The sequence below is a fragment of the Stenotrophomonas sp. AG209 genome (genome assembly GCF_003550055.1).
Taxonomy (GTDB): Bacteria; Pseudomonadota; Gammaproteobacteria; order Xanthomonadales; family Xanthomonadaceae; genus Stenotrophomonas.
Genome location: NZ_QXDB01000001.1, coordinates 171506 through 229176, shown reverse-complemented (window position 1 = coordinate 229176; position 57671 = coordinate 171506). Strand labels below are relative to the sequence as shown.

Annotated in this window: 58 protein-coding genes and 1 pseudogene (2 of these 59 running past the window's edge); 55 read left to right on the top strand and 4 right to left on the bottom strand. The window is 67.8% G+C overall.

What is annotated here, in order from left to right:
• Positions 1–1513 carry the 3' portion of a PAS domain-containing sensor histidine kinase gene (locus tag DFO63_RS01035; RefSeq protein WP_119006227.1) on the top strand. It extends 590 nt beyond the left edge of the window, so only the last 1513 of its 2103 coding nucleotides appear in the window; its start codon lies beyond the left edge, outside the window; it ends in the stop codon at positions 1511–1513.
• Positions 1514–1517: 4 nt separating this feature from the next.
• Positions 1518–3290, top strand: a complete 1773-nt coding sequence (locus DFO63_RS01030) for an EAL domain-containing protein (protein WP_119006226.1) — start codon at positions 1518–1520, stop codon at positions 3288–3290.
• A gap of 94 nt (positions 3291–3384) precedes the next feature.
• Here DFO63_RS01030 and DFO63_RS01025 read toward each other — a convergent pair whose 3' ends face one another.
• The 4 genes from DFO63_RS01025 to flgA all read right to left on the bottom strand — a co-directional run bounded on the left by DFO63_RS01025 (position 3385) and on the right by flgA (position 6069).
• Positions 3385–4605: an ATP-binding protein gene (locus tag DFO63_RS01025; RefSeq protein WP_014037133.1), complete on the bottom strand. Its 1221-nt coding sequence runs from the start codon at positions 4603–4605 to the stop codon at positions 3385–3387.
• Positions 4606–4696: 91 nt separating this feature from the next.
• Positions 4697–5035, bottom strand: coding sequence for a FlgN family protein (locus tag DFO63_RS01020; RefSeq protein ID WP_014037132.1), 339 nt, complete (start codon positions 5033–5035; stop codon positions 4697–4699).
• Positions 5032–5337 (bottom strand): flagellar biosynthesis anti-sigma factor FlgM, encoded by a 306-nt coding sequence (gene flgM, locus DFO63_RS01015; RefSeq protein ID WP_005409579.1) that lies wholly within the window; start codon positions 5335–5337, stop codon positions 5032–5034. Before flgM ends, DFO63_RS01020 begins: the two co-directional genes overlap by 4 nt.
• 75 nt (positions 5338–5412) lie before the next feature.
• On the bottom strand, positions 5413–6069 hold the full coding sequence (gene flgA / locus DFO63_RS01010; protein WP_049442728.1) for a flagellar basal body P-ring formation chaperone FlgA: 657 nt from the start codon (positions 6067–6069) through the stop codon (positions 5413–5415).
• A gap of 141 nt (positions 6070–6210) precedes the next feature.
• On the opposite strand from flgA, the gene DFO63_RS01005 reads away from it, so the two are divergent.
• From DFO63_RS01005 to DFO63_RS00745, 53 genes and pseudogenes are all read left to right on the top strand, one after another.
• Entirely contained in the window at positions 6211–7155 is a 945-nt protein-coding gene (locus DFO63_RS01005) for a chemotaxis protein (protein WP_014037130.1), read from the top strand.
• A gap of 149 nt (positions 7156–7304) precedes the next feature.
• A complete protein-coding gene (gene flgB, locus DFO63_RS01000) occupies positions 7305–7700 on the top strand; it encodes a flagellar basal body rod protein FlgB (RefSeq protein WP_005409576.1) in 396 nt (131 codons plus the stop codon).
• Positions 7701–7703: 3 nt separating this feature from the next.
• On the top strand, positions 7704–8111 hold the full coding sequence (gene flgC / locus DFO63_RS00995) for a flagellar basal body rod protein FlgC (protein ID WP_049442729.1): 408 nt from the start codon (positions 7704–7706) through the stop codon (positions 8109–8111).
• Between the two features lie 23 nt (positions 8112–8134).
• On the top strand, positions 8135–8818 hold the full coding sequence (locus DFO63_RS00990) for a flagellar hook capping FlgD N-terminal domain-containing protein (RefSeq protein ID WP_014037129.1): 684 nt from the start codon (positions 8135–8137) through the stop codon (positions 8816–8818).
• 32 nt (positions 8819–8850) lie between these two features.
• Complete coding sequence (gene flgE / locus DFO63_RS00985) at positions 8851–10074, top strand: flagellar hook protein FlgE (protein ID WP_014647063.1); 1224 nt, start codon at positions 8851–8853, stop codon at positions 10072–10074.
• Between the two features lie 32 nt (positions 10075–10106).
• The gene (locus DFO63_RS00980; protein WP_049442731.1) at positions 10107–10856 is read left to right on the top strand and encodes a flagellar basal body rod protein FlgF; all 750 of its coding nucleotides are present in this window, start codon (positions 10107–10109) and stop codon (positions 10854–10856) included.
• Positions 10857–10959: 103 nt separating this feature from the next.
• A complete protein-coding gene (gene flgG, locus DFO63_RS00975) occupies positions 10960–11745 on the top strand; it encodes a flagellar basal-body rod protein FlgG (RefSeq protein ID WP_005416457.1) in 786 nt (261 codons plus the stop codon).
• A 22-nt stretch (positions 11746–11767) separates the two neighbouring features.
• Positions 11768–12460, top strand: a complete 693-nt coding sequence (gene flgH / locus DFO63_RS00970; protein WP_049442732.1) for a flagellar basal body L-ring protein FlgH — start codon at positions 11768–11770, stop codon at positions 12458–12460.
• 2 nt (positions 12461–12462) lie between these two features.
• Positions 12463–13605: a flagellar basal body P-ring protein FlgI gene (locus DFO63_RS00965; RefSeq protein ID WP_049442733.1), complete on the top strand. Its 1143-nt coding sequence runs from the start codon at positions 12463–12465 to the stop codon at positions 13603–13605.
• Position 13606: 1 nt separating this feature from the next.
• Positions 13607–14806: a flagellar assembly peptidoglycan hydrolase FlgJ gene (flgJ, locus tag DFO63_RS00960; protein WP_049442734.1), complete on the top strand. Its 1200-nt coding sequence runs from the start codon at positions 13607–13609 to the stop codon at positions 14804–14806.
• 8 nt (positions 14807–14814) lie between these two features.
• Complete coding sequence (gene flgK / locus DFO63_RS00955) at positions 14815–16695, top strand: flagellar hook-associated protein FlgK (RefSeq protein WP_049442735.1); 1881 nt, start codon at positions 14815–14817, stop codon at positions 16693–16695.
• Positions 16692–17894, top strand: a complete 1203-nt coding sequence (gene flgL / locus DFO63_RS00950) for a flagellar hook-associated protein FlgL (protein WP_049442736.1) — start codon at positions 16692–16694, stop codon at positions 17892–17894. Before flgK ends, flgL begins: the two co-directional genes overlap by 4 nt.
• 418 nt (positions 17895–18312) lie before the next feature.
• Positions 18313–19533 carry a flagellin gene (locus DFO63_RS00945; protein ID WP_049442737.1) on the top strand — a complete coding sequence of 407 codons (1221 nt, stop codon included), beginning with the start codon at positions 18313–18315 and terminating at the stop codon, positions 19531–19533.
• Positions 19534–19605: 72 nt separating this feature from the next.
• A complete protein-coding gene (locus DFO63_RS00940; protein ID WP_049442739.1) occupies positions 19606–20784 on the top strand; it encodes a flagellin in 1179 nt (392 codons plus the stop codon).
• Positions 20785–21225: 441 nt separating this feature from the next.
• The gene (fliD, locus tag DFO63_RS00935) at positions 21226–22644 is read left to right on the top strand and encodes a flagellar filament capping protein FliD (protein WP_049442740.1); all 1419 of its coding nucleotides are present in this window, start codon (positions 21226–21228) and stop codon (positions 22642–22644) included.
• A gap of 128 nt (positions 22645–22772) precedes the next feature.
• Complete coding sequence (gene fliS / locus DFO63_RS00930; RefSeq protein WP_005416447.1) at positions 22773–23189, top strand: flagellar export chaperone FliS; 417 nt, start codon at positions 22773–22775, stop codon at positions 23187–23189.
• Entirely contained in the window at positions 23186–23479 is a 294-nt protein-coding gene (locus tag DFO63_RS00925) for a hypothetical protein (RefSeq protein WP_010485909.1), read from the top strand. Before fliS ends, DFO63_RS00925 begins: the two co-directional genes overlap by 4 nt.
• Positions 23476–24054, top strand: a complete 579-nt coding sequence (locus tag DFO63_RS00920) for a PilZ domain-containing protein (RefSeq protein ID WP_119006225.1) — start codon at positions 23476–23478, stop codon at positions 24052–24054. The genes DFO63_RS00925 and DFO63_RS00920 overlap by 4 nt, the downstream gene beginning before the upstream one ends.
• Positions 24055–24146: 92 nt before the next feature.
• Positions 24147–24779, top strand: a complete 633-nt coding sequence (locus DFO63_RS00915; protein ID WP_005413261.1) for a response regulator transcription factor — start codon at positions 24147–24149, stop codon at positions 24777–24779.
• A 323-nt stretch (positions 24780–25102) separates the two neighbouring features.
• Complete coding sequence (gene rpoN, locus DFO63_RS00910) at positions 25103–26512, top strand: RNA polymerase factor sigma-54 (RefSeq protein ID WP_119006224.1); 1410 nt, start codon at positions 25103–25105, stop codon at positions 26510–26512.
• A gap of 14 nt (positions 26513–26526) precedes the next feature.
• A complete protein-coding gene (locus tag DFO63_RS00905) occupies positions 26527–26904 on the top strand; it encodes a response regulator transcription factor (protein ID WP_010485922.1) in 378 nt (125 codons plus the stop codon).
• Entirely contained in the window at positions 26901–28403 is a 1503-nt protein-coding gene (locus DFO63_RS00900; protein ID WP_049442743.1) for a sigma-54 dependent transcriptional regulator, read from the top strand. The genes DFO63_RS00905 and DFO63_RS00900 overlap by 4 nt, the downstream gene beginning before the upstream one ends.
• A gap of 184 nt (positions 28404–28587) precedes the next feature.
• Positions 28588–29004, top strand: coding sequence for a hypothetical protein (locus DFO63_RS00895; protein ID WP_119006223.1), 417 nt, complete (start codon positions 28588–28590; stop codon positions 29002–29004).
• A 451-nt stretch (positions 29005–29455) separates the two neighbouring features.
• Positions 29456–29821: a flagellar hook-basal body complex protein FliE gene (fliE, locus tag DFO63_RS00890; protein ID WP_014037113.1), complete on the top strand. Its 366-nt coding sequence runs from the start codon at positions 29456–29458 to the stop codon at positions 29819–29821.
• A gap of 13 nt (positions 29822–29834) precedes the next feature.
• The gene (gene fliF / locus DFO63_RS00885) at positions 29835–31481 is read left to right on the top strand and encodes a flagellar basal-body MS-ring/collar protein FliF (RefSeq protein ID WP_119006222.1); all 1647 of its coding nucleotides are present in this window, start codon (positions 29835–29837) and stop codon (positions 31479–31481) included.
• 7 nt (positions 31482–31488) lie between these two features.
• A complete protein-coding gene (gene fliG, locus DFO63_RS00880) occupies positions 31489–32475 on the top strand; it encodes a flagellar motor switch protein FliG (RefSeq protein ID WP_024958226.1) in 987 nt (328 codons plus the stop codon).
• Between the two features lie 29 nt (positions 32476–32504).
• Positions 32505–33113, top strand: a complete 609-nt coding sequence (locus tag DFO63_RS00875) for a FliH/SctL family protein (RefSeq protein WP_182474407.1) — start codon at positions 32505–32507, stop codon at positions 33111–33113.
• Positions 33110–34504, top strand: coding sequence for a FliI/YscN family ATPase (locus DFO63_RS00870; protein WP_049442747.1), 1395 nt, complete (start codon positions 33110–33112; stop codon positions 34502–34504). The genes DFO63_RS00875 and DFO63_RS00870 overlap by 4 nt, the downstream gene beginning before the upstream one ends.
• Positions 34505–34507: 3 nt before the next feature.
• Complete coding sequence (fliJ, locus tag DFO63_RS00865) at positions 34508–34975, top strand: flagellar export protein FliJ (protein ID WP_005416437.1); 468 nt, start codon at positions 34508–34510, stop codon at positions 34973–34975.
• On the top strand, positions 34975–36141 hold the full coding sequence (locus DFO63_RS00860) for a flagellar hook-length control protein FliK (protein WP_119006220.1): 1167 nt from the start codon (positions 34975–34977) through the stop codon (positions 36139–36141). The genes fliJ and DFO63_RS00860 overlap by 1 nt, the downstream gene beginning before the upstream one ends.
• Positions 36142–36278: 137 nt before the next feature.
• Positions 36279–36794: a flagellar basal body-associated FliL family protein gene (locus DFO63_RS00855; protein WP_119006219.1), complete on the top strand. Its 516-nt coding sequence runs from the start codon at positions 36279–36281 to the stop codon at positions 36792–36794.
• A gap of 10 nt (positions 36795–36804) precedes the next feature.
• Entirely contained in the window at positions 36805–37809 is a 1005-nt protein-coding gene (gene fliM / locus DFO63_RS00850) for a flagellar motor switch protein FliM (protein WP_014037106.1), read from the top strand.
• Positions 37806–38141 carry a flagellar motor switch protein FliN gene (gene fliN / locus DFO63_RS00845; protein ID WP_005409543.1) on the top strand — a complete coding sequence of 112 codons (336 nt, stop codon included), beginning with the start codon at positions 37806–37808 and terminating at the stop codon, positions 38139–38141. Before fliM ends, fliN begins: the two co-directional genes overlap by 4 nt.
• Positions 38138–38557 (top strand): flagellar biosynthetic protein FliO, encoded by a 420-nt coding sequence (fliO, locus tag DFO63_RS00840; protein WP_119006218.1) that lies wholly within the window; start codon positions 38138–38140, stop codon positions 38555–38557. The genes fliN and fliO overlap by 4 nt, the downstream gene beginning before the upstream one ends.
• 1 nt (position 38558) lies before the next feature.
• Positions 38559–39338: a flagellar type III secretion system pore protein FliP gene (fliP, locus tag DFO63_RS00835; protein ID WP_119006217.1), complete on the top strand. Its 780-nt coding sequence runs from the start codon at positions 38559–38561 to the stop codon at positions 39336–39338.
• Between the two features lie 84 nt (positions 39339–39422).
• Positions 39423–39692, top strand: a complete 270-nt coding sequence (locus tag DFO63_RS00830; RefSeq protein WP_005413254.1) for a flagellar biosynthetic protein FliQ — start codon at positions 39423–39425, stop codon at positions 39690–39692.
• A 13-nt stretch (positions 39693–39705) separates the two neighbouring features.
• A complete protein-coding gene (gene fliR, locus DFO63_RS00825) occupies positions 39706–40497 on the top strand; it encodes a flagellar biosynthetic protein FliR (RefSeq protein ID WP_014037103.1) in 792 nt (263 codons plus the stop codon).
• A gap of 168 nt (positions 40498–40665) precedes the next feature.
• A complete protein-coding gene (locus tag DFO63_RS00820) occupies positions 40666–42801 on the top strand; it encodes a bifunctional diguanylate cyclase/phosphodiesterase (protein ID WP_119006216.1) in 2136 nt (711 codons plus the stop codon).
• A 133-nt stretch (positions 42802–42934) separates the two neighbouring features.
• The gene (gene flhB, locus DFO63_RS00815) at positions 42935–44065 is read left to right on the top strand and encodes a flagellar biosynthesis protein FlhB (protein WP_119006215.1); all 1131 of its coding nucleotides are present in this window, start codon (positions 42935–42937) and stop codon (positions 44063–44065) included.
• Positions 44066–44109: 44 nt separating this feature from the next.
• Complete coding sequence (gene flhA, locus DFO63_RS00810) at positions 44110–46170, top strand: flagellar biosynthesis protein FlhA (protein WP_170871758.1); 2061 nt, start codon at positions 44110–44112, stop codon at positions 46168–46170.
• Between the two features lie 145 nt (positions 46171–46315).
• A complete protein-coding gene (gene flhF / locus DFO63_RS00805; protein ID WP_101765405.1) occupies positions 46316–47917 on the top strand; it encodes a flagellar biosynthesis protein FlhF in 1602 nt (533 codons plus the stop codon).
• Positions 47904–48791, top strand: coding sequence for a P-loop NTPase (locus DFO63_RS00800; RefSeq protein ID WP_005416424.1), 888 nt, complete (start codon positions 47904–47906; stop codon positions 48789–48791). Before flhF ends, DFO63_RS00800 begins: the two co-directional genes overlap by 14 nt.
• Complete coding sequence (locus tag DFO63_RS00795) at positions 48788–49531, top strand: RNA polymerase sigma factor FliA (protein ID WP_049443479.1); 744 nt, start codon at positions 48788–48790, stop codon at positions 49529–49531. Before DFO63_RS00800 ends, DFO63_RS00795 begins: the two co-directional genes overlap by 4 nt.
• Before the next feature lie 57 nt (positions 49532–49588).
• A complete protein-coding gene (gene cheY / locus DFO63_RS00790) occupies positions 49589–49981 on the top strand; it encodes a chemotaxis response regulator CheY (RefSeq protein ID WP_005413247.1) in 393 nt (130 codons plus the stop codon).
• Positions 49981–50586, top strand: coding sequence for a protein phosphatase CheZ (locus DFO63_RS00785; RefSeq protein ID WP_006442968.1), 606 nt, complete (start codon positions 49981–49983; stop codon positions 50584–50586). The genes cheY and DFO63_RS00785 overlap by 1 nt, the downstream gene beginning before the upstream one ends.
• 2 nt (positions 50587–50588) lie before the next feature.
• Positions 50589–52433, top strand: coding sequence for a chemotaxis protein CheA (locus DFO63_RS00780; protein WP_049443478.1), 1845 nt, complete (start codon positions 50589–50591; stop codon positions 52431–52433).
• Positions 52434–52523: 90 nt separating this feature from the next.
• A complete protein-coding gene (locus tag DFO63_RS00775) occupies positions 52524–53264 on the top strand; it encodes a flagellar motor protein (protein WP_014037096.1) in 741 nt (246 codons plus the stop codon).
• Position 53265: 1 nt separating this feature from the next.
• A pseudogene (gene motD, locus DFO63_RS00770) lies at positions 53266–54111 on the top strand (flagellar motor protein MotD); the annotation flags it as partial.
• Between the two features lie 175 nt (positions 54112–54286).
• On the top strand, positions 54287–55069 hold the full coding sequence (locus DFO63_RS00765; protein WP_014037094.1) for a ParA family protein: 783 nt from the start codon (positions 54287–54289) through the stop codon (positions 55067–55069).
• On the top strand, positions 55066–56331 hold the full coding sequence (locus tag DFO63_RS00760; protein ID WP_119006214.1) for a chemotaxis protein CheW: 1266 nt from the start codon (positions 55066–55068) through the stop codon (positions 56329–56331). Before DFO63_RS00765 ends, DFO63_RS00760 begins: the two co-directional genes overlap by 4 nt.
• 233 nt (positions 56332–56564) lie before the next feature.
• Positions 56565–56873, top strand: a complete 309-nt coding sequence (locus DFO63_RS00755; RefSeq protein ID WP_101765404.1) for an STAS domain-containing protein — start codon at positions 56565–56567, stop codon at positions 56871–56873.
• Complete coding sequence (locus DFO63_RS00750) at positions 56870–57235, top strand: response regulator (RefSeq protein WP_005409521.1); 366 nt, start codon at positions 56870–56872, stop codon at positions 57233–57235. The genes DFO63_RS00755 and DFO63_RS00750 overlap by 4 nt, the downstream gene beginning before the upstream one ends.
• Before the next feature lie 45 nt (positions 57236–57280).
• A protein-coding gene (locus tag DFO63_RS00745) for a chemotaxis protein CheA (protein ID WP_049443476.1) crosses the window boundary here: on the top strand, positions 57281–57671 show its start. Its footprint extends 1592 nt past the window's final position; only the first 391 of its 1983 coding nucleotides appear in the window; the start codon lies at positions 57281–57283; the stop codon falls past the right edge of the window.

The following is a 57671-nucleotide window of genomic DNA, read 5'->3' as shown; positions in this document are numbered from 1 at the left end:
CGGCCACAACGCCCGCCTGCTGATCGCCATCGACCGCACCGCCGAGGACCTGGCCCAGCTGCGCCGCGACCAGGCGCTGGCCCGGGTGGAGGAAGCCCATGAGCTGGCCCGCATCGGCGCCTGGGAGCTGGATCCATCCACCGGGCTGGGCCGCTACTCCAACCAGGTCTATCGCCTGCTCGGCCGCCGCCCGCCCGAGGCCCGCCGTTGGCACCGCTTCGACGAGCTGCTGGTGCCGGCCGACCCGGCCACGGCCACCCAGACCGAACAGCTGCTGGCCGAACTGTGCTGCGGCGAGCCGGTGCAGGTGGACGTGCTGCTACCGCTGCTGTCGATGGACGGCCGGGCATTGATGGTGCACCTGCGGGCGGCCAGCGGTATCGACGAAGCCGGCCGCAACCGTGTGCTGGGCACGCTGCAGGACGTGACCGAGCGCGAGCAGTCGCGGCGCCTGCTGCGCGAGCGCGAGGAACAGTTCCGCGAGCTGGTGCGGGTACTGCCCGACGGTGTGGTGATCCTCTCCGACGAGCATGTGCTGTACGCCAACGCCTGGGCCGCCGGCCTGTTCGGCTACGGCAGCCACACCCTGCTGGGTGAGCCGCTGTCGGCCCTGGTCGCTGCCGCCGACCTGCCGCGGGTGCGCAGCCAGCTGCGTGCCGGCCAACCCCACCTGGGGCCCGGCCACAGCAGCGTGGTGGCCATGCAGCGTGGCGACGGCCGCAGCTTCCATGCCGGCCTGGCGGTGGGCGAAGTGCGCTACGGCGGCCGCGACTGCAAGCTGCTGATCGTGCGCGACCTGAGCGATTCCGAACGCACCCGCAGCGCGCTGGAAACCAGCAACCGCGAACTGCAGGCGATGGCCGGGCGGCTGTTCTCGCTGCAGGAGGACGAGCGTCGTGCGATCTCGCGCGACCTGCACGATGACATCGGCCAGGCCATCACCGCGATCAAGCTGTCGGCGCATGCGGCGCAGGATGAGGACGATCCGAAGCGCCGTGGCGAGGATCTGGCGCAGATCGTCAGCCTGGCCGACACCACCGTGGCCAAACTGCGCGACATCTCCACCCTGCTGCGCCCGCCGCAGCTGGATGCACTGGGCCTGGAGGCAGCGCTGAGCTGGCAGGCGCGTGTGCTGTTCCGCTCTTCGCCGGTGGAGCTGCTGGCCGAGATCGAGCCGTTGCCACATCGCCCCGACAACAGCATCGAACAAGCCTGCTTCCGCATCGCGCAGGAAAGCCTGACCAATGCGCTGCGCCATGCACGCGCCAGCCAGGTACTGCTGCAACTGCGCGACGTCGGCCAGCGCGGCCTGCACCTGCAGATCCGCGATGATGGCGAGGGCTTCGATCCGGACGGCCCGCGCGGCCTGGGCCTGATCGTGATGCGCGAGCGCGCACAGAGCGTCGGTGGCCACGTGCGGATCGAATCCGCGCATGGCGAAGGCACCCTGATCGACGTCCACCTCCCCTACCAGGCGGCCAGCATGGCTGCCGTCGATTCACCGGAATACTGAGCCTATGTGGAATCCCAACCTGCCCCCGGTCAGCATCGATGATGCCCCCGACCGCCTTGGCGCCGGCAACCCCGAGCTGCAGGCGATGGTTGCCGAGGCGGCCTCCGGCGGCATCTCACTGATGCTGATGCACGTGGACATCGACCACTTCGCATCGGTCAACGAGAACATGAGTGCCGAAGTGGGCGACCAGGCGCTGGTACTGGTGGCGCAGCGCCTGCAGTCCTACCTGCGCGGGCGCGGCAAGCTGTGGCGGCATGGCAGCGACGAATTCCTGATCGCGGTGCCGCGCACTGCGGATCTGCCGCTGCCGGAAGATTTCGCCGAAGAGATCCGCCAGCAGATGGAGCTGCCGTTGTCAGTGCTGCCGTACACGCTGTTCATGACCGGCAAGCTGGGCGTAAGCCTGTGCCCGGAGCATGCCAGCAGCACGTCGCGCCTGCTCGATCATGCCGAGGATGCGCTGTACCAGGCCGCCCGCGAAGGCGGCAATGCCGTGCGCATCCATGCGGTGGACACCCCGCCGAGCGCGCACAGCGAGAGCATCATCGCGCGCCAGATTGTCGATGCCATTCCCAATGGCGAGCTGAAACTGCGCTACCAGCCGCTGGTGAGCGCCCGCGACGGCCACGTGGTGGGCATGGAAGCGCTGCTGCGCTGGCAGTCGCCGACCCTGGGCATGCTGGTTCCGGAGCGCTTCATGCGCACCGCCGAGCGGCTGGGCATCATCGTGCAGATCGGCACCTGGGTGCTGGAAGGCGCGTTGAAGCAGGCGCGGTTGTGGCGCGACCAGGGCTTCGATGACTTCACCATCGCGGTGAACGTATCCACCCTGCAGCTGCTGCGGCCGAACTTCTTCGCCGAGGTGATGTCCCTGCTGCAGGCGGCGGGCGTACCTGCGCAGATGCTGACGCTGGAAATCAACGAGAGTGCGTTGACCAACAACGTCAATTTCGTCCATGAAACGCTGGCCAACCTGCGCAACGAAGGCATCAGCCTGAGCCTGGACAACTTCGGCACCGGCGACTCCAGCCTCAGCGCGCTGGTGCGCTACCCGGTGGACAAGCTGAAGATCGACCGCAGCTTCATCAAGAGCGCGCCGGCCGGCAACCGCGAGGCGGCCATCGCCCGCGCGATCATCGCCATGGGCCACCAGCTGGGCATGACCGTGATCGCCAACGGCGTGGAATCGCAGGCCCAGCTGGGCTTCCTGCGCCGCAACGACTGCGATGTGTTCCAGGGCTACCTGTTCGGCGAACCGATGTCGGCCGATGCCGCCGGCATGACCCTGCGCCGCCGCTACCTGCGTCCGGAAGCCTTCGCAGAGACGCGCCCGGACCGTACGCTGCTGCTGCTGGACGATGAGGAGAACGTGCTGCGCTCGCTGGTGCGCCTGTTCCGCCGCGACGGCTACCGCATCCTGGCGGCCGGCAACGTACGCGATGCGTTCGATCTGCTGGCGATCAACGACGTGCAGGTGATCCTGTCCGACCAGCGCATGAGCGACATGAGCGGTACCGAGTTCCTGGGCCGGGTGAAGATGCTGTACCCGGATACGATCCGCCTGGTGCTGTCGGGCTATACCGACCTGAACACGGTGACCGATGCGATCAACCGCGGCGCGATCTATCGCTTCCTGACCAAGCCGTGGAACGACGACGAGCTGCGCAAGCACATCCACCAGGCGTTCCGCACCTACGAGGAACAGCGCCGCAGCAATGCCGGGCCGGCGCCGGTGGAAACCGGCGATGGTGGCGAGGATCGGCCGCTGCGGTGATGATCCCCTCCGGTAGAGCCGGCCGCTGGCCGGCTGCTCTGGGGTGCCTGGCTGGATGAGGTTGCCGGCCAGCGGCCGGCACTACCAGGTGCGGTCAGCGCGGCTGCTTCACCGGCAGCACCACGCGGAAGCGCGAGCCCACGCCCGGGGTGCTGTCCAGGTCGATGCGGCCGTGGTGCTTGTTGATGATGCTGTAGGAGATCGACAGGCCCAGGCCGGTGCCGCTGCCCACCGGCTTGGTGGTGAAGAACGGGTCGAAGATGCGCTGGCGCAGTTCCGGCGAGATGCCGCCGCCGGTGTCTTCGAATTCAACCCACACGTGATCGCCATCGACGCCGGTGCGCACGGTGATCGTGCCGCGCTCGGCGATGGCATGGCCGGCGTTGAGCAGCAGATTCATGTAGACCTGGTTCAACTCCGACGGCAGGCACTCCACCAGCGGCAACTGGCCAAACTCGCGCACCAGGGTGACCTTGTACTTGAGCTCGTTCCAGATGATGTTGATGGTCGATTCCAGGCCCGCGTGCAGGTCGACCAGCTTCCACGATTCGTCGCGGCCGGAATACGAGAAGTCCTTCAGGTCACGCACGATGCGGGTGACACGCTCGATGCCTTCGCGCGATTCCGCCATCAGCTGCGGCAGGTCGCGGCTGATGAAATCGATGTCCAGGCGGTCACGGATGTCGTCGATTTCCGGAATCAATGCCTTCGGGTCCGGCGCGCGCAGGGCGCGCTCGTAGGCTTCGATCACGGTGAACAGGCTGCGCAGGTACTCCTGCAGGCTGCCCAGGTTGGAGTGCACGTAACCGATCGGGTTGTTGATCTCGTGCGCGACGCCGGCGGCCAGCTGGCCGATCGAGGCCATTTTCTCGGACTGCAGCAGCTTTTCCTGGGTGCCATTGAGGCGCAGGTAGGCCTGGCGCAATTCGGCGTGGCGCTGCTGCAGTTCGCGCTCGTAGTCTTCCTGCCCTTCGATGTGGCGGAACAGGGCCAGGAAATGCCCTTCGCCGACCGGGCCATGATGGTACAGGTGGGCGATGACCACGCCCTCGCCCAGCGGCAGGCTGCCATTCCAGTGGCCGTGCTGGCGAGCCTGTTCCAGCGCATCGGGGGGCAGCAGTTCGCGCAGCCGCTGCGGCGGCGGCAGCCCGCCGTCCTCGCCACTGGCCAGCAGGTTCTGCGCGGCCGGATTGGCCAGGGCCACCTGCCCGTCATCGGTGAACAGCAGCAGGCCTTCGCGCAGGCGCTCAAGCAGGGCCTGCAGCACCGGCTGCGGCGGAAGGGGGGCGGTAACCAGGGCGTTGGCAGCGGACACGGCAACTCGGGGCGTTCGAACAGGCGCCCAATATACGCGGTCATGCAGCGGGCTTCAGCCCGCCGGGAGGAGTTGTGCGACCGCCGTCGCGTCAGGCGACGGCGAGTGGCCGGCCGATGCTGACCGTGTGCGACTGGCCCTTGGCATCGTAGGCCGAGGCGTCTTCGGTGCGGCCGAGCTGGCGCAGCGCCCAGTTCACCTCGCGGCGGCGGCGCGACAGCAGCACGCCGTTGGCGCGGTTGCGCTCGGCCAGTTCCTGCAGCTGTTCGCCCTCGCCCACCGGTGGCGCGCCTTCCAGCGCACGCAGCGCTTCCAGCTTGGCGCCAGTGGCCCGGATCAGGGCGTGCACGTCGTGCTCGACCAGGGCCTGGCGCTCAACGTCCAGGGCCTGGGCGAGACGCTGCAGCGGCTCGCTCATCGCCGCAGTCATCCGTGCAGCTGCTGGTCCAGATCGAGCATGCGCGATGCGATCGCGTCCGGATTGATCTTGTAGGTGCCGTTCTGCAGCGACTCGCGCACGGCCGCCACGCGCTGGGCGTCGATCGCCGGGGCGGTGGTCAGCTCACGCTCGATGGCCTGCAGATTGGTGGCCTCGCCGGTCAGGCGCAGGCTGTCGGCCGCCTCGACCGGGCGCGCCGCCGCATCGGTGCTGACGCCGGGCTTGTTGGCCGGGGTCGTCACGCTGCGCAGTGCCTGGGGGACCTGCAGGTTGCCGTCGATTTTCTGGCTCATGGGGTGTCCTGGAGTTGCCGTTCACAAGGGATAACGGCCGCAGGGCCGTGATCTTTAGGGATATTTTGCGGTAATTCAACGCGCCACGATTACGTCACCTGCGGCATCGACCGTGCCCTGCACGATCCGCCGCGAGGACAGGTTCTCGACCGAAACCCGTTCGTTCTCACCCGCATCACCCATCGCACGGCCGGCAATGCGGACCTCGACCGAGCCGCGGCGCGACACCAGGGCCACATTGTCTCCTCGCTTGATGAGACGCTGGACCACCAGATCGTTGTTCGACAGCAGGGCTCCGGCCTGCAACGGACGGCGGGCGATGCGGCCGATCGCCGCATTGGGATCGGACAGCACCGCGCCGGCAATCCGGGCAGCGTCACGCTGGGCAGTGGTGATATCGGCGGCAGTGAGGGTTTCTCCAGTGCCGATTCCGCGGTTGAGCACCAGCACGGTCTGGTTGCGCCGCACCTTCACCGGCACGAACAGGCGCCAGCCGCCCGCATCGGGACAGCTGACCTCCACCGTGGTGTTGGCCGTGGGCTGCACCTGCAACGCGCCGCCGCATTTCGGCAGGCGCAGCGCATCGGCCACCTGCGCCTCGCCTTCACTGCCGGCCGGCAGTGTCGACAGCGCCGCGGTGCGGATGCTGGCCACCGGCTGCCAGTCCGCAGCGGTCGCCCACGGCGCGGCCACGGCGAGCGCGATGGCGAATAGGGATGTGACCCGGCGCATGGCGCCTCCTGTCGAAAGGATCTGGCCCAGGTGCGTGCAAGGGGTGTGCCAGATCGACGGGGCCGCCTTTTGTAGAGTCGAGCATGGCTCGACGCTGCAAAAGCGCTCAAGTTCCGTACCCACCACGCCGATACAGCAGCCATGTCCCATGACCTGCTCAACCGGATCGACCAGCGGACCCGACTGGCCGGCCACAACCGCCTGGCGCTGCTGCTGTTCCGTCTCGGCGGACGTCAGCTTTTTGGCGTCAATGTCTTCAAGGTGCAGGAAGTCCTGCGGCGCCCGGAGCTGTTCCAGGTGCCCGGCCTGCCCAGCCAGTTTTCCGGCGTGGCCGACGTGCGCGGCCGCTCGGTACCGGTGCTGGACCTCGGCCTGGCGATCGGTCACCCCGAGCGCGAGCCCGATGCGGACACATCGCCGGGCTACCTGGTCGTCACCGAATTCAACCGCTCGATCCAGGGCTTCCTGGTCAGCGGCGTCGAACGCATCGTCAACATCGCGGTGGAAGACATCCACCCGCCGCCGGAGCTGGGCGCCGAGTCGAGCTACCTGACCGCGGTGACCCGCTTCCAGGGTGAGCTGATCCAGGTGATCGACGTTGAGAGCGTGCTGGCCGATATCGCCCAGGTGCGCGGAGAAGCGGTACTCGACCCGGCAATGGCCATGCCCGCCGATGGCCCGCAACTGCAGGTGCTGGTGGTGGACGACTCGCGCGTGGCCCGCCAGCAGATCCGCAGCGTGCTGGACCAGCTGGGCGTGGGTGCCACCCTGCTTTCCGACGGCAAGCAGGCGCTGGACCACCTGCTGCAGGTCCACGCCTCGGGCGAGAACCCGGCCGAGCGCTATGCCATGGTCATCTCGGACATCGAGATGCCGGCCATGGATGGCTACACGCTGACGACGGAAATCCGGCGCCACCCGGGCCTGGCCGGCCTATACGTGCTGCTGCACACCTCGCTGTCGGGCGTCTTCAACAACGCCATGGTTGAGCGCGTGGGTGCCAACGCCTTCGTCGCCAAGTACTCGCCGCACGAGCTGGCCGATTTCGTGCTGGACCGCCTGCGCAAGGTCGCGCTGGCGGCGTAAGGCCCGCCGAGGGGTCGGATCCCGGAACGGGCTCCGACCCCGCATCGCAATGCGTCAACCACGGGGTCAGAGCCCCTGCGGGGATCTGACCCCACGCCTTTGGCACACCCCTTGCAGCTTCCCGGGCAACGTTCCCGTGGGAGTGCACCGTGCGCAACCTGATTACCGACTACCTGGGCGTCCACGCCCAGGCCATGCCGTTGCGCGAACAGCGGATGAAGCTGATCGCCAGCAACCTCGGCAATGCCGACACTCCCGGCTACAAGGCCCAGGACCTGGACTTCGATGCCGCCCTGCGCCATGCCCAGGGGCAGGATGCCAATGGCCTGATGGCCACCACCCATGAGCAGCACTACGAGATCAGTAGTGGCCTGAACCCGTTCCAGATCGCGCGCGAAGGCGTGCAGCCCAGCCTGGACGGCAACACCGTCGACCCCGATGCCGAGCGTGCCGCCTATGGCCGCGCCGCACTGGAATACCGCGCCTCGCTCAGCTTCGTCGAGAGCAAGGTGCGTTCCATGCTGACCGCGATCACGGGGCAGTAAGCCATGAGCAACCTGCCGATCTTCGATATCGCCGGCTCCGCGCTACAGGCGCAGTCGGTGCGCATGAGCACCATCGCCTCCAACCTCTCCAACGCCGACACCGTCGCCGGTTCCGCCGACGCCGTGTACAAGCCGCTGGAACCGATCTTCCAGGCGGTCACCAGCAAGAGCGATCCGAACATCACCTCGGTGAAGGTGAAGGAGATCACCCAGAGCGAGGCCGCGCCGATCAAGCGCTACGAGCCGGGCCACCCGCTGGCCGACGCCGATGGCTACATCTACCAGCCCGACGTCGATCCGGTGGCGCAGATGGTCAACCTGATCTCGACCTCGCGCAATTACCAGGCCGGCGTGGAGATGTTGACTACCGCCAAGGAACTGGCCCTGGCCACCCTGACCATGGGCCGCTGAGGCCCGCAGCACCGGATACCGCCATGACCACCGCCGTCAACAACCAGACCAGCCAGGACGTCTATTCCGCGCTGGGCCTGAACGCCCCCAACAGCAACGCCACGAAAAAGAAGAACACGCTCGACCAGGCCGACTTCCTGCGCCTGATGACCGAGCAGCTGCAGCACCAGGATCCGCTGAAGCCGATGGACAACACGCAGATGGTCGCGCAGATGGCGCAGATGTCCACCGTGCAGGGCATCACCGATCTGAACAAGACGGTGAAGGGCTTCCAGGAATCGATGGCCAGCGACCAGGTGCTGCGTGGCGCGGCGCTGGTTGGCCACCAGGTGCTGGTGCCGTCGGAAAAGCTGGTACTGGAGAAGGAAGGCAATGTCGAAGGCACGGTGGCCGCACCGTCGGCCGGCATCATCACCGTGGATATCACCGATGCCAACGGCGCCAAGGTCACCTCGCTGAGCGTGGAAGCCAAGGCCGCCGGCGAAACCGCCTTCCAGTGGGACGGCAAGGATGCCAATGGCAAGCGCATGGAGCCGGGCAAGTACTCCGTCGTCGCCAACCATGTCGACACCGCCGGCAAGAGCACCAAGCTGTCCACCTACGTACAGGCGCCGGTGGAGAGCGTGACCGTCGGTTCCGACGGCCTGTACCTGAACCTCAAGGGCCTGGGCACGGCCCCGATCGACTACGTGCTCCGCGTCAGCTGAGCCGCACATTCCGCATCAACCAGGAGCATCCCATGGGCTTCAATGTCTCGCTGTCCGGCATCAATGCCGCCAACACCGACCTGAGCGTCACCGCCAACAACGTCGCCAACGTCAACACCACCGGCTTCAAGCAGTCGCGCGCGGAGTTCGCCGACCTGTTCGCTTCGACCAGCTACGGCCTGTCGAAGAACCAGACCGGCTCGGGCGTGCGCGTTTCCAACGTCGCCCAGCAGTTCATCCAGGGCCACAACGAGCAGACCGGGCGCAGCCTGGACATGGCCATTTCCGGTGAAGGCTTCTTCACCATGAACATGAATGGTTCGCGCGTGTACTCGCGTGCCGGCAACTTCCAGACCGACTCCGCCGGTTACGTGGTCAATCCGCAGGGTGCGCGCCTGCAGGTGTTCGCACCGAATGCCGATGGCACCAACTTCGATGCCGGCCGCCTGGTCGACCTGCAGCTGCTGACCACCGACAGCCCGCCGAAGCAGACCAGCGAAGTGAAGGTTGGCTTCACCCTGCCGGCCAACGCCAAGCAGCCGACCGTGGCGACCTTCGACCCGGCCGATTCGAACAGCTACAACCACTCCAGCGGTGGCATCACCGTGTACGACTCACTGGGCGTGAGCCACATCCAGGTCTCGTACTTCGTGAAGGGCGCCAACCCCAACGAATGGACCGTGCGCAACTATGTCGATGGCCAGCCGGCCGGTGCACCGACCCCGGTCACCTTCGACAACAGCGGCAAGCTGGTCGCACCGGCCAACGGCAAGGTCAGCCTCGGCACCTTCACCCCGACCACCGGTGCCGGCCAGTTGAACATGACGCTGGATATCAGCGGCTCGACCCAGTACGGCGAGAAGTTCGCGCTGCGCAACACACAGCAGGACGGCTATGCCGCCGGCAAGCTCAACGAAGTGACTGTATCCGAATCCGGCGTGGTCTACGCGCGCTATTCCAACGGCGACGACAAGCCGCTGGGCCAGGTCGCACTGACCACCTTCAACAACACGCAGGGCCTGGAATCGAAGGGCAACAACCTGTGGGTGGAGACCTTCGAATCGGGCACGCCGCGCACCGGCATGCCGGACACCTCCAACCTCGGCAAGATCCAGGCCGGCTCGCTGGAAGCGTCCACCGTCGATCTCACCGAGCAGCTGGTCAACATGATCACCGCGCAGCGCAACTTCCAGGCCAACGCGCAGATGATCACCACGCAGGACCAGATCACCCAGACCGTCATCAACATCCGTTGATGAGCTGCTGACCCTGTCACGGAACTCCCCGCATGGATAAAGCCCTTTACGTGGCGATGACCGGTGCCCGCGCCTCCCTGCAGGCGCAGGGAACGCTCAGCCACAACCTCGCCAACTCGGACACCCCTGGCTTCAAGGAAGCGCTGGCCAACACCGAAGCCTTCCCGATCAAGGGCCCGGGCTTTGCCTCGCGGGTGGATGCGCTGCACGTCGACGCCGGCTTCAACCGCCGGCCCGGCGCGCAGCACATCACCGGCAAACCGCTGGATCTGGCGCTCCAGAGCGGCACCTGGCTGGCGGTGCAGTCCAGCGATGGCAGCGAAGCCTACACGCGCGGCGCGGCCTTGTCGGTGACCCCGAACGGCCAGCTGGTGACCTCCGGCGGCCGCACGGTACTGGATGACAACAACAACCCGATCGCCATCCCGCCCTACCAGGCGATGGAGATCGGCGGCGACGGCACGATCTCGATCATCCCGCAGGGTGAAGGCCCGCAGACGATGGCGCAGATCGGCCGGATCAAGGTGGTGCAGGCGCCGGACGAGCGCCTCGAGCGTGGCCTGGATGGCCTGTTCCGCAACACCGACCCGCGCCAGCCGTTCGCCCCGGCGCAGGGTACCGCCGTGCACAGCGGCCAGCTGGAAGGCAGCAACGTCGATGCCGCCGGCGCACTGGTGCAGATGATCCAGCTGCAGCGCCAGTACGAAATGCAGGTGCAGGTGATCAAACACGGCGACGACAACGCGCGCAGTGTCAACAGCCTGCTGCGCCTGGGCAGCTGACGGAATTCCGGCGCCGCCCGGGCGTGGCGCTGGCACACCGCTTGCACACCCGTTACCAAGGGCCGCATCGCGCGGCCGGCTTCACCCAGACAGGACACCGAAGATGAACCAGGCATTGTGGATCGCGAAAACCGGACTGGATGCGCAGCAGATGCGCATGTCGGTGGTTTCCAACAACCTCGCCAACACCAACACCACCGGCTTCAAGCAGGACCGTGCCAGCTTCGAGGACCTGCTGTACCAGCAGGTACGCCAGCCAGGCGGCTCTTCGTCGGCGCAGACCCAGCTGCCGACCGGCCTGCAGCTGGGTACCGGTGTGCGCGTGGTCGCCACCGCCAAGAATTTCGAACAGGGTGGCCAGCAGCAGACCGGCCGCGCGCTGGACGTGATGGTCAACGGCCGCGGCTTCTTCGAAGTGCAGATGCCGGATGGCAGCTCGGCCTATACCCGTGATGGCTCGTTCAAGATCAACCAGGACAGCGAGCTGGTCACCAACAGCGGCTACCCGGTGCAGCCGGGCATCCAGATTCCCGAGGGCGCGCAGTCGGTGACCATCGGCAGCGACGGCACCATCAGCGTGAAGATGGCCGACAACGCTGCATCGGTGGAAGTGGGTGCGCTGACCCTGACCGACTTCGTCAATCCGGCCGGCCTGCAGGCACGCGGCGAGAACCTGTTCCTGGAAACCACGGCATCGGGCCCGGCACAGAACGGCAACCCCGGCCTGAACGGCCTCGGCACCGTGGTGCAGGGCGCGCTGGAAGGCAGCAACGTCAATGTGGTCGAAGAGCTGGTGTCGATGATCGAAACACAGCGCGCCTACGAAATGAATGCCAAGGCGATCTCCACCACCGACTCCATGCTCGGCTACCTCAACAACAAGATCTGACCGGCCCAACCGGGAAACCGCCATGTCGCCCCTTTCCAGACTCCTCCGCACTGCCCTCGCCTGCACCGTGGTCGCCCTGCTCGGTGGCTGCGTGATCGCCGGCGACGTGCGCCCCTACGCGGCGATGGCGCCGATCCAGCCGATCATGCCGCCGCAGGCCGCGCCGACCGCCGGTGCGATCTACGCCGCCGGCCCGACCCTGCAGCTGTACTCGGACCGCCGCGCACGCGATGTCGGCGACCTGCTGACCATCACCCTGCTGGAAAACACCACCGCGCAGACCAGTGCCAACACCGCCACCAACAAGGAATCCAACCTGAGTCTGGGCACCCCGTCCATCCTCGGCGCACCGGTCACCCTGGGCGGCAAGGACATCCTCAGTGCCACGGCGGCGGGCAAGCGTGACTTCACCGGCAAGGGCAACAGCGCGCAGAGCAACCGCCTGCAGGGCAGTGTCACGGTCACGGTGATCCAGCGCCTGCCCAACGGCAACCTGGTGGTACAGGGGCAGAAGAACCTGCGGCTGAACCAGGGCGATGAACTGGTGCAGGTGCAGGGCATCGTGCGCCCGGGTGACATCAGCCAGGACAACACCATTCCTTCCAGCCGCGTGGCCGAAGCCCGCATCGTCTACGGCGGCCGCGGCCCGGTCGCGCAATCCAACGCGATGGGCTGGCTGAGCCGCTTCTTCAACTCCGGCCTGACGCCGTTCTGAGTATGGCCATGAAACTCTTCTCCTCTTCTTCCTGGCAGCGACGCATGGCGTCGCTCTACTGTGGCGTGTTCATGGTCTTCGCGATGGTGGCACCGGCCAGTGCCGAGCGCATCAAGGACCTGGCCCAGGTCGGCGGCGTGCGTGGCAATGCCCTGGTGGGCTACGGCCTGGTGGTCGGCCTGGACGGCAGCGGCGACCGCACCAGCCAGGCGCCCTTCACCGTGCAGAGCCTGAAGAACCTGCTCGGCGAGCTGGGCGTGAACGTGCCAGCGAACGTCAATCCGCAGCTGAAGAACGTGGCGGCCGTCGCCATCCATGCCGAACTGCCGCCGTTCGCCAAGCCGGGCCAGCCGATCGACATCACCGTGTCCTCGATCGGCAACGCAGTGTCCCTGCGTGGTGGTTCGCTGCTGATGGCCCCGCTGCGCGGCGCCGACGGCCAGATCTATGCCATCGCGCAGGGCAACCTGATCGTCGGCGGCTTTGGTGCACAGGGCAAGGATGGCTCGCGCGTCTCGGTGAACGTGCCCAGCGTCGGCCGCATTCCCAATGGCGCCACGGTTGAACGTGCCCTGCCCGATCCACTCGCCAATGGCGGCGACATCACCCTGAACCTGCACAACAACGATTTCACCACGGTCTCGCGCATGGTCGCCGCGCTCAACAATGCGTTCGGCGAGGGTGCGGCACGTGCGGTTGACGGCGTGACCGTGGCGGTGACTGCGCCAACCGATCCGGGCGCACGCATCGGCCTGCTGGCGCGCATCGAGAACCTGGAGCTGACCCCCGGCAGCGCCCCGGCCAAGGTGGTGGTCAATTCGCGTACCGGCACCGTGGTCATCGGCCAGCAGGTGCGGGTCGGCCCGGCGGCGATCGCGCATGGCTCGCTGACGGTGACGATCCAGGAGAACACCAATGTCAGCCAGCCCAATGCCCTGTCCGGCGGCCGCACCGTGGCCAGCCCGCAGTCGACCATCACCGCCACCAACGACGGCAGCCGCATGTTCAAGTTCAGCGGCGGCACCACCCTGGACGAGATCGTGCACGCGGTGAACGCCGTGGGCGCGGCACCGGGCGACCTGATCGCGATCCTGGAAGCCCTGAAGCAGGCTGGCGCATTGAGTGCCGAGCTCGAGGTGATCTGACATGCGCATCAATCCCGCATTCGACCTGCACCCGGCGCAGCAGAACGACCCGGCCAAGATCGACAAGGTCGCGCGCCAGCTGGAAGGCCAGTTCGCACAGATGCTGGTCAAGAGCATGCGCGATGCCAGCTTCGGCGACTCGCTGTTTCCCGGCGAGAACAAGATGTTCCGCGACATGTACGACCAGAAGATTGCCGAGGCGATGACCCGCGGCAAGGGGCTCGGCCTGTCCGGCATGATCACCCGCCAGCTGTCCGGCCAGGCCGCCGAAGGCCCGGCGCTGGATACCCGCGTGGACCCGGCCAAGGCCAGCCGCGCCTATCAACTCAACGCGCCGGCCAAGCCCGCACCCTCGCTGCCGCTGGAAGATGGCAGCCAGGCCGTGCGCATGCTGCAGCAGATGGCGGCCGGCGCACAGCACGGCGCACAGGCAGCGCTGGCACCGATGGAGCAGGCGCTGGACCTGATCGCCGGTCGCGAAAGCAGCAGCCTGCACCGCTCGCTGGGCACCGAAGATCCATACATCGGCAACCTGCAGGGCCAGGACTGGTCCGCCAACAACGACCAGTGGTCGGCGACGGCCAGCAATCGCGGCACGGCCATCAGCCCGGCCGATGCGCTGGCCACCCGCACCGCCGTGGCCCAGCTGGGCGCGCACACGCCGGAAGGTTTCGTCGCCAGCATCTGGCAGCACGCGCAGAGCGCGGCCAGGGAACTGGGCGTGGATGCCCGTGCGCTGGTTGCCCAGGCCGCATTGGAAACCGGTTGGGGCAAGCGCCACATCCGCCAGTCCGACGGCAGCACCTCGCACAACCTGTTCGGCATCAAGGCCACCGGCTGGAGCGGCCAGCGCGTTGAAGCCGGCACCCACGAATACGTGGATGGCGTGCGCCGCAACGAAACCGCCAGCTTCCGCGCCTACAGCTCGCCGGCCGAAAGCTTCGCCGACTACGTGCGCCTGCTGAAGACCAGCCCGCGCTACCAGCAGGCCCTGCAGGCCGGCACCGATGTGCAGGGCTTCGCCCGTGGCCTGCAGCGCGCCGGCTATGCCACCGATCCGCGCTACGCCGCCAAGATCGCCGCGATCGCCGGTGGCCCGACCATCGAGCGCGCCGTGGCCGCCGTGGCCGACGCCGGCTCGCGCCTTGGCCAGACCTTCGCCAGCACCGCGACCGCGGCGCTGGGTATCACTCGTCGTTGAGGAACACCATGTCCAGCGTACTTTCCACCGGTACCGGTGCCCTGCTCGCCTTCCAGCGTGCGTTGGCGACCACCAGCCACAACGTGGCCAACCTCAATACGCCCGGCTACAGCCGGCAGAAGGTCAACTTCGCCACCGCCGATCCACAGAACTACGGCTATGGCACGGTCGGCAACGGCACCCGCATCACCGACATCCGCCGCACGGCCGACCAGCTGGCGATCTCGCGCCTGCTCGACAGCAGCGGTGAACTGGCGCGCCTGAAGCAGCTTTCGGGCATGGCCGACCGCGTCAATGCGCTGGTTTCCGACCCGGCCACCAATGTGGCCGGCGTCTGGTCGAACTTCTTCGATTCGGTCAGCGGCCTGTCGTCCAACGCGGCCGGCACCGCCGACCGCCAGAGCATGCTCGACGGCGGCAAGGCGTTGGCCAACCGCTTCGTGCAGCTCAACACCCACCTGAACAACCTCAACAGCGAGGTCAACAACGGCCTGCTGGCCGGTGCCACCGAGGTCAACCGCCTGGCGCAGGAAATCGCGCAGATCAACGGCGCCATCGGCACCAACATCGCCTCTGCCGCACCCGACCTGCTCGACCGCCGCGACCAGCTGATCACCCAGCTGATCGGCTACACCGGTGGCACGGCGGTGATCCAGGACGGCGGCATCATGAATGTCTACACCGCCGGCGGCAACGCGCTGGTGGTGGGTACCACGGCGACCAAGGTCACCACCGTGGCCGACCCGTACCAGCCCGAGCGCCTGCAGCTGGCGCTGGAGACCCAGGGCAACACCATCCGCCTCGACCCGAAGGCGGTTGGCGGCCAGATCGGTGGCCTGCTGGAGTTCCGCGACACCGTGCTGACCCCTGCCCAGGCCGAACTGGGCAAGCTGGCGGTGGGCCTGGCCGAAACCTTCAACCAGGCGCACCACCAGGGCGTCGACCTGTATGGCCAGATGGGCGGGGACTTCTTCAACATCGGCAACCCGCGCGTCACCGGCAACAACAGCAATACCGGCACCGCCAGCCTCAGCGCGACCTACGGCGACCTGGGCAAGCTGGATGCGCAGAACGTGGTGCTGCAGTTCGATGGCACCAACTGGAAGGCCAGCCGCGCCGACACCGGCGCCAGCATTCCGCTGACCGGAACCGGCACCGCCGCCGATCCGCTGCTGATCAACGGCGTCAAGCTGGTCGTCGGCGGCACGCCGGCTGCAAATGACCGCTTCCTGCTGCAGCCGACCGCTGGCGTGGCCGGCAGCATGGAAGTGGCGATCACCGATCCGTCGCGCATCGCCGCCGCTGCAGCGGTGAAGGGCGCGGCCGCCACCGCCAATACCGGTACCGGCAAGCTGAGCGGCGTCACCGTCACCGATTCGACCAACGCCAATCTGCGCAATCCGTCGGCGATCGTGTTCACCTCGGCCACCACCTACACCATCGACGGTGGCCCGCCGCAGACCTACACGCCCGGCCAGACCATCAGTGCCAACGGCTGGAGCTTCGTGCTGGACGGTGCACCGAAGGTGGGCGATACCTTCAACATCACCCCGACCCCGGCCGGTTCGTCGGACAACAGCAACGCCTCCAAGCTGGCCAAGGTGGAAAGCGCGAAGGCGTTCAACGCCGGAACGGTGACACTGAACGGTGCGCTGGGTGGCCTGACCACCCAGGTCGGCGCCGCCGCACGCTCGGCCGAGTACTCGCTCGACGCGCAGCTGGTGATCAATGACAAGGCGCAGGAAGCCCGCGATGAAATCTCCGGCGTGAACCTGGACGAGGAAGCCGCCGACATGCTGCGCCTGCAGCAGGCCTACCAGGCCGCCTCGCAGCTGATCTCCACCGCCGACAGCATGTTCCAGACCATCCTGGGAGCCGTCCGCCGATGAGCAGCCGTATCTCCACCAGCATGATGTTCAACCAGTCCGTGTCGCTGATGATGGCCAAGCAGGCCAAGCTCAGCCACCTGGAGCAGCAGATCGCCACCGGCAGCAAGATCGTCAGCGCCAAGGACGATCCGGTTGCCGCCGGCACTGCGGTCGGCCTTGACCGCAGCCTGGCCGCACTGGACCGCATGAAGCTCAACGCCGGCAACGTGCAGAACCGCCTGGGCGTGCAGGAAAACACCCTTGCGCAGGTCAACGACCTGATGGCACGCGTCAACGATCTGACCATCCAGGCCAGCAATCCAGCGCTGAGCGCGGCTGACAAGAAAACGCTGATCACCGAAGTCAACCAGATCCGTGATGGCCTGCTGTCGCTGGCCAACGCCGACGATGGCACCGGTCGCTACGTGTTCGGTGGTACCAACGACGGCGACCCGCCGTTTGCCAAGATCAACGGCAAGGTGGTCTACCGCGGCGACCAGACCCAGCGCCAGATCGAAGTCGGCCCCGATACCTACGTGCGCGATGCCCTGCCCGGCAGCGAGATCTTCATGCGCATTCCCACCGGCGATGGCTTCGTTGACGGCAGCGCCGCGGCCGGCAACACCGGCAACGGCGTGCTGACCAACGTCACCCGCGATGGCAGCGACAGCTGGAACGGCCAGGGCTTCAGCGTCCGCTTCACCACCGGCAACCAGTACGAGGTGGTGGACGGTGCGGGCAACGTGACCGGCACCGGTACCTACAAGGCTGGCGACGATCTGGAAGTGAACGGTGTGCGCCTGCGCATCACGGGCGCACCGGCGGCGGGCGACAGTTTCAACGTACAGGCCGCCAGCAGCCGCGACATCTTCGCCACCATGGACAACCTGGTGGCAGCGCTGGGCGCCGACACCGGCACCACCGCGCAGATGACCGCGCAGCAGAACCAGCTGCAGAGTGCATTGCGCGACGTGGCACGCGCGTCCGAGCGGATGATCGATTCGCGTGCCGCAGGCGGTGCACAGTTGAAGGCGCTGGACAACGCGGCCGACATGCGTGAGGCCAATGGCGTGACCCTGAAGACCACGCTGTCGCAGATGCGTGACCTGGATTACGCCGATGCACTGAGCCAGTACCAGCTGCAGAGCACCGCGCTGCAGGCGGCGCAGACGATCTTCTCGCAGATGCAGTCGATGTCGCTGTTCAACAAGCTCCGCTGACGCTTCCCAAGCGCCACCCTCTGAAGGCCGCGATGCCCTGCATCGCGGCCTTTTTCGTTTCTGCGTGCCCATTCCATCGCGCTCGCCGGGCGTGGCCCGGCGCTTCCGGATAGGTGCCCCGGCGCATTTTCCGTGATTTCCCATCAAGCCCGGCCCTGCCCCGCCGATACCTTCATCAGCGCTGGTTGGGCATGCCCAACCGCCCCTTCCGGGGTCGCCTTCACGCCCGACCAAGGCTGAAAAACCCCGGAAAAACAGCTTCCGGCAACGAATTATGGCTCCAGCGGAATTCACGGCTAAAGGTTGTTGACAAAGCGCCGTTATTCATTTGGCAACAGCGAAGCACACAGCCACACAAAAAAACAGGCGGCGCTTCGTTTCATTCACCAACGGGTTCCATATAAGAGGAGACGACCCCATGGCACAGGTAATCAACACCAATACGATGTCGCTCAACGCTCAGCGCAACCTGAGCACCAGCGGCAGCTCGCTCGCTACCACCATCCAGCGCCTCTCGTCCGGCCTGCGCATCAACAGCGCGAAGGACGACGCGGCCGGCCTGGCCATCAGCGAGCGCTTCACCACCCAGATCCGTGGTCTGGACGTGGCCATCCGCAACGCCAACGACGGCATCTCGCTGGCCCAGGTCGCCGAGGGTTCGCTGAATGAAGTCGGCAACAACCTGCAGCGCATCCGCGAACTGGGTGTGCAGGCGTCCAACGCCACCAACTCGGCCAGCGACCGCAAGGCCCTGCAGGCTGAAGTGACCCAGCTGGTCAGCGAGATCGACCGCGTCGCCAAGCAGGCCGACTTCAACGGCACCAAGCTGCTGGACGGCAGCTTCACCAGCCAGCTGTTCCAGGTCGGCGCCAACGCCGGCCAGGCCATCGCCATCAACAGCGTGGTCAACGCCAAGGCGGATTCGCTGGGCGCGGCCACCTTCGCCAACGGCTACACCGGCACCAGCCTGGCAGCGGCCGACAAGGCCACCGCCGACACCACCTACTCCGGCCTGCAGGTCTCGGTAACCCCGCCGGGCGGCACCGCCACCACGGTCACCATCAGCGACTTCACGGTGAAGGCCGGCGAGTCGATCACCTCGGCCACCGCGGCGGCGATCAACAACAAGCTGGGTGAAACCGGCGTGGTTGCCTCGGTCAATGCCGGCGTCATCAGCCTGGCCTCGGTCAAGGATGGCCAGACCTTCGCCCTGGGTGTCAGCGCGGCGACCCCGCCGGCCGGCGCCACCGCCGCGACCATCGCCGGCCTGGGCCTGACCGAGACCAGCACCAACGGCGGCACCCTGACCGGTGCAGCGGCCAGCTTCGTCAAGGACCTGAACGTCACCACCGCCGAAGGCGCACAGAAGGCGATGTCGATCGTCGACAAGGCCCTGGAATCGGTCAACAGCGTCCGCGCCGACCTCGGTGCGATCCAGAACCGCTTCACCTCGGTGGTGGCCAACCTGCAGACCTCCTCGGAGAACCTGTCCGCATCGCGCAGCCGCATCCGCGATACCGACTTCGCCAAGGAAACCGCCGAACTGACCCGCACCCAGATCCTGCAGCAGGCCGGTACGGCCATGCTGGCCCAGGCCAACCAGGTACCGCAGAACGTGCTCAGCCTGTTGCAGCGCTGACATGAGCCGCCCCCGGGGCACGTCGGGGGCGTCTAGCCCAACTCACGTGCAACCGCTCAAGGACCTCTCCTCATGGCACAAGTCATCAACACCAATACGATGTCGTTGAATGCTCAGCGTAACCTGAGCACCAGCGGCAGCTCGCTGGCTACCACCATCCAGCGCCTGTCCTCCGGTTCGCGCATCAACAGCGCCAAGGACGACGCCGCCGGTCTGGCGATCTCCGAGCGCTTCGGCACGCAGATCCGCGGTACCGACGTCGCCATCCGCAATGCCAACGACGGTATCTCGCTGGCCCAGGTCGCCGAAGGTTCGCTGACCGAAATCGGCAACAACCTGCAGCGCGTCCGCGAGCTGTCGGTGCAGGCCTCCAACGCCACCAACTCGGCCAGCGACCGCAAGGCACTGCAGGCCGAAGTGACCCAGCTGGTCTCGGAAATCGACCGCGTCGCCAAGCAGTCGGACTTCAACGGCACCAAGCTGCTGGACGGCACCTTCTCCAGCCAGCTGTTCCAGGTCGGTGCCAACGCCGGCCAGGCCATCGCCATCGACAAGACCATCGATGCCAAGGCCGGCTCGCTGGGCACCTCGACCTTCGCCACCGGCGCAACTGCCGCCCTGGCCGCCAGCACCGATGGTGCCCGCTTCTCCGGCACCGTGATGGGTGTGGACATCGGCACGGTTGAAGTGAAGGCCGGCGCCACCACGGCTGATGCCTCCAAGGCCGTCGCCACCGCCATCAACGCCAAGATCGGCGAGGCCGGCATCTACGCCGAAGCCAATGCAGACGGCTCCCTGAAGCTGAGCTCGGTGAAGGAAGGCAAGGCCGTTGCCACTGCCGATATCGCCCTGATGCGCAGCGACTACGACGCGACCGCCAAGACCTGGGGTACCGCGGCGGCTGCAGGCGCCTACACCGCCGGCACCGATACCTCGGCCAACGTGCAGAAGCTGGACGTGAGCACCGTGCTCGGCGCCCAGCAGGCCCTGGAAGTGGTCGACAAGGCCCTGGGTGCAATCAACAGCACCCGTGCCGACCTCGGTGCGATCCAGAACCGCTTCACCTCGGTGGTGGCCAACCTGCAGACCTCGTCGGAAAACCTGTCGGCTTCGCGCAGCCGCATCAAGGACACCGACTTCGCCAAGGAAACCGCAGAGCTGACCCGCACCCAGATCCTGCAGCAGGCCGGTACGGCCATGCTGGCCCAGGCCAACCAGGTGCCGCAGGGCGTGCTCAGCCTGCTGCGCTGATCCACGGCAAGAAGGCGCCGCTACCGTCGGGTCGAACCGACGGTAGCGGCAACCGGGAAGCCACGATGCACGAAGGCGCGGGCCATGCCCGGCCCGGGATCACTCCCGAACCGGCTTGGCATCGCCCGCTCCTGCGGACCTCTCTTTCAGCGCTGTACCTTTGACTGTACGTACCGGGCGGCTTCGTCTCCCCCCGATTGTCAGTAGCCTGATCCCTCCCCTGCATTGGGGGAGGGCTTTTTGCAGACTCCCGGCAGCCCGCGGTGAACCTACCCGCACCCTGCCCCAACCCTCCTGCAACCCGCGTGCCAGAAACCGCGCCAGGCCATTGGCACGGCACATGCATCAACGAAGTCCTCAAGACCCAGCGGCGCAGGCCGCTATTTTCGTTGACGACGGGCCACCGCACGGCGGCCAGGCCCGGATACCAGGAGAAACGACGTGGCAGACTTTGGATACGGTGGCATCGGCTCGGGACTGGATATTTCCAGCATCGTCAACCAGCTGGTCGCAGCTGACCGCAAGCCCGCCGACAATGCGCTGAACCTGCAGCAGTCCAAGGCCAAGATGCAGCTGTCGTCGATCGGCACCGTCACTGCGGCGTTCGACAAGCTGAAGACGGCATTGACCGCACTGAAGGCCACCACCGCCTTCGATACCCGTACCGTGACCGCCACCGGCAAGGCCGGCCCGACCAACGCCGACGACGTGCTGACCGCATCGGTGGCGCTGTACGACGTCGGCACGACCAAGGCAGCGGCCTCCAACGGCACCCACCTGGTGGAGGTGAAATCCCTGGCCACGGCGCACAAGCTGATTGCCGACACCTCGTTCCCGAAGACCGACACCTTCGGCGCCGGAACCTTGACGCTGACCGTTGGCGTTGGTGACAAGGCCAAGACCATGAACGTGGCGGTGGAGGACGGCGATACGCTGACCACCATCCGCAACAAGATCGACGCCGCCGGCCGCAAGGACGGCGTGCAGGCCACGCTGATCAGCTCCGGCGACAACCAGTACCTGTCGATCGCCCAGGAAAAGACCGGCGCCGCCAATGCGATCAAGCTGGAGTACAGCGGCAGCGACCCGAAGCTGGGTGCACTGGTCGGCAGTCTCAAGCAGAACACCCCGGCGGCCGATGCCGAGCTGACCATCGACGGCGTGACGGTTGTCAGTGCGAGCAACACCGTGGCGGACGCGGTGCCGGGCCTGACCCTGAACCTCAAGATTCCCGGCAAGAGCACGGTGGTGATCAGCACCGACACCGCCGCCGCGACCAAGGTCATGCAGGAGTTCGTGACCGCCTACAACGCGGCGATCACAGCGATCAATACCGAAACCAAGTACGACGCCAAGACCAAGGAAGCCGCCACGCTGACCGGCGACGCGCAGATGCGTGGCGCCTCCAGCCAGTTGCGCTCGGTGATGTCGGGGGTGTTGAAGGCGCTTTCCGCCGATGGCCTGGACCCGAAGGTGCTGGGCCTGCAGACGCGCGGCTATCCCAACGCCGACGGCACCCTGGTGCTGGACACCACCAAGTTTGCCGCAGCACTGGCCAGCCAGCCCGAAAAGATCCGCTCGGCCATCACCGGCGATACCGGCGGTGCAGGCACGCTGTACACGATGGTCGACGGCTACGTCAGCACCACGGTCGGCAAGGAGGGCGCGTTCGTCGCCCGCACCAAGGGCCTGAACACCACGCTGGACAACATCGACAAGCGCCGCAAGGATCTCGACACGCGCATGAAGAGCGTGGAAGAGCGTTACAAGAAACAGTTCCTGGCGCTGGACAGCCTGATGGGCAAGTTGCAGCAGAGCAATACCGCGCTGCAGCAGCAGCTGGCACAGTTGAACCGCTGACGATGCGTGCGCGGCACTCAAGTTTGCCGTGCAACGCACCGATAACGGACGCAACAGCAATCATCGCCGCGCCGTCGGAACCGATCCCCACGATCACCCGACGGCACCCCGCGCAAGGAGAATCACGAATGTACGGTTCCAGCCGTCAATATGCCGAGCAATACCGCCAGGTGGGAGTGACCAGTGCGGTCGCCGATGCCGATCCGCACAAGCTGGTGGCGATGCTGCTGGCTGGTGCGCTGGAGCGCGTGCGGCGCGCCCTGGCCAGCCTCGAGCGTGGCGACCAGGCCGGCAAGGGCAAGGCGATCGGCGAAGTCTGCGCGATCGTCGGCCACCTCAACGGCTCGCTGGACCATGAGGCCGGTGGCGAGATCGCCGGAAACCTGTCGGCGCTCTATGACTACGTGCTGCAGCGACTGACCGAGGCCAACCTGCACAACGACCGTGCCGCGCTGGATGAATCGCTGCAGCTGCTGGGCGAGATCGACAGCGCCTGGAATGCGATCCCGCACGAACAGCGCCGCCCGGCCGCGGTGGCGCCATGAGCCTGCACGAACTGCATGCGCAGCTGGATGCCTTCGAGAAGGCCTTGGGCGAAGAATCCCTCGACCAGGCCGACAGCCTGCTCGACGGCCACGACAGCACCCTGCACGCCCTGCTCAGCCAGCCGCTGACCGCCGCCGACCACGCTCCGCTGACGGCCCTGTTCGAGCGCCAGCAGAATCTGCTCGGCCTGCTGCGCCAGCGCCGTGATGCCGTGGCCGCACTGATGAACGACGGCCAGCGCTCCCTTCGCGCGGCGCATGCCTACCTGCAGGCAGAATCGCTGGCATGACCTCGCTGCCGACCACCTCGCTGCACCACCCGGCCGAAAGCGAGCTGTTCGACGAGACGCTCAGCTGCGAACTGGCCCTGCCGGCCGAGTTCCAGGCCGGCAGCGCGGCCGGCCGCACCAGCGGCGCCGAAGGCCTGCTGCGCAGCCTGGCGCTGGTCGAGGACAGCCGCGTCGACGAGCATGACGAACGCAACGAAGCCAGCCTGCAGCTGCAGCGCCTGGAAGCCAAGCTGGACCTGGCGATGGTGCTGCTCGGCCGGCTGGTGCGCCAGCAGGGCCAGGAGCTGACCCTGCGCCCGGTGCGCTGGTCGCGGCGTGGCATCCGCCTGCAGTTGGGCCCGCGCAGTGGCGCCACACCCGGCCAGGCCGGCGTGGTGCGCCTGCAGCCCAGCGACTGGCTGCCCGACCACATCGACCTGCCGGTGGAAGTCATCGCCGAGGCGGCCGACGGCAGTGGCGGCCACTTCCTGTGGCTGCGCTTCCAGCGCCTGGGCGACGGCCTGGAGATGGCGATGGAGCGGCACCTGTTCCGCCTGCACCGCCGCCAGGTGGCCGAGGCGCGCCGCGCACGTTGAAACCCGCCACCCTGGCACTGCACGGCCGACCCTTGGCGCGCCCGTTCAGCTAAGTTAAGGTGGACTCCCCTACACGGATCCGTTGCGTGCCTGTGCGAGTTCTCATCGTCGACGATCACACCCTCGTCCGCGCCGGCCTGGCGCGGCTGCTGCAGGGGTTTGCCGACGTGCAGCTCGTCGCCGAGGCCAGCAACGCCGAACAAGCCCTGCAACTGGCCCTGCAGCACGCACCGGACGTGGTACTGATGGACCTCTCGCTGCCCGGCCGCACCGGCCTGGAAGCACTCAGCGACATCCGCCTGCGCGCGCCCGGCACCCGGGTGGTGATGATGACCATGCACGACGACGCCGCGCACGTGCGCGACGCGCTGGATCGTGGCGCGGTCGGTTTCGTGGTGAAGGATGCGGCGCCGCAGGAGCTGGAACTGGCGCTGCGCGCCGCGCACGCCGGCCAGGTGTTCCTGAGCCCGCAGATCTCGGCCAAGATGCTGGCGCCCATGCTGGGCCGCGAGAAGCCCACCGGCATCGCCGCGCTGTCGCCGCGCCAGCGCGAGATCCTGCGCCGCATCGGCAAGGGCGAAAGCAACAAGGAAATCGCCGCCGATCTCGGCATCAGCGTCAAGACGGTGGAGACCCACCGCGCACGCATGATGGAGTCGCTGGGTTGCCGGCGCGCCAATGACCTGTTGCTGCTGGCCGCACGCCACCAGCACGAGCTGGAATGATTGCCTGCTAGTGGGGTCAGATCCCTTTCCTGTGGAAGGGGATCTGACCCTTGCCCAGCACTGCACCGGCGACGAATTCCCGTCACCCTGACAGGCCCCGACAGGAATCCGTGCACGGCGCACCGCGAACACGGCCGGTTCGGCACCACAAATCAATGACTTGGCGGCGGCCTTCGTCAACATCCCGCGCCAATGTGGGGAAAACCCCTACATCCTGTCGGGATATCTACGAAAGCCCTCAGGAACCCCCCGATTCCGCCCCCGCCGGATCAAAAGCAAGATGCGTTCCACAAGGCGCCGGGGAGCGGTGCCGGGGAACCACGATGAAGGCTGCACTCTCGACCCAGCTGGGCCAACAACTTCACCTCACCCCGCAGCTGCTGCAGTCGATCCGGCTGCTGCAGCTCGATGGCCTGCACCTGGAACAGGAAATCCAGCGCCTGCTGGACTCCAACCCGTTGCTGGAGATCGAAGAGGCCGAAGCGCCCGCGGCCGAGGCCACTGAAGCGAGTGCCACCACCCTCGACACCGCCGCCTTCGACGAACTGCCCGAGTCGTCGATGTGGGACGTGGCGGGTGCCAACTGGCAGGACGGTGACGACGACCGCATGGCGCGCATCGCCGCCGGCGAGTCGACCGACCCGCAGCTGCGCGTGCTGCAGCGCCTGTCGCTGGACATGGACGACCGCCAGCTGGCGGTGGCTGCGTTCTGGCTGGACCACTGCGATGAAGCCGGCTACCTGCAGGCACCGCTGGACCAGCTGCAGCTTCTCGCCAGCGCCCAGTTCGACATTGCCGCCGACGGCGTCGAAGCCATCCGCCAGCAGCTTCTGCACGGCGAGCCTGCCGGCATGGCCGCGCGGGACCTGCGTGAAGGCCTGCAGGCGCAGCTGCGCAGCCTGCACGGCGTGGTACCGGCCCGCCATCTGGCGGCCCGCATTCTCGATGGCGCGCTCGATGCGTTGGCCGCCCACGACTACCCCGCCCTCGCCCGCCAGCACGACGCCGAGATCGACGACGTGCGCGAGGCGGTGCGCCTGATCCTCTCGCTGCAGCCGCGCCCCGGCGACAGCCTGCTGCCCGAACGCAACGCCGTGGTGGTGCCGGACGTGGTCGCCTGGCACGCCGATGGGCAATGGAAGGTCGCGCTGAACCCGGCCACCAGCCGCCGCGTCTCGATCAACAGCCAGTACGAACAGGCCCTGGCCGAAACCAGCGAAGCCGCCCCGGCGCTGCGCGAGATGCTGCAGGAAGCGCGCTGGTTCAGCCGCGGCCTGTCGATGCGCTACGACACCCTGCTGCGCACCGCGCGGGTGATCGTCGAGCGGCAGGCCGCCTTCCTGGTCCGTGGCGAAGAGGCCATGGCCCCGCTGACCCTGAAGGAAGTGGCCGAAGAAATCGGCATGCACGAGTCCACCGTCTCGCGCATCACCACCGGCAAGTTCCTGCAGACCCCGCGCGGCACCTTCGAACTGAAGCACTTCTTCGCCGTGCGCCTGGAAGGCGCCAGCGTCTCCGGCCAGGCGGTGAAGGCCATGGTCCGCCGCCTGATCGACGCCGAACCGGCCGGCCGCCCTCTGGCCGACGAGGCCATTGCCGGCCTGCTGTCACGCCAGGGGGTGAACATTGCACGCCGAACCGTCGCAAAATACCGAGAACAACTGGATATCGCCCCGGCCCGCGAACGGCGCCGGCTCAGCGCCAGGCAACCCCAGCTGGCCCGGGTGGGCTGAAAAGGATGTTGGACATGAACAAGCTCACGGTCCTGCTGGTCGATGACCACGAGGGCTTCATCAATGCGGCGATGCGCCATTTCCGCAAGATCGACTGGCTGCAGATCGTCGGCAGCGCCGGCAACGGCCTGGAAGCGATCGAACGCTCGGAAACGCTGCGCCCGCAGGTGGTGCTGATGGACCTGGCGATGCCGGAAATGGGCGGCCTGCAGGCCACCCGCCTGATCAAGTCGCAGGACGATGCACCGTACATCGTGATCGCCAGCCACTTCGACGACGCCGAACACCGCGAACACGCGCTGCGTGCCGGCGCCGACAATTTTGTCAGCAAGCTGTCCTACATCCAGGAAGTCATGCCGATCCTGGAAGGCCTCAGGGAGGATCGATCGTGAGCGAATCGCGCATCCTGGTGCTGGACAACGACGCCGTGCGCGCTGAGCGCACCGTTGCCCTGCTGGAATTCATGGACTTCAACCCGCGCTGGGTTTCCGACGCGGCCGACTTCGACCTGGGCCGCCAGCGCCAGAACGACTGGATGGCGGTGATCGTCGGCAGCCTGGACGACACCGCTGCCAGCACGGCGCTGTACAACTGGCTGGGCGGCAGCAGCCTGCCGCCGCCGGTGCTGCTGGCCGATGGTGATGCCGCAGCGTTTGCCCAGCAGCACGGCCTGCACGAAGCCAACATCTGGCCGCTGGAAACGCCGCTGCGCCACGCGCAGATGGAGGCCCTGCTGCGCCGCGCTAGCCTCAAGCGCCTGGACGCCGAGCACCAGGCCGGCGCCGCGCAGGACCAGGGGCCGACCGGCAACGGCCCGGCGGTGACCGAGCTGCGCACCATGATCGAACAGGTGGCCGCGTTCGACACCACCGTGCTGGTGCTGGGCGAATCCGGCACCGGCAAGGAAGTGGTGTCGCGCGCGATCCACCAGCGCTCGCCGCGCCGCGATGGCCCGTTCGTGGCGATCAACTGCGGCGCCATTCCGGCCGATCTGCTGGAAAGCGAACTGTTCGGCCACGAAAAAGGCGCCTTCACCGGTGCACTGACCGCGCGCAAGGGCCGTTTCGAAATGGCCGAGGGCGGCACCCTGCTGCTCGACGAAATCGGCGACATGAGCCTGCCGATGCAGGTGAAGCTGCTGCGCGTGCTGCAGGAACGCAGCTTCGAGCGTGTCGGTGGCAACCAGACCATCCGCTGCAACGTGCGCGTGGTCGCTGCGACCCATCGCGACCTGGAAACCCGCATCGCCGAGGGCAAGTTCCGCGAGGACCTGTTCTACCGCCTCAACGTATTCCCGATCGACGTGCCCGCCCTGCGCGAGCGTCGCGAAGACCTGCCGGCGCTGGTGGAAACCATCGCCGCACAGCTGGCCCGCACCGGCCGCGGTGAAGTGCGCTTCACCCCGGAAGCGCTGCAGGCCCTGGCCGGCTACGAATGGCCGGGCAACGTGCGCGAGCTGACCAACCTGGTCGAGCGCCTGGCGGTGCTGCATCCGGGTGGTTCGGTGCGCGTGCAGGACCTGCCGGCGCGCTATCGTGGCGATGCCGCGCTGGCCGTCCCGGCGCCGGCACCGGCGGCTCCAGTCGCCAGCGAAGAACGCCTGGACCTGCGCAGCTTCTCCTTCCATACCCCGGGCAGCGGCGGCCAGCCAGCGCTGGAGCACGGCATCGCGGTCAATCGCGCTGCAGCCCCGGCGGCACTGCCCGACGACGGCCTGGACCTGCGCAACCACATGGCCAACATCGAACTGGGCCTGATCAACGAAGCACTGGAGCGCACCCAGGGCGTGGTCGCCCATGCCGCCCAGCTGCTTGGCCTGCGCCGCACCACCCTGGTGGAAAAGCTGCGCAAGTACGGCATCGAACGCGAGCAGGCCGAACTGGCCGGCTGAACCGCGTCACCAGCATGAAGGGGGCACGAACGCCTGGGCTTGCCCGGGCGTTGGTGTTTGTGGCGCCCGGGGTCAGATCCCTTTCCTGCGGAAAGGGATCTGACCCCACTGCATTTGCACGTTTTCCCAGAGACAACGCGGCCGCGCTGCGGAGCATGGCAAGGACACCCATGGAGGTTCCACTATGCATCGCCTTACCCTGCTCGTCGCCCTGCTCTGCCCCGGCATTGCCACCGCCGCCACCTGCACCCTGCCCACCACGCTGGACCAGCGCCAGTTCACCAACCTCAGCGATCCGCTGTACGCACCGGACAACCCCAACGCCGGACGCATGGTGCAGCTCAGCTTTGCCGGCAACCAGTACGTGCTGGACATCCTCGGCACTGATCTCCGCATTGGCGGCAGCTACCGCTACCAGCGCCTGGCCCCGCATATCGGGGAAATCCAGATGACCGAAGCCCACCCGGCCGGCCCCGCCCGCTACACCCTGCTGCTGACCTGCCTGGGCGACCGCCAGGGCCGCTTCATCTACACCCAGCACGACGGCCCCATCGCACCGCGCCAGCGCCAGAATTCCGGCCGCTGGACCCTGCAGCCGTAGGCCAGAAAACCGACGCCGGATAAATGGCGCCTTCAACGGGGTCAGAGCCCGTTGCACAGCAACGGGATCCGACCCCGTGCCGACCAACGGTCGGCACCCACCATCACCATCACCATCACCATCACCATCATCAGCAGCAGCAGGTTCCAACAGATCGCGGCCAACTGTCGAAGGCGGGGTGGGTCCGGTTGCGGGGGCGTGAGCGCCATGGATGGCGCGACCGAGCCTACAGGGACGTATTCACGGCGCCCCCCGCAACCGGACCCACCCCGCCAACCCACGGAGAGCCTGCTTTTGACGTTGACGTTGACGTGGCCTCGGCGGGTGCAGGGCGCCGCCCTGCCAGCGCACACCCCCACCCTCACTTCACTGAATCGAAAACCGGTTTCGGCACGGCACTTGCACCTGCTCCAGCAGACAACCCCATCCCCTGTTTCTGGAACCGTTGCAGATGTCCCACTCCGTCACTTCGATCCTTTCGCAGATCCGCTCCTATCAGACCCAGATGGGACAGCCGGCGCTCAACCCGCTGGGCGAAACGCCGCGCAGCAATGCCCTCCCGGGCACGGTGCTGGATGCGCCGCAGGTGCAGCCGGCCAGCTTCACCGAAACCCTGCGTGGTGCGATTGCCGGCGTCAACGATGCGCAACAGAAATCCGGCGCCCTCGCCAAGGCCTTCGAAATGGGCGACCCCAGCGCCGACCTGGCCAAGGTGATGGTCGCCTCACAGCAGTCCCAGATCGCCTTCCGCGCCACCGTGGAAGTCCGCAACCGTCTCGTCCAGGCTTACCAGGACGTGATGAACATGCCGCTGTAAGGAACGTTGACGCATGGCACTGACGCTCTCCAAGGACAGCCTGAACGCCGAGAAGGCCGGGCAATGGTTCGACCGCCTGCAGAGTCTGCAGATCACCCGTCGGCTGGGCCTGATGGCGATGATCGCAGTGGCGGTGGCGGCAGGCCTGTCCGTGTTCTTCTGGTCGCAGAAGCCGGGCATGGTCCCGCTGTACACCGGCCTGGACCAGAAGGCGACCGCTGAAGCGACCGACCTGCTGCGCGCCGCGCAGATTCCGTTCGCGCTCGACCCCGCCACCGGTGGCATTACCGTGCCGGAAAAGAACCTGCACGATGCCCGCCTGAAGCTGGCCGGCTCCGGCCTGACCGACAGCGGCAAGCTCGGCTTCGAGCTGATGGAACGCGACCCGGGCTTCGGCGTCAGCCAGTTCGTGGAAAGCGCGCGCTACCAGCATGCGCTGGAAACCGAGCTGTCGCGCACCATCAACACGCTGCGCCCGGTGCGCGATTCGCGCGTGCACCTGGCCATTCCCAAGCCCAGCGCGTTCACCCGCCAGCGTGACGTGGCCAGCGCCTCGGTCACCCTGGAACTGCGCGGCGGCCAGCAGCTGGAACGCAGCCAGGTCGATGCCATCGTGCACATGGTCGCCGCCAGCATTCCGGACCTCGCCCCGGAACGGGTGACCGTGGTCGACCAGAGCGGGCGCATGCTCAGCATCACCGACCCGAACAGCGAGGCGGCGGTCAACGCGGCCCAGTTCGAGCAGGTGCGCCGCCAGGAAACCTCGTTCAACCAGCGCATCCGCGAACTGCTGGAACCGATGACCGGCCCCGGCCGCGTCAACCCGGAAGTGAGCGTGGACATGGATTTCTCGGTGACCGAGGAAGCCCGCGAGCTCTACAACGGTGAACCGCAGAAGCTGCGCAGCGAGCAGATGAGCGAGAACACCACCAGCACGCCGGGCCCGCAGGGCGTGCCGGGTGCGACCAGCAATAGCCCGCCGGGCCAGCAGGCCGCACCGGCCACCGCGCAGACCCCGACCGAAAGCAGCAAGAACGCGACCCGCAACTACGAGCTGGACCGCACCCTGCAGCACACCCGCCAGCCGGCCGGCCGCATCAAGCGCGTGTCGGTGGCGGTGCTGGTGGACAACGTGCCGCGCGCCGGTGCCAACGGCAAGGTCGCACCGCAGCCGCTGTCGGCCGCCGAACTGACCCGCGTCGAGGCGCTGGTCAAGCAGGCCGTCGGCTTCAACGCCGAGCGTGGCGACACCGTGTCGGTGATGAATGCCCCGTTCGTGCGTGACACCACGCCGGTCGAAGGCCCGGCCTGGTGGGAACTGCCGTGGGTGCACGATGCCGGCCGCATGCTGCTTGGCGCGGTGGTGGTGCTGGCGCTGCTGTTCGGCGTGCTGCGTCCCGCGCTGCGCGCGATCACCGGCCAGAGCAAGAAGAACGACGAACAGGCGCTCGAGCCGCATACCGCGGACGTGCAGCTGGTCGATGACGATGGCATGCCGCTGCCGGCGCTGGGCGCCGACCGGGCCAGCCTGGGCGGGCCGGATACGCTGGCCCTGCCGGTGGATTCATATGAGGAACGACTGCGGATGGCGCGTGAAGCCGTGAAGACCGACTCCAAGCGCGTGGCCCAGGTGGTCAAGGGTTGGGTGGCCAATGACTGAGGCACCACTGACCGGCGTGCAGCGCGCCGCCGTACTGCTGCTTTCGCTGGGTGAGCTGGATGCGGCCGAAGTGCTGCGCCACATGGAACCCAAGGAAGTGCAGAAAATCGGCATCGCCATGGCCACCATGACCGACATCACCCGCGAGCAGGTGGAACGGGTGATGGACCAGTTCGGCCAGGAGCTGGGCTCGAAGACCTCGCTGGGCGTTGGCTCGGACGACTACATCCGCAACATGCTGGTGCAGGCGCTGGGCAGCGAGAAGGCCGGCAACCTGATCGACCGCATCCTGCTCGGCCGCAACACCACCGGCCTGGACGCACTGAAGTGGATGGACCCGCGCGCGGTGGCCGACCTGGTGCGCAACGAGCACCCGCAGATCATCGCCATCGTGATGGCACACCTGGAAACCGACCAGGCCGCCGACGCGCTGAAGCTGCTGCCGGACCGCACGCGCGTGGACGTGCTGCTGCGCATCGCCACGCTCGATGGCATTCCGCCGAACGCGCTGAATGAACTCAACGAGATCATGGAGCGCCAGTTCGCCGGCAACCAGAACCTGAAGTCGTCCAACATCGGCGGCGTGCAGTGCGCGGCCAACATCCTGAACTTCATGGACAGCGGCCAGGACCAGGCGATCCTGGGCGAGATCGCCCGTATCGATGCGCCGTTGAGCAACCGCATCCAGGACCTGATGTTCGTGTTCGACGACCTGGTCGACCTGGACGACCGCGAGATGCAGCTGGTGCTGCGCGAAGTGAGCGGTGAGCGCCTGGGCCTGGCCCTGCGCGGTGCCGACATCAAGGTACGCGACAAGATCACCCGCAACATGTCGCAGCGCGCGGCCGAAATCCTGCTGGAAGACATGGAAGCCCGCGGCCCGGTGCGCCTGTCCGATGTGGAAGGCGCGCAGCGCGAGATCCTGGCCATCGTCAAGCGCATGGCCGATGAAGGCACCGTCACCATCGGTGGCAGTGCGGAGGCGATGCTGTGAGCAACGTCGTGCGCTGGCTTGCCCCGGACCTGCTGGCCCAGCCCGAACCGGTGCTGGATCAGGAGGATGCGTTCGAACTCACCGAGCCGGACCCGGAACACGAACCGGAGCCGCCGCTGCAGCTGCCCACCCTGGAAGAAATCCAGGCGATCCAGGACAACGCCGAGAAGGAAGGATTCGATCAGGGCCATGCTGACGGCTACGGCCAGGGCCAGGCCGAGGTGCGTCGCCTCGCCGCGCAGATCGAGGGCATCCTCGACAACTTCAGCCGGCCACTGGTGCGGCTGGAGAACGAAGTGGTCGGCGCACTCGGCGAACTGGCCGTGCGCATCGCCGGCGCGCTGGTCGGCCGCGCCTACGAAGCTGAGCCGGCACTGCTGGCACAGCTGGTCGGCGAAGCGATCGACGCGGTCGGCGGCAGCACCCGCGAGGTGGAAGTGCGGCTGCACCCGGATGACATCGCCGCCCTCGCTCCGCTGTTGAACCTGTCACCGGCGCAGCGCCTGGTACCCGATACCAGCCTCAGCCGTGGCGACCTGCGCGTGCACGCTGAAGCGGTACGCATCGATGGCACCCTGGAAGCCCGCCTGCGCGGCGCGCTGGATGCGGTGATCCGCCAGACCGGAGCAGGCGCATGAACCCGGAATCGCAAGCCGCGCCGCAACCGGCGCCAGCGGCCGACTGGGCCGTGGCCCGCAACCTGCGCCTGGCCAGCCGCCTGGATGGCCTGCGTGTGGACACCGCGCATGGTCGTGGCCTGATCCGCGAGGGCGTGCTGCGCCGCGCGGTCGGGCTCACCCTGGAAGCGGTCGGCTGCGAAGCGCCGCTAGGCGCCAGCTGCAAGGTGGAAGTGGTCGATGGTGGCTGGGTCGATGCCGAAGTGGTCGGCTTCGCCGGCGAGCGCACCTACCTGATGCCCAGCGCCGAACTGCACGGCCTGCTGCCCAACGCGCGGGTGGTACCGTCGGCGCGACGTGGTGGCGTGGAAGTGGGCGAAGGCCTGCTCGGCCGCGTCATCGACAGCGACGGCGTGCCGCTGGATGGCAAGGGCCCGATCCGCGCCGAAGGGCATGTCGGCATGGCCGGCGTCTCAATCAATCCGCTGGCGCGTGAACCGATCACCCAGCCACTGGACGTGGGCGTGCGCGCGATCAACGCGCTGCTGCCGATCGGCCGCGGCCAGCGTGTCGGCCTGTTCGCCGGTTCCGGCGTCGGCAAGTCGACGCTGCTGGGCATGATGACCCGCTACACCGCAGCCGACGTGATCGTGGTCGGCCTGATCGGTGAACGTGGCCGCGAAGTCCGCGATTTCGTCGAGACCACGCTGGGCGAGGAAGGCCTGCGCCGTGCCGTAGTGGTCGCCAGTCCCGCCGACCGGCCGCCGCTGGCACGCCTGCACGGCGCTTACCGTGCCACCGCCATCGCCGAGTGGTTCCGCGACCAGGGCCTGAACGTGCTGCTGCTGATGGACTCGCTGACCCGCTTTGCCCAGGCGCAGCGCGAGATCGGCCTGTCGGTCGGCGAACCGCCGACCACCCGCGGCTATCCGCCCTCGGTGTTCGCCAAGCTGCCGGCGCTGGTTGAACGCGCAGGCAATGGCGCCAAGGGCCGTGGCTCGATCACCGCGTTCTACACGGTGCTGACCGAAGGCGATGATCCGCAGGATCCGATCGCCGATGCAGCGCGCGCGATTCTCGACGGCCACATCCTGCTCTCGCGCCGCGTGGCCGACAGCGGCCTGTACCCGGCCATCGACGTCGAATCGTCGGTCAGCCGCGTGGTCACGGAAATCGCCGATGAACCGTGGCGCCTGCGCATCCGCAAGTTGAAGCGACTGGTCTCGGCCTACTCGGCCAACCGTGACCTGATCGCGATCGGTGCCTACCAGCGTGGTAACGACGCGGCCACCGACGAAGCCCTGGAACGCTGGCCGGAAATCATGGAGTTCCTCGGCCAGGACGTTGCCAAGGCCGCAGATCTCCCGCACAGCCAGGCGGCGCTGCAGCGTCTGGTGGAACAAGAGAGTTAAGCCATGAACCAGTCCAAGCGCATCGATCCCCTGCTCAAGCGGGCCCAGGAACACGAGGACGCGGTCGCCCGCGACCTGGCCGAACGCCAGCGCGTGCTCGACACCCATCTATCGCGACTGGACGAACTGCGCCGCTATGCCGAGGAGTACGCCAACGCACAGATGGCGGCGACCAGCCCGGCGCAGCTGCTGAACCGCCGCGCCTTCCTTGATCGCCTGGACAGTGCGGTCGAACAGCAGCAGGCCACAGTCAACGGCAACCGCGAAAAGGTAGAGGCCGAGCGCGCCCGCCTGATCCTGGCCAGCCGTGACAAGGCGGTGCTGGAGCAGCTGGCCGCCAGCTACCGCGCGCAGGAGAAGGTGGTGACCGACCGCCGCGACCAGCGCGAGATGGACGACATTGGTGCACGGCGCGCGCGCCTGGTGCAGGCCGAAGACCAGGACGGCGCCGAGCAGGGAGGCCGCTCGTGATGCCCGCCCCGCTCGCCAGCAGTGCCAACCCGGCCACGCCCGCGACCAGCAACAGTGCCGCGCGCGCCTCGCGCAGCGAAGGCGGAAAAGACTTCAGCCAGCTGCTGCAGGGCGGTGCGCCCTCCGCGCCGGCGCCTTCCAGCAGCGCCACGACGCCGACGCCCTCCACGCCTGGCCAGCCATCGACCACCGACAGCAATGGCCAGGCACCGGGCGAACGCAGTGCGGATGCTGAAGCGACAACCGCTGAAACGCCGCCACTGCCCCCCGTTGCCCTGACCCCGGCTGGGCCCGGCACCGACAAGGACAAGCCCGCCACGACCGAGGACGCCCCGTGGCCACCGCTCGGCCTGGCCGGCCTGGTGCTGGCGATGCCGACGCCTGCCGATCCGGCCGCCGCTCTGCCGGGCACCGCTGCACCATCACTGGCCAGCGACGGTTCGGCGCTGCCCACTACCTCCGCCGCGACCCCGACACTGCCTGCGGCCGCGCCGGCAGCGGCAACCGCAGCCCCGGTGGCGGCCGACGGCAAACCGGCGGCGCCCAGCGCTGACGACGCCACCGCACTGCCACTGCCGGAGATGATCCTGCCCGGCAAGCGCAGCGAGCGTGGCGAAGGCAGCGACGTGGCCGCCCTCGGCGACCGCGCCAGTGCGCCGCTGCTGCATGCACCGGCCGCGGCCGCCGTGCAGGACCTGAAGGCCGCGCTGGCCACCGGCAATGCGATCTTCAATGGCGAACCCACGCCGAGGCCGGTGCTGGGTGACGATGGCTTCGATCAGGCCATTGGTGCGCGCCTGGGCTGGCTGGCCGACCAGAAGATCGGCCACGCCCACATCCGCCTGAGCCCGGACGACATGGGACCGGTCGATGTGCGCCTGCAGTTGAACGGCGACAAGGTGCACGCCAGCTTCAGCAGCCCGCACGTGGACGTGCGCCAGGCACTGGAAAGCAGCCTGCCGCGCCTGCGCGAGCTGCTGGGCGAACAGGGCTTCCAGCTGGCCCACGCCGATGTTGGCCACCAGGCGCCCGGTGGTGACGGCAATGCGTCGGGCCAGGCCGGTGGCGGCGGCATGGCCGGTGACGGAGAACCGTCGCCGGGCGACGCCAGCGTGTCGTCCGCACAGTTGATCCGCCAGCGCGGGTTGCTGGACGCCTACGCCTGACAGGCGTGCCAACCAAGGTTGGCAGCTACCAGAGCGGGGCGGTCGGCACCCCGGCGGAATTCCGTCGCCCCCCTCTGCCCCGCCTTCGGCACACCCCTTGCATATCCCGGTGAAGCAACCCTCAGGAGCTTCACCCCGTGGCCGCAGCCGCTGACAAAACCAAGAAGACCGCCGAGAAGGACAAGGCCGCCAAGCCGCATAGTCCGATCCTGATCACCGCACTGGTGGCCGTACTGGCCGCCGCTGCCGCTGGTGGCGGCGTGTGGTTCTTCACCCAGTCCAAGCACGAAGAGAAGACCGCGCAGGTGCCGAAGAAGAGCGCCACCCCGGCCCCGGCACAGTACTTCGCGCTGGACCCGGCGTTCGTGGTCAACCTCAACGGCCCGGTCGACGGCCCGCGTTACCTGCAGCTGGAAGTGCAGCTGATGACCCGCGACCCGGCCGCGCTGGAAGCGATCAAGACCCATGCCCCGGCCATCCGCGCGCGCCTGCTGATGCTGTTCTCGCAGGTCAGCCCGGACCAGATCGCCGATGTGGCCGGCAAGCAGAAACTGCAGGCCGATTCGCTGGCCGAGGTGCAGAAAGTGCTCAAGGCCGAGACCGGCAGCAACGGCGCCGACGATCTGCTGTTCACCAGCTTCGTGACCCAGTAAGGGCCCACCGATGAATGATCTGCTGTCCCAGGACGAGATCGATGCCCTGCTCCACGGCGTGGACAGTGGCGCGGTCGAGACCGATGCGGAACCCCCGTCAGGCGAAGCGCGTTCGTACGACTTCGCCAGCCAGGACCGCATCATCCGTGGTCGCATGCCGACCCTGGAAATGGTCCACGAGCGCTTCGCGCGCCTGTGGCGGATCGGCCTGTTCAACCTGATCCGCCGCTCGGCCGAGCTGTCGGTACGCGGCATCGAGCTGATCAAGTTCAACGACTACATGCACTCGCTGTATGTACCGACCAACCTGAACCTGATCCGCTTCAAGCCACTGCGCGGCACCGGCCTGATCGTGTTCGAGCCGACCCTGGTGTTCGCCATCGTCGACAACTTCTTCGGCGGCGACGGGCGCTACCCCACCCGCATCGAAGGCCGCGAGTTCACCGCCACCGAAATGCGGGTGATCCACCTGCTGCTGAAGCAGACCTTCGCCGACCTGCGCGAAGCGTGGGCACCGGTGATGGACGTCGACTTCGAGTACATCAACTCGGAGATCAACCCGCATTTCGCCAACATCGTGACGCCGCGCGAGTACGTGGTGGTGTGCCGCCTGCACGTCGAGCTCGACGGCGGTGGCGGCGACATCCACGTCACCCTGCCTTACTCGATGCTGGAACCGATCCGCGAACTGCTCGACGCCGGCATCCAGAGCGACCGCAACGACCGCGACGAGAGCTGGGGCAAGACCCTGCGTGAACAGCTCAACATCGCCGAAGTCACCCTGTCCAGCGTACTGGCCAGCAAGCGCATGACCCTGCGCGACCTGACCCAGCTGAAGGTCGGCGACATCCTGCCGATCGACCTGAGCCCGCAGGTGCCGCTGTGCGTGGAGAACATCCCGGTATTCACCGGCGAGTTCGGCATCGCCAACGGCATGAACGCCGTGAAGATCACCGCTACCCATCCGCCGGGCACCCGCCCGCGCGTACCCGTCATCCAGGAAGACCCGCAATGAACGATATCGACGCCCTCGAACCGACCCCGGCCCAGTTCAGCAGCCTGCAGGCCGATGAGGCGAACGGTCCGGACCTGAACCTGGACGTGATCCTCGACGTGCCGGTGACCCTGTCGCTGGAAGTCGGTCGTGCCCGCCTGCCGATCCGCAACCTGCTGCAGCTCAACCAGGGCTCGGTGGTGGAACTGGAGCGCGGTGCCGGCGAATCGCTGGACGTATTCGTCAACGGCACCCTGATCGCCCACGGCGAAGTGGTGGTGATCAATGACCGCTTCGGCGTGCGCCTGACCGACGTGGTCAGCCCGAGCGAGCGGATCCGGAGACTGCGTTGAGCCTGCTGGCCTCCACCCTGCTGGCGGCCGGCAAGACCGCCGCGCCGATCGGCCCACAGGTCGGCCAGCACGCGGCCGCTGCACCCAGCCTGTTCGGTGCGGTGCTGGCGTTGCTGGCGGTGCTGGCGCTGGTGATCGGCCTGGGCTGGCTGCTCAAGCGCATGCCCGGTAGCGGCTTCCGCCCGGCCGAAGGCATGAAGCTGGTGGCCAGCCTCAGCGTCGGCGCCAAGGAGCGCGTGGTGGTGGTGGAGGTCAACGGCCAGCAACTGCTGCTGGGCGTCACCGCCGGCGGCATCAACACCCTGCATACCCTGCCCGAACCGTTGCCGCCACCGGCACCGGTGCGCGTGCCGGACTTCAAGAACCTGCCGAATTTCGCCCAGCTGCTGCAGCAGCGGCTGCGCAAGGATCCCTGACATGCGTGTCACCCGTACCCGTTTTGCCACCCTGATGCCGTGGCTGTTGTTGCTTGCCCTGTGCCTGTTGCCGGCGCTGGCATTCGCCGCGCCCGGCGCGCCGACCACCCCGCTGCCGGACATCAACGTTGGCAAGATCGGGGGTGCGCCGGTCAGCCTGCCGCTGCAGACCCTGCTGCTGATGACCGCGATCACCCTGATCCCGTCGATGCTGCTGGTGCTGACCTCGTTCACCCGCATCATCATCGTGCTGGGCCTGCTGCGCCAGGCACTGGGTACCGGCCAGACGCCGTCCAACCAGGTGCTGCTGGGCCTGGCCCTGTTCCTCACCGCGATGGTGATGATGCCGACCTGGGACAAGGCGTGGAGCACCGGCATGGCGCCCTATCTCAACGGTGACATCGACTTCCAGACCGCCTGGACGTTGACCACGCAGCCACTACGCGGGTTCATGCTGGCACAGATCCGCGAGACCGACCTGATGACCTTCGCCGGCATCGCCGGGCACGGCACCTACGCCAGCCCCGATGCGATCCCGTTCCCGGTGCTGGTTGCCTCGTTCGTCACCAGCGAACTGAAGACCGCTTTCGAGATCGGCTTCCTGATCTTCATCCCGTTCGTGATCATCGATCTGGTGGTGGCCAGCGTGCTGATGTCGATGGGCATGATGATGCTGTCGCCGATGCTGGTGTCGGCACCGTTCAAGATCCTGCTGTTCGTGCTGGTGGATGGCTGGGTGCTGACGGTCGGCACGTTGGCGGCCAGCTTCAATCCGGCCTGAGATCCCCCGTAAAGCACAGTCGAGCCTGGCTCGACTCTACATGAGCGTCGCCGGGCAGCGCCCGGCGCTACCGATGGAAAGACGATGTCTCCCGAACTTGCCTTGACCGAATTGCGTGGCGGCCTGATCACCGTGCTGTGGGTAGCCGGCCCGCTGCTGCTCACCGTGCTGGTGGTGGGCGTGGTGGTCGGTGTCGTGCAGGCCGCGACCCAGCTCAATGAACCGACCATCGCCTTCGTCGCCAAGGCGGCGGCGCTGACCGCGGTGCTGTTCGCGCTGGGCAGCCTGCTGATCGGCCACCTGGTTGAATTCACCACGCTGCTGTTCCAGCGCATTCCGCACCTGATCGGCTAGGACACGCGCTTCGATGGACGCCGCCACCCAGATGGCTGCCGACGGCCTGCAGGCCTTCGGCATGATCGGCACCGTGCTGTGGACCATGCTGCGCATCGGCGCGGTGGCCATGGCCATGCCCATGGTGGGGACCCGCGCGGTGCCGTCGCGGGTGCGCGTGGTACTGGCCGGTACCCTGGCCATCGCACTGGCGCCGCTGCTGCCGCCGGTACCGGACTGGACCGGCTTCGACGCTGCCACCGTACTGACCATCGCCCGTGAACTGGCCATCGGCGTATCCATCGGCTTCATGCTGCGGCTGGTGTTCGAAGCCGGTGCGATGGCCGGCGAACTGATCGCCCAGGGCACCGGCCTGGCCTTCGCGCAGATGAGCGATCCGCTGCGTGGTGGCACCTCGGGTGTGATCGGCCAGTGGTTCTACCTGCTGTTCGGCCTGCTGTTCTTCACCGCCAACGGCCACCTCGCATTGATCTCGCTACTGGTGGACAGCTACCGCGCACTGCCGATCGGCGCCCCGCTGCCGGACCCGCACGCCTTCTTCAGCATCGCCCCGACCTTCCTGCTGACCGTGCTGCGTGGCGCCCTGACGCTGGCCATTCCGCTGACCGTGGCGATGCTGGCAGTGAACCTGGCCTTCGGCGTGCTCGCCCGCGCCGCGCCGGCGCTGAATCCGATCCAGCTGGGCCTGCCGGTCTCGCTGCTGCTGGGCCTGTTCCTGCTGGCCCTGCTGGCCGGGGAAATGGGGCCGCCGGTACAGCGCCTGTTCGACGCCGCCTTCCAGGCTGCAGACGCGGTCACACACTGACCCGATCATCACGTATTGCCGCTTGAAGTCCCCCCCGGTCTGCGCGTTAGAGTGAATGCGTGGCGTCCAGGGGGGACGCCGCACCTGGCCGGCGCCGTTCCGCGTCGGCCTGCCTCATGCATGCCCCACCGTGGTTTCCGTCGACAGGCAGGTCCGGGAGACTGACGAATGCTGGTAGGCACGTACAACCCGTGGCTGGTGGCGATCTCGCTGCTGGTCGCCGTGATGGCTTCATACACCGCGCTGGCGATGGCCGGGCGCACGGTGACCGCCCCGGGCAGGGGCGCGGCCTGGTGGTGGCGCCTGGGGGGCGGCTTCGCCATGGGCCTGGGCATCTGGTCGATGCACTTCATCGGCATGCTGGCCTTCGACCTGCCCATTCCATTGGGCTACGACCTTCCCATCACCCTGCTCTCGCTTGCGCTTGCCATCGCCTCATCGGTGTTCGCGCTGTGGCTGGTCTCGCTGCGCACCCTGCCCCACCCGCGGCTGGCCGGCGGCGCCCTGCTGATGGGCACCGGCATCGCCGGCATGCATTACGTCGGCATGGCCGCCATGCGCATGCAGCCAGGCATCGACTACGACCCGGGTTGGCTGCTGTTCTCGCTGATGGTGGCGGTGGCCGCCTCCTGGACTGCGCTGTACGTGGCGTTCCGCCTGCGCGCGCAGCGCACCCGCATCGGTGATCGCCTGGCGGCGGCGGGCCTGCTCGGCCTGGCCATCGTCGGCATGCACTACACCGGTATGGCCGCCGCGCGCTTCCCGGAAGGCAGCATCTGCGGTGCGGCGGTCGGCGATGGCCTGCAGAACGAGTGGCTGGCAATGCTGGTGGTGGTGCTGACCGTGGCGATCCTGGCCGTGGTGCTGGTGGTCTCATGGCTGGACCAGCGCGTGGAGGCGCAACTGCTGCGGCTGCGCAATTCGATGCTGAGCACCTCGTTGACCGATGCCCAGCAGGAACTGACCCAGGCCGCGCTGCATGATCCGCTCACCCGCCTGCCCAACCGCCTGCTGCTGCAGCGGCGCATCGTGCAGGCGCTGGCCGAGGCCGAACAAGGCGGCAACCGCTTCGGGGTGTTGTTCATGGACCTGGACGGCTTCAAGCAGGTCAATGATGCCTATGGCCATCAGGCCGGTGATGCGCTGCTGGTGGCGGTGGCCGAACGCACCCGCCAGCTGCTGCGCCCGCACGACCTGCTGGCACGGCTGGGCGGCGACGAGTTCGTGCTGGTGGTGCGCATCGAGCACGACGAGGACCTGCCGACGCTGGCCCGTCGCATCCTGCAGGCCGTGGGCAGCGGCCCATTGCTGCCGGACAACGAACTGCAGGTGACCGCCAGCATCGGCGTGGCGATCTGCCCGGACCACGCCGCCAGCGAGCGGCAGCTGATGGCCTTCGCCGATGCAGCGATGTACCAGGCCAAGGAATCCGGACGCAACGCCTTCGTGCTGTTCGCCGACTGGATGAACGACAGTGCCGAGCAGCAGTTCCGGCTGCTGGCCGACCTGCGCCGCGCGATCGGCAGCGAACAGCTGTTCCTGCACTATCAACCGAAGATCCGCGTGGCCACGCAGAAGGTGGCGGGCGCCGAAGCCCTGATCCGTTGGCGCCATCCGGACCACGGCCTGATCCCGCCGGACCGCTTCATCCGCCTGGCCGAGCGCAGCGGCGCGATCAACGAGATCGGTCGCTGGGCGCTGGACCAGGCCTGCCAGCAGCTGCGGCGCTGGCACGACGCCGGGCACGACGGCTGGTCGATGTCGGTGAACCTGTCGCCGGTGCAGTTCAGCTCGCCACACCTGCTGCAGGATGTGCGCGAGGTGATCGAGCGCCATGGCATCCCCGCGCGCCACCTGGTGCTGGAGATCACCGAAAGCACGGTGATGCGTGACACCGATACCAGCCTGCGCCTGCTGCAGGCGCTGTCGGCGCTGGGCGTGGGCATCTCCATCGATGATTTCGGAACCGGCTATTCCAGCCTGCTGTACCTGAAGCGGCTGCCGGCCACCGAGATCAAGATCGACCACGCGTTCGTGCGCGACCTGGAACACAGCGCCGAGGACGTGGTGATCGTCTCGGCGATCGTGGCACTGGGCCATGCGCTGGACATGGACATCGTGGCCGAGGGTGTGGAGACCGCCGCCCAACGCGCCTACCTGGAGCGCCTGGGCTGCGACTTCCTGCAGGGATACCTGCTCGGCCGCCCGGTCGACGCGGCGCGCTTCATGCAGCTGCACGACCTGCCCCGGCCGCGGGTGGAGCTGGCGCAGAGCCCGCCGCCCAGCGACAGCGCCCCCCTGTAGCCGAGCCCGCGCCCGCCGGCCACGGCATAGCTACCGGTGCCTGCTCTGGTGGGTGCCAACCTTGGTTGGCACATGAACCCATCACGGAACACTTCTTGCACGCACCCTGGCATCCCCTGCCGCAGTGCCCGTGATGTCCGAGAACGAATCCGCCGGCGAAAAGACCGAACAACCTACCGAAAAACGCCTGCGCGATGTCCGTGAACAGGGCAACCTGCCGCGTTCGCGCGAACTTGGCACCGCCGCCGTGTTCGGCGCCGGCGTGCTGGCGGTGATGGCCATGAGCGGCTCGATCGGCCGTGGCGCCACGGCCTGGATGAAGCACGCGCTCAGCCCGGAACAGAGCCTGCGGCAGAACCCGAAGGAACTGTTCGGTCACTTCGGCGACCTGTTGCTGCAGTTCATGCTGGTGATCGCACCGCTGGTGCTGGTCTGCCTGCTGGCCAGCTTCGTCGCACCGCTGGTGATGGGTGGCCTGCGCTGGTCGCAGAAGGCGCTGCTGCCCGACATCAACCGCATGAACCCGATGAGCGGGCTCAAGCGCCTGTATGGCCCCGAGGCCATCGCTGAATTCACCAAATCGCTGCTGCGCGTGGCCTTCGTCGGTGTTGCCGCTGGCCTGGTGGTGTGGACCGGCTTCGATACCCTGCGCGGGCTGATCCACCACCCGCTGGAGACCGCCATTACCGACGGCCTCGGCTTCACCCTGCGCCTGCTGCTGGCCACCGCCGGCGCCATGCTGGTGCTGGCCGCCATCGATGCCCCGTACCAGCGCTGGAACTGGATGCGCAAGCTGAAGATGACCCGTGAAGAGCTGCGCCGGGAAATGAAGGAAAGCGAGGGCAGCCCCGAGGTGAAGGGCCGCATCCGCCAGCTGCAGCAGCAGATGGCCAACCGCCGGATGATGGAAGCGGTGCCCACCGCCGACGTGGTGGTGGTCAACCCCACCCACTATGCGGTAGCCCTGAAATACGAGGGCGGCGCCATGAACGCCCCCACCGTGGTCGCCCTGGGCGTGGACGAGACCGCCCTGCGCATCCGTGAAGTGGCCGACGGCAACAAAGTCGCGATCGTCTCTGCCCCGCCTTTGGCACGCGCCTTGTATCGGGAAGGCCAACTCGGAAAGGAAATCCCCGTGAGACTGTATTCGGCCGTCGCCCAGGTCCTGTCCTACGTCTACCAGCTGCGCGCCTGGCGCACTGGCCCGATGCCGGACGCCCCGCACATCCAGGTGGATGAATTCGGCAAGGGAGGCCGCCCGTGAGCGCCCAGCCCTCCGCCGGTTTCAACACCCGCCGCGCCCTGGAAATGATCCGTCAGGGCCTTGGCGCACCGCTGATCGTGCTGGCCCTGCTGGCCATGGTCGTGGTGCCGCTGGCCGCGCCGGTGCTCGATGCGCTGTTCACCTTCAACATCGCCATCTCGCTGATGGTGCTGCTGGCGGTGGTCTACGTGAAGCGCCCGCTGGACTTCACCATCTTCCCGATCGTGCTGCTGATCACCACCATGCTGCGGCTGGCGCTGAACGTGGCCTCCACCCGCGTGATTCTGCTGAACGGCCAGAACGGCCACGACGCCGCGGGCAAGGTCATCGCCGCGTTCGGCGAGTTCGTGATCGGCGGCAACTACGCGGTCGGCATCGTGGTGTTCGCGATCCTGACCATCATCAACTTCGTGGTCATCACCAAGGGCGCCGGCCGCGTCTCGGAAGTGACTGCGCGCTTCATCCTCGACGCGATGCCCGGCAAGCAGATGGCGATCGACGCCGACCTCAACGCCGGTTTGCTGACGCGTGAAGAAGCCAAGCTGCGCCGCGAAGAAGTCCGCGAGGAAGCCGACTTCTACGGTGCGATGGACGGTGCCAGCAAGTTCATCCGCGGCGACGCCATTGCCGGCATCCTGATCCTGTTCATCAACATGCTCGGCGGCCTGGCCGTGGGCGTGCTGCAGCATGGCATGCCATTCGGCGAAGCCGCTGCCACCTACACCCTGCTGTCGATCGGTGACGGTCTGGTGGCGCAGCTGCCGGCCCTGCTGGTCTCCAGCGCCGTGGCGATGCTGGTTACCCGCGCCTCGCGCTCGCAGGACATGGCCCAGGCCATGACCGGCCAGGTGTTCGGCCAGTACCGTGCGCTGGCGATCACCGCCGGCATCATCGGCGTGGTCGGCCTGGTGCCGGGCATGCCCAACGTCGCTTTCCTGACGCTGTCCGCGATCCTCGGTTTCATCGCCTGGAAGGTGTACCGCAAGGGCAAGGCCCCGGCTGCCGATGCGGCGGGCGCTGGCACCGATGCTGCCGCGCTCAACGCACTCGGCCGCCCAGCCGCACCCGCACCGACCGCCGAACTGAGCTGGGACGAACTGCGCCCGGTCGATCCGCTGGGCCTGGAGGTCGGCTACCGGCTGATTCCGCTGGTGGACAGCAACCAGGGCGGCGAACTGATGGCACGCATCAAGGGCGTGCGCCGCAAGCTGACCCAGGATGTCGGCTTCCTGATCCCGTCGGTGCACATCCGCGACAACCTGGAACTGCCGGCCAACGGCTACCGCGTGCTGGTGCACGGCGTGCCGGTGGCCACCGCCGAGATCCATCCTGATCGCGAACTGGCGCTGGACCCGGGCAGTGCGCTCGGCGCGCTGGAAGGCATCGCCGGCAAGGACCCCGCGTTCGGCCTGGATGCCACCTGGATCCAGCCGCACCAGCGCGCCCAGGCCGAAACGCTGGGCTACACCGTGGTCGATCCGGCCACTGTGGTCGCCACCCATCTGTCGCACCTGATCCGCGAGCACGCGCCGGAACTGCTCGGCCACGAAGAAGTGCAGCACCTGCTGGCCAACCTGGCCAAGAGCGCGCCGAAGCTCGTCGAAGATCTGACGCCGAAGGCGCTGCCGCTGTCGGCAGTGGTGCGCGTGCTGCAGAACCTGCTGGTCGAGCGCATTCCGATCCGCCAGCTGCGCAAGATCGCCGAAGCACTGGTCGAACACGCGCCCAGCAGCCAGGACCCGGCCGTGCTGACCGCCGCCGTGCGCACCGCGCTGGGCCGCTTCATCGTGCAGGAGATCGCCGGAATGTCGGCGGAGCTGCCGGTGTTCACCCTCAACCCGCAATTGGAACGTGTCTTGCAGGAGTCCACGCAGGGCAACGGCGCCGCGCTGGAACCCGGACTCGCTGAGCGACTGCACCAGAGCCTGGCCGAATGTGTCAGCAAGCAGGAAGCCCGCAACGAGCCCGCGGTCGTGCTGGTACCTGGCCCGGTGCGCGCCGCGCTGGCCCGCCTGGTCCGCCACAGCGTTCCGTCGCTGTCGGTCCTGGCCTACAGCGAGGTGCCGGAGGACAAGCGCCTGAAGCTGGTCGGAACGATCAGCTGACGCCGCCCTCCGATGCGCCAGAAAACAGACACCACTTTCGAACCAACGCAACAGACAGATACCAAGGGGAACCCGCACCGTGCAGACCACCGACCACCCGAGTTCTCCGACCGCCACCCCGCCGTCTTCGTCCCGTGACCACAGCATGAAAATCAAACGATTCGTCGCCGCCGACATGCGCTCGGCCATGAACCTGGTGCGCAAGGAACATGGTCCTGACGCCGTGATCCTGTCCAACCGCCGGATCGAGGAAGGTATCGAGATCGTCGCCGCCGCCAACTACGACGAGAGCGCCGTGCAGCGTGCACTGGAAGCCTCGCGCCGTGATGTCGCACCGCCGCCGGCCCCCAAGCCGCGCACCGCCGCCGACGCGGTGATCGCCGCCGTCACCCGCCGCCGCAGCAGCACCCCGGCGCCGGAACCGGTCGCCGCCACCACCTCGGCCGTCGCCGCCCTCGCCCGCGCCGCCGTCGGCGCCACCGGCCGCACCCTGGACAGCGCCGACGAGATCGTGCCGACCCGCGGCAGCACCGGCTTCGCCGCCACCCTGGCGCGTGCCGCCGTCAACGAACCGGCGCTGCCGGACCAGATCTTCGCCCCGTTCGCCGAAGCCATCGTCGCACCGGCCAACCGCGCCCGCTTCCAGATCGACCCGCCGCATGAGACGCATCACGAAAGCGCGGCGCCGGCCGTGCAGCCGCCGCCGCTGCCGACCGCTGTCGTGACCGATGCACAGCCAGATATCGCCGCCAGCGAACCGGCAGCGGTCGAAGCCGTCGTCGAGGCCAGCCCGGCCCCGATGCTGGCCCCGGCACCGACGCTGACCGTGGTCGCCCAGGACGACGCCGAGATCCGCCAGCTGCGCCAGGAAGTGGCCGGCATGCGCCAGGTGATCGAGCGCGAGATGAACCGCTTCACCGACGAGCGCCTGCGTGGCTGCCCGGTGCGCGCCACCGCGCTGGACCTGATGGACGAATACGGCTTCGATGCCGGCCTGGCCCGCGACGTGGCCATGCAGATCCCGCTGGAGACCGAGGCCCACCGCGGCCGCGGCCTGATGCTGGGGCTGATCTCGCGCAAGCTGCCGATCGCTCCGGTCGACCCGCTGGAAGAAGGTGGTGTGATCGCCCTGGTCGGACCGACCGGCGCCGGCAAGACCACCACCATCGCCAAGCTGGCCTCGCGCTTCGCCGAGAAGCACGCACCGCGCGACGTCGCCCTGGTCACCACCGACACCACCCGCATCGGTGCCCGTGAGCAGCTGTATGGCTACGGCCGCCAGCTCGGCATCGCCGTGCACGAGGCCAACAGCGGCACCGACCTGGACCAGCTGCTGGAACGCCTGAAGGACTACAAGCTGGTGCTGATCGACACCGCGGGCCTGGGCCCGCGCGACCGTGCCCTGGCCGCCCAGCTGCAGTGGCTGCGCGCCGCCCGCCAGGTCCGCACCCTGCTGGTGCTGCCGGCCAACACCAGCTTCGGCGACATGGACGAGGTGGTGCGCCGCTTCGGTGCGGCCAACCTGCAGGGGCTGGTGCTGAGCAAGCTGGACGAGACCGGCCGCTTCGGCAACGCCCTGTCGGTGGCCGTGGACCACGCCCTGCCGATCACCTGGGTGACCGATGGCCAGGACGTCCCGGAGGACCTGCACCGGGCCAGTGCAGCCAATCTTGTACTTCGCCTTGAAGATTTGCGCCGAGCGGCCGATATGCCCTGCAACCCGGAGTTGAACCATGCCGTCGCGTGAGTACGCCAAGCTGACCAAGACCTTCCCGCTGTCGGCCACCCGCAGCGAGCCGCTCGGCCCTGTGCGCACCATTGCCGTGACCGGCGGCAAGGGCGGCGTGGGCAAGACGAATGTGTCCGCCAACCTGGCCGTGGCGCTGGCCGGCATGGGCAAGCGCACGCTGCTGCTGGACGCCGACCTCGGCCTGGCCAACATCGACGTGATCCTGGGGCTGAACCCCACCTTTACGCTGGCCGACCTGGTTGCCGGCCGCTGCTCGCTGGACGACGTCATCGTCGAAGGCCCGAACGGCGTGCTGGTGGTCCCGGCCGCATCGGGCCGCCGGCACATGGCCGAACTGGCCCCGGCCGAGCATGTCGGCCTGGTCAACGTGTTCTCCGAACTGGAACGCGAGCTGGACATCATGGTGGTCGATACCGCCGCCGGCATCACCGACGGCGTGCTGACCTTCTGCCAGGCCGCGCAGGACACCGTAGTGGTGGTCTGCGATGAGCCGGCTTCAATCACCGACGCCTACGCACTGATCAAGGTGCTGTCGCGCGAACGTGGCGTGGACCGCATCCAGGTGGTGGCCAACATGGTGCGTGACCCGAACGAGGGCCGCGTGCTGTACGAGAAGCTGACCCGCGTCTGCGAGAAGTTCCTCGCCGATGTCTCGCTGAACTACCTGGGCTGCGTGCCGCAGGATGACTGGCTGCGCCTGTCGGTGCAGCGCCAGCAGCCGGTGGTGAAGGCCTATCCGTCCAGCCCTTCGGCGCTGGCGATCACCGAGATCGCGCGCCGCACCGCACGCTGGCAGGCACCGACCGAACCGCGTGGCGGTGTCGAGTTCTTCCTCGAACGCATTCTCAAGCAGCGCGGGGTGGCCGCATGAAAGGCGCAGCCCAGTACAGGGAAGTCCAGCGCTCGGCGGCCAACGAGGTCATCGCCCAGCACTCGGACCTGGTGCGGCGCATCGCCCACCACCTGGCCGCGCGCCTGCCGGCCAGCGTCGAAGTCGATGATCTGATCCAAGCCGGCATGATGGGCCTGATCGAAGCCTCGCGCAGCTATGACGCCGACCAGGGCGCGTCGTTCGAGACCTATGCCTCGATCCGCATCCGCGGCTCGATGATCGACGAGATCCGCCGTGGCGACTGGGTGCCGCGCTCGGTGCACCGCCGTGCCCGCGATGCCGCCGCCACCATCCGCCGCCTGGAACAGAGCACCGGCCGTGCCGCCAGCGCCACCGAAGTGGCCGCCGCGATGGAGATGCCGCTGCCCGAATACCTGCGGCTGATGGAAGACGCCGCACGTGGCCAGGTGCTGAGCCTGGAGTCGCGCATCGAAGACCAGGGCGAACTGGACACCGTCGCCCAGGGTGGCCCGACCCCGCAGCAGGTGCTGGAGCGCGGCGAGTTCGGCCGCGAGCTGGGCAAGGCCATCGGCCACCTGCCCGAGCGCGAACAACTGGTGCTCTCGCTCTACTACGAGCAGGAGCTGAACCTGAAGGAGATCGGCGCGGTGCTCGGCGTGAGCGAATCGCGGGTCTGCCAGATCCACGGCCAGGCCGTGCTGCGCCTGCGCGGCCGGCTGAAGATATTCGAGGCCGTCGACGCCGGCCTGGAAGAATGAACATCCCCGAGGCGGCTGCCCCCGGCCGCCCGGAATGAACAACAAAGGAACTCTGCTTTGAACAAGAACATGCGCATCCTGATCGTCGACGACTTCTCGACCATGCGTCGAATCGTCAAGAACCTGCTGGGCGATCTGGGCTTCACCAACACCGCCGAAGCCGAGGACGGGCATGCCGCGCTGTCGCTGCTGCAGAGCCAGCCGTTCGATTTCGTCGTCACCGACTGGAACATGCCGGTGATGACCGGCATCGAACTGCTCAAGGCGATCCGTGCCGATGCCAAGCTGAAGACCCTGCCGGTACTGATGGTCACCGCCGAAGCCAAGCGCGAGCAGATCATTGAAGCGGCCCAGAACGGCGTGAACGGCTACATCATCAAGCCGTTCACCGCGCAGACGCTGGAAGAAAAGCTCGGCAAGATCTTCGAACGCCTGGCGGCCAGCGCCTGATGGATACCACGGTCGACAAGAACGCCCTCGCCCTGCGCCTGCAGGAGGCCCTGGACGCACTGGAGTCCGGTGACGAAGCCGCGTGGCGGCAACGCATCGACGGACTGGTCGCGCTGCGCACGCAGCCGATGATGAGCGGCCTCTCGCGGCTCGCCCGCGAGCTGGGGCAGGCGCTGGGTGAACTGCCGACCGTGCCCAGCGAAGCCGGCGAACTGGACGATGCCTGCGCACGCCTGGACCACGTGGTGGCGATGACCGAACAGGCCACCCACCGTACCCTGGACCTGGCCGAGGAATGCCGCAGCCTGACCGAACAGCTGCGCGCCGAAGGCCTGCAGCCGGGCCAGGACGCGCAGCTCGAGCGCATCCGCCACAACCTCACCGAGATCGCCCTGACGCAGAGCTACCAGGACCTGACCGGGCAGATCATCCGTCGCGTAGTGGGCATCGTCCGCCGCGTGCACGAAGGCTTCGGCGCGCTCGGCCTGCCGCCGGAACAGCATCGCACCGACCCGGAACTGGCCGGGCCGGCACTGAAAGGACTGGACCGCCACGCGGTCTCGCAGAACGACGCCGACGACCTGTTGTCGGATCTGGGGCTGTAAGCATGAGCGCGGTATCCGACGACATCACTGCCGATTTCATCATCGAGGCACAGGAAATCCTGGATCGCCTCGGCGAACAGCTGGTGTCGCTGGAGCAGGCACCGCAGGACACCGAACAGCTCAACGCGGTGTTCCGCGGCTACCACACGCTCAAGGGCGGCGCCGGTTTCCTCGGTGTCACCGCCATGGTCGAGCTGTGCCACGCCGCTGAGGAAGCGTTGGGCGCTGCACGTGCCGGCCAGGCCGTGCTGCAGGCCCATCACTTCGACGCCGCCCAGCAATCGCTGGACTACCTGCAGTCGATGCTGGATGCCGTGTCTTCCGGCACCGAGCCGGGCTATGCACCGCCTGACCTGATCGCCCAGTTCGACGTGCATGGCGGTGCCGTGGCTGCACCCGCCGCCGCAGCAGCGCCCGCTGCGGGAGGCAGCGACCTGATCACCGACGACGAGTTCGAGGCCCTGCTCGACCAGCTGCACGGCGGCAACGCACCGACTGCGGTGGCGCCGGCAAAGAAGGCCGACGACGGGCTGATCAGCGAGGACGAGTTCGAAGCCCTGCTCGACCAGCTGCACGGTGGCGCCGCACCCGGCGCCAAGCCCGCGGCGGCGGCGGCACCGGCACCGATCGCCGCCCCGCGCCCGGCGGCCGCACCGGCACCGGCGGCCAAGCCCGCCGCCAAGCCGCTGGCCGAGGCCGAACACACCGTGCGCGTGGACACCAAGCGCCTGGACGCGATCGTCAACCTGATCGGCGAACTGGTGCTGTCGCGCAACCGGCTCAAGACCCTGCGTGCGCGCTTGCGCGACGAGGAGCTGGACCGCGCCGTGTCCACCCTGGACATCGCCACCGCGCGCCTGCAGTCGGCGGTGATGCGTACCCGCATGCAGCCGGTGGGCAAGGTATTCTCGCGCTTCCCCAAGGTCGCCCGCGACGTCGCCCGCTCTCTGAAGAAGGAAGTGGACCTGGAGCTGATCGGCGCCGAGACCGAGCTCGATCGCAACCTGGTCGAAGCGCTGGCCGACCCGCTGGTGCACCTGGTCCGCAACGCCATCGACCATGGCGTGGAAATGCCCGACCTGCGCGAAGCACAGGGCAAGCCGCGGATGGGCCATGTGCGGTTGTCGGCGCAACAGGAAGGTGACTACGTCAGCATCGAGGTGCAGGACGATGGCGCCGGCATCGACCCGGAAAAGCTGCGCGCGAAGGCACGCGAGAAGGGCCTGATCGATCCGGAGGCCGCCGCCCGCCTGAGCAGCGAGGAGTGCCTGCACCTGGTGTTCCTGCCCGGCTTCTCGACCAAGCAGCAGGTCACGGATATTTCCGGCCGCGGCGTTGGCATGGACGTGGTGCAGTCGCGCATCCGCGAACTGAGCGGCCAGATCCAGATCCAGTCGGAGCTGGGCCGCGGCAGCCGCTTCCTGATCCGCGTGCCGCTCACCCTGGCGATCCTGCCGACCCTGCTGGTGCAGGCCGGCGAGGACGTCTATGCGCTGCCGCTGGCGCGCGTGATGGAAGTGCTGCACGCACCGCGCACCTCGCTGGGCTGGTTCGATGGCCGCGCCGTGCTCGACCGCCGTTCGCACACGCTGCCACTGGTCGATCTGCGCCAGTGGCTGGATGTGACGCCCGCCGCGTCGACCCTGCTGACCATCGTGGTGCTGCAGGCCGGCGAAGCGCGCTTCGGCCTGGTCGTGGACCAGGTGCGCGGGCGCGAGGAAGTGGTCATCAAGCCACTACCGAAAGCCCTGCGCGGCCTGCGCGGTTACGCCGGTGCAACCTTGATCGGCGATGGTCGCATGGCGCTGATCCTGGACGTGGACGGCCTGCGCAGCCCGCACGACTGACCCGCTTGCTGAACCCGTAAAACTGTGAAGTCGCACCAGTAGCCCGTACCGGTGTCTCAAGTCCCATTCATACAAGCCGATACCGGATCCATGGATAGACTCAGCCTCATTGGACTCTTTCTCGCCCTGGCCTCGCTGGTCGGTGGCAGCATCCTCAAGGGCGCCGGCCTGGCGTCGTTGTGGTCGCCTGCGGCGTTCGTGATCGTCATCGTCGGCACCGTGGCCGCGATCCTGCTGCATACCTCGCCGGCGGTGTTCAAGCATGCGTTCAAGATCGTGCGCTGGGTCGTGCGCCCACCGCACAGCGATCGTCGCGAGCTGATCCAGCAGATCGTCGAGTGGAGCAACATTGCCCGCCGCCAGGGCCTGCTGGGCCTGGAATCGCAGGTGGAAGCACAGCAGGACCCGTTCCTGCGCAAGGGCCTGCAGCTGCTGGTGGACGGTGTCGAGCCCGAATCGATGCGGCACATGCTGGAGATCGAACTGGGCAGCCAGGAACACCAGGACCAGGCCGGCGCCAAGGTGTTCGAGGCGATGGGCATCTATGCACCGACGCTCGGCATCATCGGTGCCGTGCTCGGCCTGATCGCGGTGATGAAGAACCTGGCCGACCCCAGCAAGCTCGGCCACGGCATCGCCGCTGCGTTCACCGCAACGATCTACGGCATCGCCTCGGCCAACCTGCTGTTCCTGCCGATCTCGGCCAAGCTCAAGAGTGTGATCTCGCACAACACGCGCGACCGCGAAATGGTCATCGAAGGCCTGATCTCGATCGCCCAGGGCGAGAACCCGCGCAACATCGAAACCAACCTCTCCGGCTTCCTGCACTGACATGGCCCGCCGCAAGCACCACGAAGAGCACGCCAACCACGAAGCATGGGCGATCCCCTATGCCGACCTGATGACGCTGCTGCTCGCCTTCTTCGTGGTCATGTACGCGATTTCCTCGGTCAACGAGGGCAAGTACCGGATCATGGCCGACGCGCTCACCGATGCCTTCGGCGGCGCACCGCGCACGATCAACCCGGTGCAGGTCGGCAACAAGCAGGTGCAGGGCGGCGGCTGGGACAGCCCGTCGGTGATCAAGTCCGGCACCAAGGTCGGCCCGTCCGCACCGGCGCCCTCGCACGACCCGACGCTGCTGCCGTCGATGGCCTCGCAGATGCGCATGCCGGTTTCGGTGCACAACCAGGAACAGATCGCGCGCGCCGAGCGCCAGCTCAACACCATCGCCGACCGCCTGACCGCCGCGCTGGCGCCGCTGATCGACCGCGGCATGATCAGCGTGCGCCGCACGGAACTGTGGATCGAAGTCGAGATCAACAGCGACATCCTGTTCCCGACCGGCTCGGCCGCGCTGGACGTGCACGCGCGGCAGACCCTGGCCAGCCTGGCCGAGGTGCTGCGCGACGTACCCAACAGCGTGCGCGTGGAAGGCCACACCGACAACGTGCCGATCGCCACTGCCACCTTCCCGTCCAACTGGGAGCTGTCGGCCGGACGCGCCGCCAGCGTGGTGCACCTGTTCGCCGACCAGGGCGTGCAGCCGTCGCGGCTGGCGATGGTCGGCTACGGCCAGTTCCGCCCCCGCGAAGAGAATGACAGCGCGCAGGGCCGCAACCGCAACCGCCGGGTCATGGTCATCATCCTGGCCGACACCTCGCACTCGGTGGATCCGCTGGGCCAACGCCTGAACGCGGCCACCGGCGCCACCGACAGCACCGCCACCGAACAGGCCGCAGCAACGCCGGCCAGCGCCCCCACCTCCCCCATCGCACCGGTGACGTTGCCGCCGGTGCCGGCTGGCAGCCGCGTCGGCGCCGCCGTCCCCCCGGCAATGAAGGAGTAATCCGATGCGCATCTGGGCAGTCGCCAACCAGAAGGGCGGAGTCGGCAAGACCACCACCACCCTCGCCCTCGGCCGTGGCCTGGCCGCGCTCGGCCATCGCGTGCTGCTGATCGACCTCGATCCGCATGCCTCGCTCAGCCGCGCCTTCGGCGTGCCGGTGGATCCGCCGCCGGCCGGCGTGCTGGAACTGTTCGGCGCACCGCCCGCCGACCTTGCCAGCCTGTGCCATGCCAGCAACATCCATGGCCTGGACTACGTCTGCGCGCAGTCGGCGCTGGCGACACTGGAACGCCGCAGCGCCAACCAGCCCGGTCTCGGCCTGGCCCTGCAGAACGCCCTGGCGCGCCACCAGGGCCAGCACGACTACATCCTGCTGGATTGCGCACCGACCCTCGGCCTGCTGATGATCAACGCGCTGGCCGCAGCCGATCGCCTGATCATCCCGACCCAGGCCGAGCCGCTGGCCCTGCACGGTCTGGATGGCATGGTCCGCACCGGCGAGATGGTCGAACGTTCGCGCCGCCGCCCGCTGCCGATCTCGATCCTGCCCACCCTGTTCGACCGCCGCACCCGCGCCGGCAACGAGTCGCTGCGCACCATGCAGGACCGTCATGGCAGCCGCGTGTGGGAAGACGCGATTCCGATCGACACCCGCATCAGCAACGCCGCCGGCCTGACCCTGCCGAGCGTCGGCGAGGACTACCCCGGCCGGGGCCTGGCCGCCTACCGCCGCGCCTTGAACTGGATCCTCGGGGAGGACGCCCGCGCCCTGGAGCAGGCCGCATGAACAGCACCGGCATCCTCGACGACTACCTGGACGAACTGCTGGGCGAGGCGATCGCCCCGGCCGCCGCTGCCGTGCCCGCGCCGATCAGCGCCGCCCCGGCCAAGGCGACCGAAGCCGCCGCCGAACGCGAGCCGACCTGGGATGACCTGCCGGCCGAGGTGATCTACGAAACCGAAACCGAGACCGTTGCCGCTACCCCTGCCGTGGACAACGCCGCACTGGAAGCCGCTTTCGATGCCGCCTCCGCGCCCGTCAGCGTGATCGATGCAGAACGCGAACCCACCTGGGACGATCTGCCGGCCGAAGTGATCTACGAAACGGATGCCGTCGTCGCGGCCCCGGTCGAGGATGAGGCAGCGCTGGAGGCGGCCTTCGAGGCCGCCGCCGCACCGGACAGCATCGCGACCGCCGAACGCGAGCCGACCTGGGATGACCTGCCCGACGAAGTCATCCACGAAACCGCGCCGGCACCCGCTGCAGCCGCTGCGAACACCGGCCCGGAACCCACCTGGGACGATCTGCCGGACGAAGTGATCTACGAGACCGATCCGGCGGACAGCCATCGTCTCGCCCACACCGACAGCCCTGGCCTGCAGGCCGCCTTCGAGGCGGCCGCCGGTGGCGAAGACGTTCCCACGCCGCCGCCCGCCGTGGTCGCAGCGCCAGTGGCACCACCGGCGGCACGCCCTGCACCGGCCCCGGCCGCACGCGCCGCCACACCGCCGCCGCGCGTCGCCGTCGATGCACCCGCAGGCAACCGCCCCGGCACCTGGCAGGAACTGCAGGCGCAGGCCCACCAACCGGCCCGCAGCCCGCATCCGCAGAACCGTCGCGCCGGCGAACGCACCTCGCGCTGGCTGCGCCTGCGCTGCGGCACCCAGGCCTATGCCCTGGAACTGCTGAAGGTCCAGGAGGTCGTGCTGCCGGTGCCGCTGCTGCCGTTGCGCGGCACCGCTGCCGCCATGCTGGGCATCATGAACCTGCGCGGCCAGGTGGTCCCGGTGATGGACCTGGGCCTGCACCTGGGCGCGGCCGCCGCCGAGGACGACGCCCAGACCCGCATCGTGGTGCTGGAAGAAGACGGCGAGACGATCGGCCTGCGCGTGTCGGCAGTGGAAGATGTCGCCAACCTCACCGATTCGCAGATCGAGCCGCCCGATACCGCACGCATCTGCCAGATCTCCAACGACCTGTTCCGAGGCGTGGCCCGGGTCAGCCAGCGCCCGATGATCCTGCTCGACGCCACCCGGCTGCTGAGCTGAGCCGCAACGAAAAAGGGGACGGAGGGGATTAAGTCGCAACTGGCTCGGCGGTTTGCGCGGTCGCTGTTGCTACTGGCAATCGCAGAGCGGCGCGGCCGTTTGCGACTTAATCCCCTCCGTCCCCTTTTCAAGGGCGACCCGAAAAGCACCGCATCGACGCACCGCGTCGATTCCCCTAAAGAACCCCACCGGGGTGCCGTTATGGATCACGGAACCGTTTGTCCGGAGCAACGATGAGCACTGTCGAACTGGGTGGGGATCTCGGCATCGAGAGCACTACCGAGCTCAAGAACCGCCTCGCCCCACTGGTGGAGCAGGAAGGCGAGCTGACCCTGGATGCCAGCCAGGTCGCCCGCATCCACACGGCCGCCGTGCAGGTGCTGTGTGCGTTCGTGCAGGCCCGCCGCGAGGCAGGCCTGGGCACCGGCTTCCACGGTTGCACCGCAACCTTCCGTGACGCCGCGCGCCTGCTGGGCGTCACCCAGGCCCTGGGCCTGGACGTAACCCATGACAACCTGAAATCTGTGGAGAACGCTGCATGAGCGCACGTATCTTGGTGGTGGACGATTCGGCGTCGATGCGCCAGATGGTGTCCTTCGCCCTCACCTCGGCCGGTTTTGCCGTCGAAGAAGCTGAAGACGGCGCGGTCGCGCTCGGTCGCGCCAAGGGCCAGCGCTTCAATGCGGTGGTCACCGACGTCAACATGCCGAACATGGATGGCATCGCGCTGATCCGCGAGCTGCGCCAGCTGCCGGACTACAAGTTCACCCCGCTGCTGATGCTGACCACCGAATCGGCCGCCGACAAGAAGTCCGAAGGCAAGGCCGCCGGTGCCACCGGTTGGCTGGTCAAGCCGTTCAATCCCGAACAGCTGGTCGCCACCGTGCAGAAAGTGCTGGGCTGATCGCCCGGCACCGCTCCCCCTCTTCGCTTCCGGACCACCACTGCCATGAGCATGGACCTGCAACGCTTCCACGCCACCTTCTTCGAGGAGAGCCGCGAAGGCCTCGACGCGATGGAGGCTGGCCTGCTGGCCCTGGAATCGGGGCAGCAGGACGCGGAGATCATCAATTCGGTGTTCCGCGCTGCCCACTCGATCAAGGGCGGCGCCGGCACCTTCGGCTTCGACGCGATCGCCGGCCTGACCCACGTGCTGGAGACGCTGCTCGATGAGCTGCGCGCCGGCAAGCGGGCACTGGAAGGCCACGCCGTCGACGCCATGCTGTCCTCGGTGGACGTGCTGCGCGCCCTGCTGCGCGAAGCCGAACACGGCCAGGCTGCCGATCCCGCTGCGGTTGCTGCGGTAAAGGCGCGCCTGGAAGCGGTTCTTTCCGGCCAGG

Coding starts and splice junctions, on each gene's coding strand:
- DFO63_RS01030 (WP_119006226.1), top strand. CDS start 1,518: ATGTGGAATCCCAACCTGCCCCCGGTCAGCATCGATGATGCCCCCGAC.
- DFO63_RS01020 (WP_014037132.1), bottom strand. CDS start 5,035: ATGACTGCGGCGATGAGCGAGCCGCTGCAGCGTCTCGCCCAGGCCCTG.
- flgM (WP_005409579.1), bottom strand. CDS start 5,337: ATGAGCCAGAAAATCGACGGCAACCTGCAGGTCCCCCAGGCACTGCGC.
- flgA (WP_049442728.1), bottom strand. CDS start 6,069: ATGCGCCGGGTCACATCCCTATTCGCCATCGCGCTCGCCGTGGCCGCG.
- DFO63_RS01005 (WP_014037130.1), top strand. CDS start 6,211: ATGTCCCATGACCTGCTCAACCGGATCGACCAGCGGACCCGACTGGCC.
- flgC (WP_049442729.1), top strand. CDS start 7,704: ATGAGCAACCTGCCGATCTTCGATATCGCCGGCTCCGCGCTACAGGCG.
- DFO63_RS00990 (WP_014037129.1), top strand. CDS start 8,135: ATGACCACCGCCGTCAACAACCAGACCAGCCAGGACGTCTATTCCGCG.
- flgE (WP_014647063.1), top strand. CDS start 8,851: ATGGGCTTCAATGTCTCGCTGTCCGGCATCAATGCCGCCAACACCGAC.
- DFO63_RS00980 (WP_049442731.1), top strand. CDS start 10,107: ATGGATAAAGCCCTTTACGTGGCGATGACCGGTGCCCGCGCCTCCCTG.
- flgG (WP_005416457.1), top strand. CDS start 10,960: ATGAACCAGGCATTGTGGATCGCGAAAACCGGACTGGATGCGCAGCAG.
- flgH (WP_049442732.1), top strand. CDS start 11,768: ATGTCGCCCCTTTCCAGACTCCTCCGCACTGCCCTCGCCTGCACCGTG.
- DFO63_RS00965 (WP_049442733.1), top strand. CDS start 12,463: ATGGCCATGAAACTCTTCTCCTCTTCTTCCTGGCAGCGACGCATGGCG.
- flgJ (WP_049442734.1), top strand. CDS start 13,607: ATGCGCATCAATCCCGCATTCGACCTGCACCCGGCGCAGCAGAACGAC.
- flgK (WP_049442735.1), top strand. CDS start 14,815: ATGTCCAGCGTACTTTCCACCGGTACCGGTGCCCTGCTCGCCTTCCAG.
- flgL (WP_049442736.1), top strand. CDS start 16,692: ATGAGCAGCCGTATCTCCACCAGCATGATGTTCAACCAGTCCGTGTCG.
- DFO63_RS00945 (WP_049442737.1), top strand. CDS start 18,313: ATGGCACAGGTAATCAACACCAATACGATGTCGCTCAACGCTCAGCGC.
- DFO63_RS00940 (WP_049442739.1), top strand. CDS start 19,606: ATGGCACAAGTCATCAACACCAATACGATGTCGTTGAATGCTCAGCGT.
- fliS (WP_005416447.1), top strand. CDS start 22,773: ATGTACGGTTCCAGCCGTCAATATGCCGAGCAATACCGCCAGGTGGGA.
- DFO63_RS00925 (WP_010485909.1), top strand. CDS start 23,186: ATGAGCCTGCACGAACTGCATGCGCAGCTGGATGCCTTCGAGAAGGCC.
- DFO63_RS00920 (WP_119006225.1), top strand. CDS start 23,476: ATGACCTCGCTGCCGACCACCTCGCTGCACCACCCGGCCGAAAGCGAG.
- rpoN (WP_119006224.1), top strand. CDS start 25,103: ATGAAGGCTGCACTCTCGACCCAGCTGGGCCAACAACTTCACCTCACC.
- DFO63_RS00905 (WP_010485922.1), top strand. CDS start 26,527: ATGAACAAGCTCACGGTCCTGCTGGTCGATGACCACGAGGGCTTCATC.
- DFO63_RS00895 (WP_119006223.1), top strand. CDS start 28,588: ATGCATCGCCTTACCCTGCTCGTCGCCCTGCTCTGCCCCGGCATTGCC.
- fliE (WP_014037113.1), top strand. CDS start 29,456: ATGTCCCACTCCGTCACTTCGATCCTTTCGCAGATCCGCTCCTATCAG.
- fliF (WP_119006222.1), top strand. CDS start 29,835: ATGGCACTGACGCTCTCCAAGGACAGCCTGAACGCCGAGAAGGCCGGG.
- DFO63_RS00870 (WP_049442747.1), top strand. CDS start 33,110: ATGAACCCGGAATCGCAAGCCGCGCCGCAACCGGCGCCAGCGGCCGAC.
- fliJ (WP_005416437.1), top strand. CDS start 34,508: ATGAACCAGTCCAAGCGCATCGATCCCCTGCTCAAGCGGGCCCAGGAA.
- DFO63_RS00860 (WP_119006220.1), top strand. CDS start 34,975: ATGCCCGCCCCGCTCGCCAGCAGTGCCAACCCGGCCACGCCCGCGACC.
- fliM (WP_014037106.1), top strand. CDS start 36,805: ATGAATGATCTGCTGTCCCAGGACGAGATCGATGCCCTGCTCCACGGC.
- fliN (WP_005409543.1), top strand. CDS start 37,806: ATGAACGATATCGACGCCCTCGAACCGACCCCGGCCCAGTTCAGCAGC.
- fliP (WP_119006217.1), top strand. CDS start 38,559: ATGCGTGTCACCCGTACCCGTTTTGCCACCCTGATGCCGTGGCTGTTG.
- DFO63_RS00830 (WP_005413254.1), top strand. CDS start 39,423: ATGTCTCCCGAACTTGCCTTGACCGAATTGCGTGGCGGCCTGATCACC.
- fliR (WP_014037103.1), top strand. CDS start 39,706: ATGGACGCCGCCACCCAGATGGCTGCCGACGGCCTGCAGGCCTTCGGC.
- DFO63_RS00820 (WP_119006216.1), top strand. CDS start 40,666: ATGCTGGTAGGCACGTACAACCCGTGGCTGGTGGCGATCTCGCTGCTG.
- flhB (WP_119006215.1), top strand. CDS start 42,935: ATGTCCGAGAACGAATCCGCCGGCGAAAAGACCGAACAACCTACCGAA.
- flhA (WP_170871758.1), top strand. CDS start 44,110: ATGATCCGTCAGGGCCTTGGCGCACCGCTGATCGTGCTGGCCCTGCTG.
- flhF (WP_101765405.1), top strand. CDS start 46,316: ATGAAAATCAAACGATTCGTCGCCGCCGACATGCGCTCGGCCATGAAC.
- DFO63_RS00800 (WP_005416424.1), top strand. CDS start 47,904: ATGCCGTCGCGTGAGTACGCCAAGCTGACCAAGACCTTCCCGCTGTCG.
- DFO63_RS00795 (WP_049443479.1), top strand. CDS start 48,788: ATGAAAGGCGCAGCCCAGTACAGGGAAGTCCAGCGCTCGGCGGCCAAC.
- DFO63_RS00785 (WP_006442968.1), top strand. CDS start 49,981: ATGGATACCACGGTCGACAAGAACGCCCTCGCCCTGCGCCTGCAGGAG.
- DFO63_RS00780 (WP_049443478.1), top strand. CDS start 50,589: ATGAGCGCGGTATCCGACGACATCACTGCCGATTTCATCATCGAGGCA.
- DFO63_RS00775 (WP_014037096.1), top strand. CDS start 52,524: ATGGATAGACTCAGCCTCATTGGACTCTTTCTCGCCCTGGCCTCGCTG.
- DFO63_RS00765 (WP_014037094.1), top strand. CDS start 54,287: ATGCGCATCTGGGCAGTCGCCAACCAGAAGGGCGGAGTCGGCAAGACC.
- DFO63_RS00760 (WP_119006214.1), top strand. CDS start 55,066: ATGAACAGCACCGGCATCCTCGACGACTACCTGGACGAACTGCTGGGC.
- DFO63_RS00755 (WP_101765404.1), top strand. CDS start 56,565: ATGAGCACTGTCGAACTGGGTGGGGATCTCGGCATCGAGAGCACTACC.
- DFO63_RS00750 (WP_005409521.1), top strand. CDS start 56,870: ATGAGCGCACGTATCTTGGTGGTGGACGATTCGGCGTCGATGCGCCAG.